Origin of the sequence: Lentzea terrae (assembly GCF_003265345.1) — a bacterium.
Classification (GTDB): domain Bacteria; phylum Actinomycetota; class Actinomycetes; order Mycobacteriales; family Pseudonocardiaceae; genus Lentzea; species Lentzea terrae.
This window is the reverse complement of the sequence record NZ_QFWW01000007.1, coordinates 359-57,230: the sequence shown is the minus strand read 5'-3', so window position 1 is coordinate 57,230 and position 56,872 is coordinate 359. Positions and strand designations below refer to the sequence as shown.

The 56,872-nt window shown below is 68.8% G+C and carries 55 protein-coding genes (1 of these 55 only partly in view); 30 read left to right on the top strand and 25 right to left on the bottom strand.

The features are described from left to right. The 3 genes in view from DI276_RS12190 to DI276_RS12180 are tightly spaced (at most 44 nt apart) and all read right to left on the bottom strand, a layout consistent with a single transcriptional unit that may run on beyond the window. Nucleotides 1–1,435: the 5' portion of an aldehyde dehydrogenase (NADP(+)) gene (locus DI276_RS12190; RefSeq protein WP_112263418.1), read on the bottom strand. Its footprint begins 68 nt before the window's first position; only the first 1,435 of its 1,503 coding nucleotides appear in the window; it begins with the start codon at nt 1,433–1,435; its stop codon lies beyond the left edge, outside the window. Beyond that, nucleotides 1,432–2,259, bottom strand: coding sequence for an NAD-dependent epimerase/dehydratase family protein (locus DI276_RS12185; protein WP_112263417.1), 828 nt, complete (start codon nt 2,257–2,259; stop codon nt 1,432–1,434). The genes DI276_RS12190 and DI276_RS12185 overlap by 4 nt, the downstream gene beginning before the upstream one ends. A gap of 44 nt (nt 2,260–2,303) precedes the next feature. Beyond that, nucleotides 2,304–3,092 (bottom strand): IclR family transcriptional regulator, encoded by a 789-nt coding sequence (locus DI276_RS12180; protein ID WP_232836610.1) that lies wholly within the window; start codon nt 3,090–3,092, stop codon nt 2,304–2,306. A gap of 146 nt (nt 3,093–3,238) precedes the next feature. Here DI276_RS12180 and DI276_RS12175 point away from each other — a divergent pair, with 146 nt between their 5' ends. From DI276_RS12175 to DI276_RS12135, 9 genes are all read left to right on the top strand, one after another. After that, on the top strand, nt 3,239–4,558 hold the full coding sequence (locus tag DI276_RS12175) for an ABC transporter substrate-binding protein (protein WP_112263416.1): 1,320 nt from the start codon (nt 3,239–3,241) through the stop codon (nt 4,556–4,558). After that, nucleotides 4,555–5,526 (top strand): carbohydrate ABC transporter permease, encoded by a 972-nt coding sequence (locus tag DI276_RS12170; RefSeq protein WP_198680595.1) that lies wholly within the window; start codon nt 4,555–4,557, stop codon nt 5,524–5,526. The genes DI276_RS12175 and DI276_RS12170 overlap by 4 nt, the downstream gene beginning before the upstream one ends. Further along, a complete protein-coding gene (locus DI276_RS12165; protein ID WP_112263415.1) occupies nt 5,523–6,401 on the top strand; it encodes a carbohydrate ABC transporter permease in 879 nt (292 codons plus the stop codon). Before DI276_RS12170 ends, DI276_RS12165 begins: the two co-directional genes overlap by 4 nt. A 9-nt stretch (nt 6,402–6,410) precedes the next feature. Beyond that, nucleotides 6,411–7,313, top strand: a complete 903-nt coding sequence (locus tag DI276_RS12160) for a 5-dehydro-4-deoxyglucarate dehydratase (protein ID WP_112263414.1) — start codon at nt 6,411–6,413, stop codon at nt 7,311–7,313. Nucleotides 7,314–7,327: 14 nt separating this feature from the next. Beyond that, the gene (locus tag DI276_RS12155) at nt 7,328–8,587 is read left to right on the top strand and encodes a glucarate dehydratase family protein (protein WP_112263413.1); all 1,260 of its coding nucleotides are present in this window, start codon (nt 7,328–7,330) and stop codon (nt 8,585–8,587) included. Then, entirely contained in the window at nt 8,584–9,711 is a 1,128-nt protein-coding gene (locus DI276_RS12150; RefSeq protein ID WP_232836609.1) for a hypothetical protein, read from the top strand. Before DI276_RS12155 ends, DI276_RS12150 begins: the two co-directional genes overlap by 4 nt. 158 nt (nt 9,712–9,869) lie before the next feature. Beyond that, on the top strand, nt 9,870–10,235 hold the full coding sequence (locus DI276_RS12145) for a hypothetical protein (protein WP_232836608.1): 366 nt from the start codon (nt 9,870–9,872) through the stop codon (nt 10,233–10,235). Nucleotides 10,236–10,336: 101 nt separating this feature from the next. Then, nucleotides 10,337–10,870 carry a hypothetical protein gene (locus DI276_RS12140; RefSeq protein WP_112263410.1) on the top strand — a complete coding sequence of 178 codons (534 nt, stop codon included), beginning with the start codon at nt 10,337–10,339 and terminating at the stop codon, nt 10,868–10,870. 18 nt (nt 10,871–10,888) lie between these two features. After that, nucleotides 10,889–11,686 carry an alpha/beta fold hydrolase gene (locus DI276_RS12135; protein WP_112263409.1) on the top strand — a complete coding sequence of 266 codons (798 nt, stop codon included), beginning with the start codon at nt 10,889–10,891 and terminating at the stop codon, nt 11,684–11,686. Here the strand turns inward: DI276_RS12135 and DI276_RS51945 are convergent. The 6 genes from DI276_RS51945 to DI276_RS12105 form a co-directional block, all read right to left on the bottom strand. Continuing rightward, on the bottom strand, nt 11,675–11,875 hold the full coding sequence (locus DI276_RS51945) for a VOC family protein (protein WP_232836607.1): 201 nt from the start codon (nt 11,873–11,875) through the stop codon (nt 11,675–11,677). The two genes, DI276_RS12135 and DI276_RS51945, sit on opposite strands and share 12 nt — an antisense overlap. A gap of 368 nt (nt 11,876–12,243) precedes the next feature. Beyond that, on the bottom strand, nt 12,244–13,908 hold the full coding sequence (locus DI276_RS12125; protein ID WP_408610532.1) for a fumarate hydratase: 1,665 nt from the start codon (nt 13,906–13,908) through the stop codon (nt 12,244–12,246). A gap of 252 nt (nt 13,909–14,160) precedes the next feature. Beyond that, a complete protein-coding gene (locus DI276_RS12120; protein ID WP_112263408.1) occupies nt 14,161–15,150 on the bottom strand; it encodes a sigma-70 family RNA polymerase sigma factor in 990 nt (329 codons plus the stop codon). A gap of 251 nt (nt 15,151–15,401) precedes the next feature. Then, nucleotides 15,402–15,827, bottom strand: a complete 426-nt coding sequence (dtd, locus tag DI276_RS12115) for a D-aminoacyl-tRNA deacylase (protein ID WP_112263407.1) — start codon at nt 15,825–15,827, stop codon at nt 15,402–15,404. Next, on the bottom strand, nt 15,824–17,305 hold the full coding sequence (locus DI276_RS12110; protein WP_112263406.1) for a DUF7782 domain-containing protein: 1,482 nt from the start codon (nt 17,303–17,305) through the stop codon (nt 15,824–15,826). Before DI276_RS12110 ends, dtd begins: the two co-directional genes overlap by 4 nt. A gap of 10 nt (nt 17,306–17,315) precedes the next feature. Beyond that, nucleotides 17,316–18,803 (bottom strand): PucR family transcriptional regulator, encoded by a 1,488-nt coding sequence (locus DI276_RS12105; protein WP_112263405.1) that lies wholly within the window; start codon nt 18,801–18,803, stop codon nt 17,316–17,318. A 92-nt stretch (nt 18,804–18,895) separates the two neighbouring features. Here DI276_RS12105 and DI276_RS12100 point away from each other — a divergent pair, with 92 nt between their 5' ends. After that, complete coding sequence (locus tag DI276_RS12100; RefSeq protein ID WP_112229303.1) at nt 18,896–19,210, top strand: DUF3099 domain-containing protein; 315 nt, start codon at nt 18,896–18,898, stop codon at nt 19,208–19,210. 200 nt (nt 19,211–19,410) lie between these two features. Here the strand turns inward: DI276_RS12100 and DI276_RS12095 are convergent, their stop codons facing one another. Next, nucleotides 19,411–20,289 carry a carbohydrate kinase family protein gene (locus tag DI276_RS12095; RefSeq protein WP_112263404.1) on the bottom strand — a complete coding sequence of 293 codons (879 nt, stop codon included), beginning with the start codon at nt 20,287–20,289 and terminating at the stop codon, nt 19,411–19,413. Beyond that, entirely contained in the window at nt 20,286–21,176 is an 891-nt protein-coding gene (locus DI276_RS12090) for a pseudouridine-5'-phosphate glycosidase (RefSeq protein ID WP_112263403.1), read from the bottom strand. The genes DI276_RS12095 and DI276_RS12090 overlap by 4 nt, the downstream gene beginning before the upstream one ends. A gap of 31 nt (nt 21,177–21,207) precedes the next feature. Here DI276_RS12090 and DI276_RS12085 point away from each other — a divergent pair, with 31 nt between their 5' ends. Beyond that, entirely contained in the window at nt 21,208–21,456 is a 249-nt protein-coding gene (locus DI276_RS12085; RefSeq protein WP_112263402.1) for a DUF3039 domain-containing protein, read from the top strand. Nucleotides 21,457–21,480: 24 nt separating this feature from the next. On the opposite strand, the gene DI276_RS12080 is transcribed toward DI276_RS12085, so the two are convergent. Further along, on the bottom strand, nt 21,481–22,584 hold the full coding sequence (locus tag DI276_RS12080; protein ID WP_112263401.1) for a YihY/virulence factor BrkB family protein: 1,104 nt from the start codon (nt 22,582–22,584) through the stop codon (nt 21,481–21,483). Between the two features lie 152 nt (nt 22,585–22,736). Here DI276_RS12080 and DI276_RS12075 point away from each other — a divergent pair, with 152 nt between their 5' ends. Beyond that, nucleotides 22,737–24,422, top strand: a complete 1,686-nt coding sequence (locus DI276_RS12075; protein ID WP_232836649.1) for a DEAD/DEAH box helicase — start codon at nt 22,737–22,739, stop codon at nt 24,420–24,422. A 126-nt stretch (nt 24,423–24,548) separates the two neighbouring features. Here DI276_RS12075 and DI276_RS12070 read toward each other — a convergent pair whose 3' ends face one another. Then, nucleotides 24,549–25,367 (bottom strand): class I SAM-dependent methyltransferase, encoded by an 819-nt coding sequence (locus DI276_RS12070; RefSeq protein WP_112263399.1) that lies wholly within the window; start codon nt 25,365–25,367, stop codon nt 24,549–24,551. Nucleotides 25,368–25,415: 48 nt separating this feature from the next. Between DI276_RS12070 and DI276_RS12065 the strand changes: the two genes are divergently transcribed. From DI276_RS12065 to DI276_RS12045, 5 genes are all read left to right on the top strand, one after another. Then, entirely contained in the window at nt 25,416–26,012 is a 597-nt protein-coding gene (locus tag DI276_RS12065; RefSeq protein WP_112263398.1) for a TetR/AcrR family transcriptional regulator, read from the top strand. A 130-nt stretch (nt 26,013–26,142) separates the two neighbouring features. Next, nucleotides 26,143–27,264 carry a sugar ABC transporter substrate-binding protein gene (locus DI276_RS12060; RefSeq protein ID WP_112263397.1) on the top strand — a complete coding sequence of 374 codons (1,122 nt, stop codon included), beginning with the start codon at nt 26,143–26,145 and terminating at the stop codon, nt 27,262–27,264. A 72-nt stretch (nt 27,265–27,336) separates the two neighbouring features. Beyond that, complete coding sequence (locus tag DI276_RS12055; RefSeq protein WP_112263396.1) at nt 27,337–28,110, top strand: ATP-binding cassette domain-containing protein; 774 nt, start codon at nt 27,337–27,339, stop codon at nt 28,108–28,110. 20 nt (nt 28,111–28,130) lie between these two features. Continuing rightward, nucleotides 28,131–29,561 (top strand): sugar ABC transporter permease, encoded by a 1,431-nt coding sequence (locus tag DI276_RS12050; protein ID WP_112263783.1) that lies wholly within the window; start codon nt 28,131–28,133, stop codon nt 29,559–29,561. Between the two features lie 4 nt (nt 29,562–29,565). Beyond that, nucleotides 29,566–30,723, top strand: a complete 1,158-nt coding sequence (locus DI276_RS12045; protein WP_112263395.1) for an ROK family transcriptional regulator — start codon at nt 29,566–29,568, stop codon at nt 30,721–30,723. Nucleotides 30,724–30,783: 60 nt separating this feature from the next. Here the strand turns inward: DI276_RS12045 and DI276_RS12040 are convergent, their stop codons facing one another. The 4 genes from DI276_RS12040 to ppgK all read right to left on the bottom strand — a co-directional run bounded on the left by DI276_RS12040 (nt 30,784) and on the right by ppgK (nt 34,443). After that, complete coding sequence (locus DI276_RS12040; RefSeq protein WP_030464836.1) at nt 30,784–30,963, bottom strand: DUF7455 domain-containing protein; 180 nt, start codon at nt 30,961–30,963, stop codon at nt 30,784–30,786. A gap of 404 nt (nt 30,964–31,367) precedes the next feature. Next, complete coding sequence (locus DI276_RS12035) at nt 31,368–31,910, bottom strand: helix-turn-helix domain-containing protein (protein ID WP_198680594.1); 543 nt, start codon at nt 31,908–31,910, stop codon at nt 31,368–31,370. 224 nt (nt 31,911–32,134) lie between these two features. Further along, nucleotides 32,135–33,463, bottom strand: coding sequence for an RNA polymerase sigma factor (locus DI276_RS12030; RefSeq protein ID WP_112263782.1), 1,329 nt, complete (start codon nt 33,461–33,463; stop codon nt 32,135–32,137). A 218-nt stretch (nt 33,464–33,681) separates the two neighbouring features. Beyond that, nucleotides 33,682–34,443 (bottom strand): polyphosphate--glucose phosphotransferase, encoded by a 762-nt coding sequence (gene ppgK, locus DI276_RS12025; protein WP_112263393.1) that lies wholly within the window; start codon nt 34,441–34,443, stop codon nt 33,682–33,684. Nucleotides 34,444–34,558: 115 nt separating this feature from the next. Between ppgK and DI276_RS12020 the strand changes: the two genes are divergently transcribed. After that, the gene (locus DI276_RS12020; protein ID WP_269814252.1) at nt 34,559–35,353 is read left to right on the top strand and encodes an inositol monophosphatase family protein; all 795 of its coding nucleotides are present in this window, start codon (nt 34,559–34,561) and stop codon (nt 35,351–35,353) included. A gap of 1 nt (nt 35,354) precedes the next feature. Here the strand turns inward: DI276_RS12020 and DI276_RS12015 are convergent, their stop codons facing one another. Further along, entirely contained in the window at nt 35,355–35,885 is a 531-nt protein-coding gene (locus tag DI276_RS12015; protein ID WP_157984663.1) for a hypothetical protein, read from the bottom strand. A 23-nt stretch (nt 35,886–35,908) separates the two neighbouring features. After that, nucleotides 35,909–36,625: an envelope integrity protein Cei gene (cei, locus tag DI276_RS12010; RefSeq protein WP_112263390.1), complete on the bottom strand. Its 717-nt coding sequence runs from the start codon at nt 36,623–36,625 to the stop codon at nt 35,909–35,911. A gap of 424 nt (nt 36,626–37,049) precedes the next feature. Between cei and DI276_RS12005 the strand changes: the two genes are divergently transcribed. Further along, complete coding sequence (locus DI276_RS12005; protein WP_030464829.1) at nt 37,050–37,349, top strand: DUF4193 domain-containing protein; 300 nt, start codon at nt 37,050–37,052, stop codon at nt 37,347–37,349. 69 nt (nt 37,350–37,418) lie between these two features. Here DI276_RS12005 and DI276_RS12000 read toward each other — a convergent pair whose 3' ends face one another. Then, nucleotides 37,419–37,880, bottom strand: coding sequence for a DUF3093 domain-containing protein (locus DI276_RS12000; RefSeq protein WP_232836605.1), 462 nt, complete (start codon nt 37,878–37,880; stop codon nt 37,419–37,421). Between the two features lie 24 nt (nt 37,881–37,904). On the opposite strand from DI276_RS12000, the gene dut reads away from it, so the two are divergent. Next, complete coding sequence (gene dut / locus DI276_RS11995; RefSeq protein ID WP_112263388.1) at nt 37,905–38,378, top strand: dUTP diphosphatase; 474 nt, start codon at nt 37,905–37,907, stop codon at nt 38,376–38,378. A gap of 3 nt (nt 38,379–38,381) precedes the next feature. Beyond that, nucleotides 38,382–38,996 (top strand): DUF3710 domain-containing protein, encoded by a 615-nt coding sequence (locus DI276_RS11990; protein ID WP_112263387.1) that lies wholly within the window; start codon nt 38,382–38,384, stop codon nt 38,994–38,996. Here DI276_RS11990 and DI276_RS11985 read toward each other — a convergent pair. Next, entirely contained in the window at nt 38,993–39,652 is a 660-nt protein-coding gene (locus DI276_RS11985) for an alpha/beta fold hydrolase (protein WP_112263386.1), read from the bottom strand. The genes DI276_RS11990 and DI276_RS11985 overlap by 4 nt on opposite strands. Before the next feature lie 84 nt (nt 39,653–39,736). Here DI276_RS11985 and DI276_RS11980 point away from each other — a divergent pair, with 84 nt between their 5' ends. After that, nucleotides 39,737–40,102: an OB-fold nucleic acid binding domain-containing protein gene (locus tag DI276_RS11980; RefSeq protein ID WP_035908814.1), complete on the top strand. Its 366-nt coding sequence runs from the start codon at nt 39,737–39,739 to the stop codon at nt 40,100–40,102. Continuing rightward, nucleotides 40,099–40,851 (top strand): DUF3159 domain-containing protein, encoded by a 753-nt coding sequence (locus tag DI276_RS11975; RefSeq protein WP_112263385.1) that lies wholly within the window; start codon nt 40,099–40,101, stop codon nt 40,849–40,851. Before DI276_RS11980 ends, DI276_RS11975 begins: the two co-directional genes overlap by 4 nt. Nucleotides 40,852–41,436: 585 nt before the next feature. Here the strand turns inward: DI276_RS11975 and DI276_RS11970 are convergent. After that, nucleotides 41,437–43,995 (bottom strand): helix-turn-helix transcriptional regulator, encoded by a 2,559-nt coding sequence (locus tag DI276_RS11970; RefSeq protein WP_112263384.1) that lies wholly within the window; start codon nt 43,993–43,995, stop codon nt 41,437–41,439. An 81-nt stretch (nt 43,996–44,076) separates the two neighbouring features. Beyond that, nucleotides 44,077–46,638: an AAA family ATPase gene (locus tag DI276_RS11965; RefSeq protein WP_198680592.1), complete on the bottom strand. Its 2,562-nt coding sequence runs from the start codon at nt 46,636–46,638 to the stop codon at nt 44,077–44,079. An 87-nt stretch (nt 46,639–46,725) separates the two neighbouring features. On the opposite strand from DI276_RS11965, the gene DI276_RS50845 reads away from it, so the two are divergent. Further along, nucleotides 46,726–47,223, top strand: a complete 498-nt coding sequence (locus tag DI276_RS50845) for an RICIN domain-containing protein (RefSeq protein ID WP_198680591.1) — start codon at nt 46,726–46,728, stop codon at nt 47,221–47,223. 87 nt (nt 47,224–47,310) lie between these two features. On the opposite strand, the gene DI276_RS11955 is transcribed toward DI276_RS50845, so the two are convergent. Then, complete coding sequence (locus tag DI276_RS11955; protein ID WP_112263382.1) at nt 47,311–47,967, bottom strand: potassium channel family protein; 657 nt, start codon at nt 47,965–47,967, stop codon at nt 47,311–47,313. Then, a complete protein-coding gene (locus DI276_RS11950; protein ID WP_112263381.1) occupies nt 47,967–48,629 on the bottom strand; it encodes a potassium channel family protein in 663 nt (220 codons plus the stop codon). Before DI276_RS11950 ends, DI276_RS11955 begins: the two co-directional genes overlap by 1 nt. Nucleotides 48,630–48,711: 82 nt before the next feature. On the opposite strand from DI276_RS11950, the gene DI276_RS11945 reads away from it, so the two are divergent. The 6 genes from DI276_RS11945 to DI276_RS11920 all read left to right on the top strand — a co-directional run bounded on the left by DI276_RS11945 (nt 48,712) and on the right by DI276_RS11920 (nt 56,627). Beyond that, complete coding sequence (locus tag DI276_RS11945) at nt 48,712–50,697, top strand: APC family permease (protein ID WP_112263380.1); 1,986 nt, start codon at nt 48,712–48,714, stop codon at nt 50,695–50,697. Beyond that, a complete protein-coding gene (locus DI276_RS11940; RefSeq protein WP_112263379.1) occupies nt 50,694–51,899 on the top strand; it encodes a class I SAM-dependent RNA methyltransferase in 1,206 nt (401 codons plus the stop codon). Before DI276_RS11945 ends, DI276_RS11940 begins: the two co-directional genes overlap by 4 nt. 62 nt (nt 51,900–51,961) lie before the next feature. Beyond that, the gene (gene dxs / locus DI276_RS11935; RefSeq protein ID WP_112263780.1) at nt 51,962–53,866 is read left to right on the top strand and encodes a 1-deoxy-D-xylulose-5-phosphate synthase; all 1,905 of its coding nucleotides are present in this window, start codon (nt 51,962–51,964) and stop codon (nt 53,864–53,866) included. A gap of 175 nt (nt 53,867–54,041) precedes the next feature. Further along, a complete protein-coding gene (locus DI276_RS11930) occupies nt 54,042–54,752 on the top strand; it encodes a slipin family protein (protein WP_232836604.1) in 711 nt (236 codons plus the stop codon). A gap of 58 nt (nt 54,753–54,810) precedes the next feature. Next, nucleotides 54,811–55,494: a response regulator transcription factor gene (locus tag DI276_RS11925; protein ID WP_030464810.1), complete on the top strand. Its 684-nt coding sequence runs from the start codon at nt 54,811–54,813 to the stop codon at nt 55,492–55,494. 5 nt (nt 55,495–55,499) lie between these two features. Beyond that, nucleotides 55,500–56,627, top strand: coding sequence for a sensor histidine kinase (locus tag DI276_RS11920; protein ID WP_112263378.1), 1,128 nt, complete (start codon nt 55,500–55,502; stop codon nt 56,625–56,627). Nucleotides 56,628–56,872 lie beyond the last annotated feature (245 nt).

The window sequence follows — 56,872 nt, the reverse complement described above, 5'->3', positions numbered from 1 at the left end:
AAGGCAGCAACGCGTCCGGCCACGACTGGTACGTCACCGGCGCGATCCACCGGCGGATCGACGTCGCACCAACGGAAGTATGCAGCGGATTCGTCGTCGACGGCCACGGTCCGCCGTGGTGCTGACCCCACGCCACCGCGACGCCGGTCGGCCAGGCGTTGAAGATCAACCGGCCCGCGACGTGCCGCAGGATCTCCGCGATCGCACCGGCTTCGGCGTGGTCGGACTCGGCGGCGTGCACGGTGCCCGTCAAGGTTCCCGGCAGCTTCGCCAGCACCGAATGCAGCTCGGACGGCGACGAGTACGTCACGATCAGCGCCGCCGGGCCGAAGTGCTCCTCGGTCAGCTTCTCGAGGTTCTCCTCGAACACCTTCACCGACGTCGAGAACAGCAGCGGCGCCACGGCCCACGCCTCGTCCGGGCGGACGCCAGAAGAAACCACACTGGCGAGGTCCGACGCGGCGAGAGCGTCCGTGCCCGCCTTGTAGGAGTCGCACATCCGCTCGTTCAGCATCGCGCCACCCGACGAAGCCGCGACCGCCTCGCCCAACGCGGGCACCAGCTCGGCAGGCGCGAACACCAGACCGGGGTTCGTGCAGAACTGGCCGACACCCATCGTCAACGACTGCGCGAAGCCGGCCGCGATGTCCGGAGTAGCCGCACCGGGCAGGATCACCGTCGGGTTCACGCTGCCGAGCTCGCCGTAGAACGGGATCGGGTCCGGCCGTCCCTGCGCCAGGTCGAACAGGGCCCGCCCGCCGCCGGTGGAGCCGGTGAAACCGACCGCGCGCACCGCCGGGTGCTTCACCAGCGCGACACCGGACTCGGTGCCGTACACGATGCCGAACACACCCTCGGGCGCACCGGCCTCGCGCAACGCGTCCATCACGACCCGCGCCGTCTCGCGCGACGTCGACGGGTGCGCCGAATGTGCCTTCACCACAACGGAACAACCGGACGCCAGCGCGGAAGCCGTGTCACCACCAGCCACCGAGAACGCGAACGGGAAGTTCGACGCGGAGAACACCGCGACCGTCCCAAGAGGACGCAGCACGCGCCGCAGCACCGGCCGCGGCGGAATGATGTCCGGGTTCGCCGAGTCCAAAGTGGCCTCGACGTAGCTGCCCTCGCGCAACACCTCCGCGAACAACCGCAGCTGGTTCGTCGTGCGCTTCAGCTCGGTCGTCAGGCGCGGCACACCCAGCGCCGTCTCACCGTCGGCCGTCTCGACGAGCAACGACGACTCGGCGTCCAGCGCGTCCGCGACCTGCTCCAGCACGACAGCGCGGTCCGCTGCCGGAACGACCGACCACGCCGAGAACGCAGTAGCCGCAGCTGAGGCGATCCGGTCCACCTCGCTGTCGGGGGTCTTCGCAACCGGCTCGCCGAACGGCTCACCGGTGCGCGGGTTGTATCCCTGCACGACGTGGCTCAACGCCCTGCCTCCTTGACTGCCGTGTCGAAATCGGGGCCGCACCAGGCCCCGCCCACGTACTTCGCCGCGTACGACGAGGGATCGAGCTCGCCGCCGTGCTGCTCCAGCACCTCGGCCGCGTACACCTCGGAGTCGTCCTGCGGCTCGTAACCCAGCGCGCGGGCCTCGTCCAGCGAGAACCAGCCGCGCTTGTTGTCCGAAACGCCCCACACGATCCGGAACCCCGGCGACGCAACGGAAAGGCACGCCTCGAACAGGCGCGCACCGTCGTCCGGCGACATCCACGTCGACAGCATCCGCACGTCGCGCGGCTTCTCGAAGCACGAACCGATGCGGATCGCGATCACGTCCATGCCGTAGCGGTCGGCGTACAGCGACCCCAACGCCTCCAGCGCCACCTTCGACACGCCGTAGTAGGTGTCCGGGCGGGGGAAGAGGTAGTCACCCGCCTCTCCGTTGGCGCGCTCGACGTACCCCACTGCGTGGTTCGAGCTGGCCAAGATCACGCGCCGCACACCGGACCGGCGCGCGGCTTCCAGCACCGTGTGCGTGCCGTCGATGTTGACCGACAGGATCTTGTCCCACGCCTCCTCGAGGCTGTGGCCGCCGAGGTGGATCACGGCGTCGACGTCCTTCATCGCCGCTTCCATCGCGGCCATGTCGGTCACCGACGCCTGGACGAGCTCGACGTTCTCGCCGTCAGCGGCCGCGGGTAGCTCCGCGATGTCCAGCAGCCGCAGGACACGGCCCTCCACCGCGAGGCGAGAACGCATGAGCGTTCCCACCCCGCCACCGGCGCCGGTGATCAGGATGCGTGCGGTCACGGGATGGACCCCTCCGTCGTGTGCAGATGTTTCAGTAAACCTTTTCACCTACCGAACTGGCGGAGAAGCTCGGTGATCGTCCGGGCGGCGTCCAGCAGAGCGGCGACGACCTGCCGCTCGTGCTCGGGGTCCAGTCTGCCCAAGGGGACCGAGCAACTCATAGCGTCCAGAACGGGGTTTCGGTAAGGCAGTGCCACGGCGAAACAGCCCAGCCCAGGGGTGTTCTCCTCGCGTTCATGGGCATATCCGACATTCCGGAACCCGGCGAGCTGCTCGTGCAACGCAGCCCGGTCGGTCACCGTGTTCGGGGTCAGCGGGGCCAGCACGTCGGGGAGGATCAGGTCGACCTCCTCGGGCGTGCGGGTCGAGAGCACGGCCTTGCCCAGCGACGTCGAGTGCGCGGGCAGCCGGCGGCCGACGCGCGACACGACGCGCAGGTGGTGTTCCGACTCCCGGCTGGCCAGGTAGACGACATCGGCGCCGTCCAAACGGGCAAGGTGCACCGTCTCGTTGATGTCCTGCCGCACCTGCTCCATCACGCGGATCGCGGCACGCACCACCGGGTCGTGGTCCAAATAGGACGTACCGACGAGCAGTGCGCGCACGCCGATGCCGTAGGTGCCGCGGTCGGAGTCGACCTCCACCCAGCCGCGCGCGACCAGCGTCTGCAACAGCATGTAGAGGCTCGACTTCGGGTAGCTCAGCTCCCGGTGCAGTTCGGTGAGCGTCAGTCGGCGGTCCGACGCGGAGAGCACTTCGAGCAGCTCCACCGTGCGGTCCGCGGACTTCACCGCGCCCGGACGGGCCGTGCCCTTGTCGATCGGCGACGCCACCTGGCCTCCTCGGCCGTCTTCTGAGAAACCGGTAAGCAACTTGCCCAACTCACCCTTGACACGTTGCTGTGCTGATTCTTACAGTCCTGCAGCAGGTTCACAAGTACGACCCCGGTTCACATATCTGAACGTGAAGGGCTCCGACGATGCGCCGTAGAACCGCCACAACGATCGCCACGCTCAGCGTGGCCGCGCTGCTCGCAGGCTGTGGCAGCAGTGGCAACACGGCGTCGTCGACCAAGGATCCGAACAAGCCCCTCGAGGTGTGGACCCGCTCGACGGAGGCCACGGCGAAGGTCTACGAGAAGATCTTCAAGTCGTTCACCGAGAAGACCGGTGTGCAGGTCGACTACAAGCCGATCTTCAACGACTTCGACAAGCAGGTGCAGCAGCGCGCCGCGTCGAAGGACCTGCCGGACGTCGTCATCACCGACACGGGCTCGCTCGGCAACTTCGTCAAGCAGGGCTGGACGACCGAGGTCAAGCGCGAGGACGTCGCGGGCGGCGGCGACATCGTCGACCGGGCCTGGAACAACGCCAAGGGCGCGGACGGCAAGTTCTACGCCATCCCGTACTCCACGCAGGCGATGGTCACGCTCGTCCGCAAGGACTGGCGCGAGAAGCTCGGCAAGCCGATCCCGACGACGTGGGAAGAGTTAGACGATCTAGCGCGTGCGTTCACCCGTAACGACCCTGATGGCAACGGGCAGAACGACACCTACGGCATGCTCGTCCCGGGCACCGTCGACCGCGGTTACCTCGCCTGGTGGGCGTCCAGCTACATCTGGCAGGGCGGCGGCGACATCCTCGACGAGGAGGGCAGCGGCAAGTTCTCCGTCGGCATCGACTCGCCGGAGTCGACCAAGGCGGTCGAGCGCCTGCGCAAGCTCTTCTGCGAGGACAAGGTCATGCAGCCGGGCTCGCTGACGTTGAGCACGAACGACGCGCACCCGCTGTTCGAGTCGGGCAAGAGCGGCATCTACCTGACCGGCCCGTACATGATCGGCCGTTTCGACAAGTCGGTCGGCAAGGACAAGTACGAGGTCATCGCGTCGCCGCGCGGCCCGGCCGGTGCCACCGTGCTCGGCGAGGGCGAGGACATCTACCTGATGGCCGGCTCCGCGAAGACCGCCGACCAGAAGAAGCTCGCCGAGTACCTGATCACGCCCGACGCGCAGAAGGCCGGCATGAAGGGCGACCCGCAGCCGGTGGTCCGCCTGCCCGTCAACAAGACCGTCGACGTCAACGCGACGTACAACGACCCGCGCTGGGCGACCGTGGCGGGCGTGTACAAGAGCGAGGCGCGGCCGTTCCCGAGCGTCCCGAACTTCACGCCCTTCCGGCAGAAGACCTCGGAGACCCTGAACTCGATCTTCGCCAAGTGTCCCGCCGACTCGTCGGCCGAGCTGAAGACGCTGGCGGAGGCGCTGAAGAAGGAGCTTGAGAACCAGAAGGCGTCGCAGTGACGGCAGTTCAGCAGCACAGCGACACCCAAGACGTGGGCTCGACGGCTAGTGGCGGCGGTGCCGTCGAAACCCACCCCGTGAGGCGGCGCCGCCGGCGTCGCCTCACGGGAGCCACCTTCATACCGTGGCTGTTCCTGCTTCCCGCCGCGCTGATCTTCCTGGTCTTCAAGTTCATCCCGATGGCGGAGGGGATCCGGCTCTCGCTGTTCGAGGTCCGGCCCTTCCTCGGCGACATCTTCGTCGGCTTCAAGAACTACGCCACGATCCTGCAGGACGAGAAGTTCCTGACGGCGTCGTGGCACACCGTGGTCCTGGCCGGTGGGCAGACGCTCGGAGCGATGCTCATCGGCTTCTTCCTGGCCCTGCTGCTGGAGGGTCACGCCAAGTCGTTGTGGTTCGTGCGGTCCGCGGTGTTCCTGCCCGTGGTCGCGGCGACGGCGGTCATCGGCGAGATCTGGCGGCTGTTCTTCTACCCGGCGCCGGAAGGGTTCTTGAACGAGGTCATCTCGTGGGTCGGTCTCGGTCCCTGGGAGTACATCCACAACACGGACACCTCGCTGGTGTCCGTCATGTTCGTCGGCATCTGGAAGCACGCGCCGTACGACATGGTGCTGATCCTCGCCGGGCTCGCCGGCATCGACCGTCAGCAGTACGAGGCCGCCGCGATCGACGGGGCTTCGACGCCGCAACGGATCTGGAACGTCACGCTGCCTGCGTTGCGGCCCGTGATCACGATTCTGCTGACCCTGGCGGCGATCCGCGGCCTGCGCGTCTTCACCGAGGTCTACGTCCTGACCGGCGGTGGTCCCGCCGGTTCGACGGACGTCTGGATGACGCGCGTCTACACCACGGCCTTCGAACAGTCCGAAGCCGGCCTCGCCTCGGCTGGATCGGTGCTGTTGTTCCTGGTTACCTTGATTTTGACGGTCAGCGTGCAGTGGTACCGCCGGAGGAAGGAGGCGCGATGAGCGTCAACTCGAGCCGCTTCGACAGCGCCATCGGCTGGTCCACCCGTCCGGACGCGTGGTTCAGCAAGGGCATCCGGTTCATTCTGAGCGCCCTCGCTGTAATCCTTTTCTGCGGCCCGCTGCTGGTCATCTTCTCCGGTGCGTTCGACCACAACCCGGACCCGACCAAGCTCTCGGTGATCCCGGACAGCCCGTCGCTGATCAACTTCAAGGTGGCCGGCGAGAACAAGATCTGGGACTACCTGGCGAACTCGCTGGTCATCGCCGGTGGTGCCTTGCTGTTGCAGCTGGCGGTGAGCGTGTTCGCCGCCTACGCGTTGGCGCGCAAGAAGTTCCGCGGTCAGGCCATCGCGTTGTTGGTCATCCTTGCCACGATGATGTTGCCGGAGGAGGTCATCGCGATCCCGCTGTCGCTGGTGATCGGAGACCTACCGCTGGTGCACGTGAGTCTCAAGGGCACCCTGCTCGGCGTCATCCTCCCGTTGGGGGCGTGGGGTTTCTCCATCTTCGTCATGACGGAGTTCATGAAGGAGATCCCCGCCGAACTCGAGGAAGCGGCCAAAGTGGACGGTGCCGGGGAGCTGCGGCTGTTCGCGCAGATCATCCTCCCGCTGTGCAAGCCCGCGCTCGGCGTCATCGCCGTGTTCGGCTTCAACATGATTTGGGAGCAGTACCTGCTCCCCCTGATCGTCGCCGCTGACCCCTCCGATTACACGCTCACGGTCGCACTGCTCGCGCTCAGATCCGACGACATGGTCGGTACGGGCATCGTGCTGGCCGGTGCGTTGCTGGCGCTGGTGCCGAGTCTCGTCGTGTACCTGTCGCTGCAGAAGTCCTTCCTGCGTGGGATCACCACCGGAGCGATCAAGGGATGAGTGTCTGGTATGCAACTCGATGGTGTGCTGTTCTTTCCGGTGACCCCGTTCGACACCGAGGGGAACATCGCGTTCGACGTGCTGGCTGAGCACGTCAAGCACGGTGTCTCCGCCGGGCCAGGCGCGGTGTTCGTCGCCTGCGGCACCGGCGAGTTCCATGCGCTGGGGCTGGAGGAGTTCGAGCGTGCCGTGGCCGTCGCGGTCGAGGCGACCGCGGGCAAGGTGCCGGTGTTCGCCGGAGCGGGCGGCTCGGTCGTGGCGACCAAGCAGTTCGTCCAGGCGGCGGAACGCGCTGGTGCGCAGGGCATCCTGCTGCTGCCGCCGTACCTGGTGACCAACCCGGCCGCCGGTCTCGTGCGGTACGTGGCCGAGGTCGCGGGCGCCACCGAGCTGCCGATCATCGTGTACCAGCGCAACAACGCGCGGTTCACGCCGGAAACCGCCGTCGAGGTCGCGCGGATCCCGAACGTGGTGGGCTTCAAGGACGGCATCGGCGACCTCGACCAGATGCAGCGGATCGTGCTGTCCGTGCGTGCGGGCGTCGACAAGCCCTTCCAGTTCTTCAACGGCCTCCCGACCGCGGAGATGACGCAGCTCGCGTACCGGGGGATCGGTGTGGAGCTGTACTCGTCGGCGGTGTTCTGCTTCGCGCCGGAGATCTCGCTGGGCTTCTACCAGGCCGTGCAGGCGGGCGACACCGAGCTGGTGAACCGCTTTCTCCTCGAGTTCTACAAGCCGTTGGTCGAGCTGCGGGACAGGGTTCCCGGCTACGCCGTTGCCCTGGTGAAGGCCGCGGTGCGCGCGAACGGCCTCGACGTCGGCGGCGTGCGTCCGCCGCTCATCGACCCGACCGAAGAACACCTCGCCGCCCTGGACAAGATCATCGCTGCGGGTAAGGCTCTGCTCGCCTGAAGGGGTTGTCGGCTGTGAAGATCACCGAGGTTGTTCTGACACCGATCGCGTTCCGCGATCCGCCGCTGCTGAACGCGGCCGGCGTGCACGAGCCGTGGGCGCTGCGCACGATCGTCGAAGTGCACACCGACGAAGGCATTTCCGGGCTGGGGGAGACCTACGGCGACCTCGCGCACCTGGAGCGCTCGCGGTCCGTTGTGGACTCCTTGATCGGGCTCGACGTCTTTGCGTTGAACGAGATGCACGCGCGGGTGGCTGCGGTTCTGGGCGGTGAGGCCGGGCCGGACAAGCACGGGCTGACCGGGAAGATCACGGCGGAGAGCACCGTCGACCGGGTGTACTCGCCGTTCGAGGTCGCGTGCCTGGACATCCAGGGCAAGGCACTGGGACGCCCGGTGCACGACCTGCTGGGTGGCGCTGTGCGTTCGTCGGTGCCGTACTCCGCCTACCTGTTCTACAAGTGGGACGGGCATCCTGGCGCGGAGCCCGACGAGTGGGGCGAGGCGGTCGACCCCGCCGGCATCGTGGCGCAGGCGCGCAAGATGATCTCGGAGTACGGGTTCGGGTCGATCAAGCTCAAGGGCGGGGTGTTCCCGCCGGAGCAGGAGATCGAGGCGATCCGGGCGTTGCGCGAGGCCTTCCCGGAACACCCGCTGCGGCTCGACCCGAACGCGGCGTGGTCGGCCGCGACGTCTCTCAAGGTCGCGGCCGAGCTGGACGGCGTGCTGGAGTACCTGGAGGATCCGACGCCGGAGATCTCGGGGATGGCGGAGGTCGCCGCGCAGGCGTCGATGCCGTTGGCCACCAACATGTGCGTGGTCGCGTTCGAGCACCTGAAGCCGTCGGTGGAGCAGGACGCGGTGCAGGTGCTGCTGTCCGACCACCACTACTGGGGCGGTCTGCAGCGGTCGCGTCAGCTGGGCATGATCTGCCAGACGTTCGGCATCGGGCTGTCGATGCACTCGAACTCGCATCTCGGCATTTCGCTGGCGGCGATGACGCATCTGGCTGCTGCCACGCCGAACCTGAACTACGCGTGCGACACCCACTACCCGTGGAATGCGGCGGACGAGGTCGTCGAGCCCGGCGTTCTGTCCTTTGTGGATGGTGCGGTGCCGGTGCCCACGTCGCCGGGACTCGGTGTGTCGCTGGACCGGGACGCGTTGGCGCGACTGGCCGAGAACTACGTGCGCTGCGGGATCACCTCGCGGGACGACACGGGCTACATGCAGAAGTTCGACCCCAGTTACGAGAGGAAGCGTCCCCGGTGGTGAAGTCGGTTGTCCACGCCTATCCGTGGGACCTGATCGGGGACCCTGACGCCGTTGCGCGGTACCAGGGTCTCGGGGTGGACGCGATCGCGCTCGCCGCGTCGTACCACACGGTGCGGGCGGCGACCCCGTTGCACCCGTCGCATCGGCTGGTCGACGCGCGGCACGCGGCCTTTTACTTGCCGGTGCGTGCGGCGAACTACGGCCGGCTCGTGCCTGCGGAACCGTCCTGGATGGACGGTTCGGATTCGTTCGGTGCTGCGGCGGCTTTGGTTCGTGCGGCTGGTTTGCCGGTGTACGCGTGGACCGTGTTGACACACAACTCCCGGCTGGGTGACCTGCACCCGGATGTGACGGTGGTGAACGCGTTCGGGGATCGCTACCCGTACGCGTTGTGCACCGCGCAGCCCGACGTCGTCGAGTACACGTCGGTGCTGGTGTCGGAGGTGCTGGAGCTCGGCGCGCCGGACGGGATCATCCTGGAGGCCTGCGGGCCGCTCGGGTTCTTCCACGGCGGCCACCACGAGAAGACCGACGGCACGGACTGGAACCCGGTGCAGCAGAAGCTGTTGTCGCTGTGCTTCTGCTCTTCGTGCACCGCTCTGTACGCCGACTCGGATGCCCTGCGTGCAGCGGTCCGGGCCGGGGTCGATCGCGGCGCATCCAGCGTTGAGGAAGCGTTGGGTGCGCTCGCGGATGATGTTCGTTCGGTGCGCACCGGAGTTGTGCGGTCGTTGCGGTCGCGGCTGGTTTCCGAGATCCGGGCCGCGGCGCCGTCGGTTCGGGTGGGCATGCACGTGACGGCGGATCCTTGGGGCACAGGGCCGTTCGCGACCGTTGCCGGTGGTCTGGACGCGGACGTCGACGTGCTGACGACGATGTGCTGGCCCGGTCCCGAGGTCGCGGTACCGGGTATCGAGGCGTTGCGCGCCGTTGCTCCGGACACGCGGATCGCCGCGTACGTGCTGGGGCTGCCGCCGAAACCCGCCGATGGCGCCGCTCTGTCGAAGGAGTGGCTGGCTTATCTGGACGCGGGGGTGGAGGAGTTCCACCTCTACCACGGTGGGCTGGCGTCCGCGGCTCGCCTGGAAGCACTGCGAGAGGCTGTAACGGCCGTTAGCCGGTAACTGTGAAGCGAACTCCCTGCAACCCGTTGTGAGCGCGGTTCCGTCCTCTGACCATGAGGCACATTGGAACCGTAGTTGGCACTGGCGTCCTGCTGCTGGTGGTTTCCGCTTGCGGCAGTGCGCAACATGCAGGCACTGGGGCAGGTGGCGGTCCGACGTTGCCGACCGCCACCTCCTCCTCGGAAGTGCCTCCGGGCATCGCACCCGGAGAAGTACCGCCGGACGGCAAGCCGGTGACGAAGCTGGACACGAACGCTCTGACACCGGACTATCCGCGCACCGTGTGGACACAGGGTGACGGCCGGACCGTCGGCGTGCTCGCCCAGGAAGGCGGATGCGGGAAGGCCAGCGCGTCCGTGCTGGAGCAGTCCGCTTCGGCGGTGAAGATCGAGCTCGTCGAGACGACACCGCTGACCAAGCAGATGTGCACGATGGACATCCGCTTCCCTCCGCTCACGGTGCAGCTTTCCGAGCCCCTTGGTGAGCGCACGGTGGTGCTGACGTCACGGCAGGAACAGAAGTAGACCCCCTCCCCAACGGTGCCCGGTCGGCTTCTGCCCCGCCGGCCGGGCATCTCCTACGTTCTTCACCTGGCCCCTTGGCCTGGTTTGCGAGGATGGTGCGCATGAGAAACGTCGTCGCTGCCGTTGCTCTCGCCGGTGCGCTCTCCGGGGTGCTGGCCGGCTGCTCGTCCGGCACGCCCGGATCGTCTTCCGGCTCGTCCAGCGGCGCGCCGACTTCGGGCACGTCCACGCCCGGTTCCACCGGTTTTTCCGGGTCGAACCCCACGAGTGCCCCGGTGCAGCCCCCGGTCTCGATCTCGGAGGAGAAGCCGGTCGTGCCGCCCAACGTCACGCCGATACCGCCCGACAAGGTCGACACGACATCGTTGTCAGACACCTACCGCGACGAGGCCTACGTCTTCGGCGACGGCCGGGACGTCGAGGTCTTCGGTGTGGGCGGCGGCTGCAAGGAAGCGCGCGCCGAGGTGTCCGCTCAGTCCGCCGCTCTCGTCCAGATCACCTTGGTCACGATCACCAAGCAGCCTCCAGGCACGGTGTGCACCCAGGAGATCCGCCAGGTGCCGCTGACCGTGCGCCTGGACGCTCCGCTGGGCACCCGCCGCCTGGTTCTCGAATCCCGCGAGGAAACCGGCTGAGCGGTGGGAAACTGATATATGGATCTTAATCTGGGAGATCGCGTACTGCGTGTATACGACGTGGGCGACGGTATCCCGGTGTTCTGGCACCACGGCACACCCAATCTGGGGCTGCCGCCGGAACCGCTGTTCCGTTCAGGCGTCCGCTGGATCTCCTACGACCGTCCCGGCTACGGCGGCTCGACCCCGATGCCGGACCGGTCGGTGGGGTCGGCGGCGACCGATATATCGCATATCGCCGACGCGCTGGGCCTCACGCAGTTCGCGGTCTTCGGCCACTCAGGCGGCGCACCACACGCCCTCGCGTGCGCCGCCCTGTTGCCGGACCGGGTGACCGCCTCTGTCGCTAGTGCGCCACTCGCGCCGTTCGACGCAGACGGCCTCGACTGGTTCGCCGGCATGGTCGCCTCGGCCGAGGCGTCGTTGCGTGCGGCCGCCGCCGGCCGTGCGGCGAAGGAGCAGCACGAGGCGTCCGGCGTCGAGTACGACATGGAGTTCTCGGAGGCCGACCTCGCCACGTTGCGAGGTCCTTGGTCGTGGTTCGGCCAAGTCGTCGAGCCCGCGCTGGCGAACGGCCCCGGCCCGCTGATCGACGACGACCTCGCCTACGTCCGGCCGTGGGGCTTCGACCCGGCCTCCATCACCGCGCCGACCCTCCTGCTGCACGGCGACCGCGACGGCATCACCCCGCCCGCGCACAGCCTGTGGCTCGCGTCCCGCATCCCCAATGCGGAACTCCGCCTGACGCCAGGCGACGGTCACATATCAGTTTTGGATCATGCCGAGTCGGCCCTCGACTGGCTCCTAGCCCGCTAGGAACTCGATGCGGTTGCCGACAGCGTCGAACGTGTGGAAGCGGAGCCGGCCGGGGATCTCGGCCGGATCGGCCCACGCCACGGGATGGCCCGCTGCCTCGACCGCCTTGGCGACCTGCTCGACGTCGACGACGAACGCCGGATGCGCCTTGCGCGCGGGCCGGAAGTCGTCTTCAACGCCGACGTGCACCTCGCCACCACCCGGCACCTGGAACCAGCACCCGCCACGGGCCGCCAGCTACGGCGGCTTCGGCAGCTCGGCCCATCCGAGCACCCCGGTGTAGAACGCCCGCTGCTCGTCCTCCGCGCCCGCAGGACACGCCACCTGCACGTGATGAATCATCGCGCCCCCGCTCATCCCGAATACAGGACAAGCGTACTGCTAGCCGCTCGCCAACGTTGTGTAATCCACCAAGCCATTCCACCTGCCGCTTAGCAATGACTCTTTGGACTTCGTCCGCAAAAGACTCGTTGCAAGGGGCTGGAAGCACGACAGCCGGGCCGACCGATATGCGATATATCAGCGGCCCGGCTGTCATGGTGACCAGCGCCTGAAGATCAACGCCTGAAGCTGATCTGCAGGGTCGGAGCGGACGTCTCGGCGAAGAAGTCGTTGCCCTTGTCGTCGACGACGACGAACGCGGGGAAGTCCTCGACCTCGATCTTCCAGACCGCCTCCATGCCGAGCTCGGGGTACTCGAGCACCTCGACCCTGCGGATGCAGTCCTGGGCCAGGCGAGCCGCGGGGCCGCCGATGGAACCGAGGTAGAAGCCGCCGTGCGTGTTGCACGCGGAGGTGACCTGCTTGGAGCGGTTGCCCTTGGCGAGCATCACCAGCGAGCCGCCCGCGGCCTGGAACTGCTCGACGTAGGAGTCCATGCGCCCGGCCGTGGTCGGGCCGAACGAACCGGACGCGTACCCCTCCGGCGTCTTGGCCGGACCGGCGTAGTAGACCGGGTGGTCCTTGAGGTACTGCGGCATCTCCTCGCCGGCGTCGAGGCGTTCCTTGATCTTCGCGTGGGCGATGTCGCGGGCCACGACCAGCGGCCCGGTCAGCGACACGCGGGTCTTCACCGGGAGCTTGGTGAGGACCTCGCGGATCTCCGACATCGGGCGCGTGAGGTCGATGCGGACGACCTCGTCGGACAGGTCCTCGCCCTCCACCTCGGGCAGGAACTGCGCCGGGTCGCGTTCCAGCTGCTCCAGGAACACGCCCTCGGGCGTGATGCGGGCCTTGGCCTGGCGGTCGGCCGAGCACGACACCGCGACGCCGACCGGCAGGGACGCGCCGTGGCGGGGGAGCCGGATGACGCGCACGTCGTGGCAGAAGTACTTGCCGCCGAACTGGGCGCCGATGCCGAAGTTGCGGGTCAGTTCGAGCACCTGCTGCTCGAGGTCCCTGTCGCGGAACGCGTGGCCCGACGGCGAGCCCTCGGTCGGCAGGTTGTCGAGGTAGCGGGCCGAGGCGAGCTTCGCGACCTTGAGGTTCTGCTCGGCGGACAGGCCGCCCACCACCACAGCCAGGTGGTACGGCGGGCACGCGGCGGTGCCGAGCGAGCGCAGCTTCTCGTCGAGGAACGACGCGAGGCGCTTCGGGTTCAGAACCGCCTTGGTCTCCTGGTAGAGGAACGTCTTGTTGGCGCTGCCGCCGCCCTTGGCCATGAACAGGAACTCGTAGACGGGCTCCTGACCGGGCTTGTGGAACACCTCGATCTGCGCGGGCAGGTTCGTACCGGTGTTCTTCTCGTCCCAGAACGTCAGCGGAGCCATCTGCGAGTAGCGCAGGTTCAGCTCCTGGTAGGCCTCGAAGACGCCGCGGGCGAGCGCCTGCTCGTCGTTGCCGCCGGTCAGGACGGTCTCCGAGCGCTTGCCCATGATGATCGCCGTGCCGGTGTCCTGGCACATCGGCAGCACGCCGCCGGACGAGATGGCCGCGTTGCGCAGCAGGTCCATCGCGACGAAGCGGTCGTTGCCGGAGGCCTCGGGGTCATCGATGATCTTGCGCAGCTGGGCGAGGTGCGACGGGCGCAGCAGGTGCTGGATGTCGCGGATGGCTTCCTTCGCGAGCAACGTCAGCGTCTCGGGGGCGATCTCCAGGAACTTGCGGTCACCGGCCTCGATCAGCTTCACCCCGTCCGACGTGACGAGGCGGTACTCGGTCTCGGTGTCCTTCGCGAGCGGAAGGACGTCGGTGTACTCGAAAGTGGTGGGCACGGCGTACACAGCTCCAACGGTGTGCAGTTCGGATCAGAAAACCGTACCGCCATCAAAGGGACGTATTGATGTGATCCCCGACCACCGTGCTCAAACACACCCGGAACGCACGGAAGGCCGCGGCAGCCCCCGGCTGCCGCGACCTTCCTTCGTGTGCGAAACCCTTCTCACGTCGGGCGTCGCGTGGCTCTGGTAACGCCCGACCGTGCCGTGAGTTGAGTCACAAGTCAATACTGCCGGTCAGGTGAAACCTGACCGTGACTACGAGGCGTACGCGCGCAGCTTCGCGGCGCGTTCGCCCTGGCGCAGCTTCGACATGACCTCGCGCTCGATCTGCCGCACCCGCTCCCGCGACAACCCGAACCGCTTGCCGATCTGGTCCAGCGTGCGGGGCTGACCGTCCTCGAGGCCGTAGCGCAGCCGGATCACGGCCTGCTCGCGCGGTTCGAGGGTCGCCAGCACACGGCGCAGATCGTCCTGCAGCAGGCCGGAGATGACGGCGCTCTCGGCGTCGGTCGCGTCCGAGTCCTCGATGAAGTCGCCGAGGGGAGCGTCCTCCTCCGTGCCGACCGGCATGTCGAGCGATACCGGGTCACGCGCGTGGTCGAGCAGGTCGGCGACCTTGTCGACGGACAGGCCCGACTCCTTCGCGAGCTCCTCGTTCGTCGCCTCGCGGCCGAGCGTCTGGTGCAGGTCGCGCTTGATCCGCGCGAGCTTGTTCACCTGCTCGACGAGGTGGACGGGGAGGCGGATGGTGCGGCCCTGGTCGGCCATGCCGCGGGTGATGGCCTGGCGGATCCACCACGTCGCGTAGGTCGAGAACTTGAAGCCCTTGGTGTAGTCGAACTTCTCGACCGCGCGGATGAGACCCAGGTTGCCCTCCTGGATCAGGTCCAGCAGCGGCATGCCACGGCCCGTGTAGCGCTTGGCCAGCGACACGACGAGGCGCAGGTTGGCCTTGAGCAGGTGGTCCTTGGCACGGCGACCGTCGCGGACGAGCTCCCCCATTTCGTCGCGGCGCGTCGGCGTGAGGCGCTTGGCCGTCTCGAGGACGTGCTGCGCGAACACACCGGCCTCGATGCGCTTGGCGAGCTCCACCTCCTCCTCGGCGGTGAGCAGCGCGGTCTTGCCGATTCCGTTCAGGTAGACTCGAACGAGGTCGGCTGCGGGTCCCTGGGCGTCGAGTTCGTGCTCGACGACGGCGGGCGTGTTCTCTCCGACTTCACGGTCGGAGATCCTCGTGACGGTCATGGATCTCCCTCCCCCTGCTGCGGGCGACGCCGCTGTCGGTCAGGACAGTGGCGCGTGGCGGTCAAGGCGGCGCGGCGCTGCGCCCTGGTTGCCGGTGTTGCGGCGGGCCCGCTCGGGATCCCATCGCTAGCTGGCTGATACCTGGGTAACGAAGGCGATTCCGAATTCGTTCCCGACTTCCTGCCTTGAAGACGTCGCCGCTGTCACACGCGTTGCGCGAGTAATCTGAGGATTGGCTGAGAACCGTTTAGTCAGACCTCGACGAGCACGGTGAACGGACCGTCGTTCACGCTCCGTACCTTCATCTCGGCCCTGAATCGTCCCGTTTCGACCCGCGCGCCCTTTTGGCGGAGTTCCTGCACGACGGCGTTCACCAACGGTTCCGCGTGCTCGGGCCGCGCGGCCGCCGTCCAGGACGGACGGCGGCCTTTGCGCGTGTCTCCGTAGAGCGTGAACTGGCTGACGACCAGCAACGGAGCGCCGGTCGACTCGCACGACTGCTCGTCGTCGAGGATGCGCAGGCCGTACAGCTTCTGCGCCATTTTGCGGGCGTGCTCGGCCGTGTCGTCGTGATGGACGCCGAGCAGCACCAGCAATCCGGGTTCGTCGATCGCGCCGACGATCTTCCCTTCGACTTCCACGCTCGCCTCTGTGACGCGCGCCACAACAGCTTTCACGCGGGAATCAACATTCCGTGCCGGATGAGATCACGCACGATCGGCAACGCGGCTTCTGCATCGATTTCTCCGTAAGCGAACTCGAGCAGTGAGAGCAGGTCCTCCAACGGCAGCGCACCCGTGCAGCCGGCCACGAGCTTCGCGGTGGCCTCGTCGACCTCGTGCTGCCAGCCGGGCCCGTCGGTGCGGTGCAGGCGGGCGACGACCTTGCGCCAGCCGTCCTCGCTCGGCTCGGAGACCTCCTCGAGCAGCACGGTGTCCGCGACCCGGAACCGCCGGCTCAGCAGGTCGGGATTCGCGCGCAGCCACGCGACGTTGTCGAGCCACCGCGCCGCCTCCGGGCCCAGCGGGTCGTCGTAGGCGTGGCGCAGGTCTTCACACACGACCTGGGAGTGCATCTCGTCGGTGCGCCGCAGCGTCACGTATCCGAAGCCCACGCCCTGGACCTGGTTCTCCTCGAACCAGTCCAGCCACGCCGCGGCCTTCTGCCGGCCCTCGGGACTGCGCGGGTCGACGCCTGCGTCCTTCAGCCACGTGCCCACGTACAGCGCGGGCTCGGCGATGTCGCGCTGCACGAACCACGCGTCGACCCCGCCGCGGGGGAGCCAGCTCGTGACGCGCTCCTCCCAGTCCTCGCCCTTGCGGTGCACCCAGGACGCGAGCAGCTGGCCGACGCCGCCCTCGTTGAGGAACGCCGGCAGCTGCCTGATGACCAGCGCCGACGCGTCGTCGCCCGCGAGGCCGGAGTCGCGGTACACGAAATCCACGCGCGGTGGGCCGACGACGAACGGTGGATTGCACACAACCTGGTCGAACCGCCGGTTGCGGACCGGCCCGAACCACTCGCCCTGCAACGTCTCGACATCGAGGCCGTTGATTCGGAACGTCCCCTGCGCGAGCCTCAACGCGCGCTCGGACAGGTCGGTGGCGGTGATGCGCTCGGCGTGCGTGCTGGCGTGCAGTGCCTGGACGCCGCAGCCGGTGCCGAGGTCGAGCAGCGTGCCGACCGGGGTGCGCTTGGTGGCGCGGGCGAGGCTGATGGACGCGTGGCCGACGCCGAGCACGTGGTCCTCGGGGACCGCTCCGCCGCGCAGGTCGGAGTCGAGGTCGGCGATGACCCACCAGTTGTCCTCGTACGGACGGACGTCGAGGCCGGCCCTGAAGTCTTTGGTCAGGATCTCGTTCTTGACGGCGTCGTCGAGGTCGACCCCGTCGAGCGCCTTGCGGACTTCCTGCTCCGGCTCCTGGTCACCCAGCAGGAACAGGCGGATCAACGTGCCGAGCGTCCCGGCGTCCTTGCTGGCGCGGCGGGCGGGCTCCGGCTCGCCGCGGCCGAGTGCGGCGTGGGCCTGCGGGCCGAGGGCGTCGACGACGCCGTCCGCGGTGTAGCCGGCGTTCAGAAAGGCCTCGCGCAGCCGGGCGCAGAGATCACCAGAGAGTTCGGGGTGCACGGGTCGACATGCTTTCACGCCCCACATGTCGGCGCTGTCATTGGCGCGTGATCTGGAGGGCGATGGCCATCGCGAGCCGCTGTTCGGGGTCGTCGAGGGGGAGTGGCGTCACTTCCGCCATCTTCTGCATCCGGTATCGCAACGTGTTCGGGTGCACGTTGAGCTCCCGCGCCGCCGCCCGCACGTCGCCCTGTGCCGCCAGCCACGCTTTCAACGTCGTCGCATACTGCGTCCCGTATTCAGCGTCGTAGCGCAATATATTGGATATCGGCCCACGCGTCGGGAGGCGTCCAGCTTCGGCGACGGCGGCGAGCCGGTGCAGCAGCACTTGAGCCCACGCGTCGTCGTACACAACCGGTGCACCGGTGGAAAGCGCGAGGCATTCGTCGGCTTCCTGCCTCGACGTCGGCAACTGCGTCGCCTCCGCCGGCCCACCGATCCCGGCCAGCACCGTGGCTTCGGCGGGTAGCTCCCGAACGAGCGAACGCACCCACTCGACGGCGTCGTCGGCCGCGGGGATCACGGTGTAGAGGACGTTGCCGAACAGCGCGCTCCGCCCAGGCCGCGACCAGCCGAAGCCCGCCGTCGCCCGTTGGAACGCGAGCACCGCCGCCCCGTGCTCGCCCTCGCCCGCGTGCGCCTGCACCGCGATCACCCGCAGGTCGGCCGACGGCAACCCGAGCCGCGCGACGTCGGCGGACTCCGGATGTTCGAGCAGCCGGATCACCAGATCGGCCTCGGCCTGCCGTTCCAGATCGGTCGACGCCCGCGATCGCAGCAGGTGCAACGCAGCCGTGCGCGCGCCGTCGACCAACGCGGCCGACCTCGCCGCATCGACCGGACCCGTCACCTCGACCCACACGGACCCCAGCAGCTCCCGGCCCGCCCGCACGGCCGCAACGAGCCGATTTCCGAGTTGCGGGGTCAGCTTGGGCACGAAGATCGGCTCGTCGGACGACGCCAGGTGGCTGAACACCCCGAAGTCGTCGAGCGCGCGCCGAGCCTCCTCCGGCACGCGACGGCCGAGGATCGTCTGCACCCGCACCGGGTCGACGTCTTCCTGCCGATACGAATAGGCCAGCACGCGCGACTGCTGGTCCTCGATCGTCACCGGCCCGCCGACCACGCCCGCGATCACGTCGGCCAGGCCGAACAGGTCACCGGTCCGCGTGCCGCCGTTGACCAACGTCTGCGTCACGTTCGCGAGCTGGCTCCACGGCACCGACGGATCCACGAGCAACACGGCCGCACCGGACTTCTTCGCAGCGGCGACGACCCGTTCGTCGAGGGGCGGTTTGCCGTGCAGCACCACCGCCGAGGCGGCTGTCGAGGAAACAAGTCGCACAGCGGCAGCGACCGACGGCGTACCGAGCCCGAGAAGGACGTCCCCCGCGGCCGCCGGTGTGTTTTCCGCCGGATCATGCAGGGCAACCCCACGTAGTTCGGCGTCGCGCCCCCGCGGCGCGCACGCCAGATGCGTGCCCAGGCTGCCGAGCACGTCCACGAGGCGATCAAGGGCGACCACTCGCGGATGTTAACCGCCGACCGGGTGTCCCGACCGTCACTCGGACGTGGGACCATGGGAGCGTAGCCAGAAAGAGTTAAGAGGGTGGTGTCGTGAGCAGTCCCGACCGGAACGACACCCCGGTGTTGATCACCGAGGCGGCCCCGTCCTACGAGGAACAGCACGCCGCCCGCCGCCGCAAGTACGCGATCATGATGAGCCTGCGCTTCCCGTGCCTCATCCTCGCGGCGCTGTTCGCTCAGACCTGGTGGCTCGCGCTCTTCTTCATCGTGCTCTCCGTACCGCTGCCCTGGATGGCCGTGCTGATCGCCAACGACCGCCCGCCGCGCAAGGCCGAGAAGGCCAGCCGCTACGAGGCCGAGCGCCGCGCCATCGCACCCAAGAGCACCACCATCATCGACGGTTAGTTCGCCCGTTCCCGCACGAACCATCCGCCGTCGAACGCCACCCGTCCCTTAGCAATGAGTCTTTTGCGGACGAAGTCCAAAGAGTCGTTGCCAAGGCCAACGCGCCTGTCGACCTTTGCAACGAGTCTTTTGACTTCGTCCGCAAACGTTTTTGCATGCGCCGGGGTGGGACAGCGCAACTGATATATCGGTGACGGGGGCTAGCGCGGAGGTTGGGCGCCCACGAGGCTGACGGCGCGGGAGCCCGCGCGGACGCCGCCGAGGAGGGCGTCGCGCTTCGAGGCGCCGGACAGCCAGGCCGCCAGGAAGCCGGCGTCGAAGGCGTCGCCCGCACCGGTTGAGTCGACGCACTCAGTGGCTTCAGCGGGGACTGAGATCAGCTCGTCGGCGTCGACCCACGACGCGCCGTCCGGGCCCGTGGTCACGACCACCGCGCCGACGTGCGGCAGGAGGCTCTTGGCCGAGGCGGGCTCGGCTGAGCCGGTGAGCGCCAGGAGCTCGTCGGCGTTCGGCATGAGGATGTCGACGCCGCGGACGTCCTCCAGGAACGCCTCGGCGGAGTGGATCAGCACCGCCGCCTGCGGGTCGACCGACGTCGTCCAACCGGCGGCACGGGCGGCGGCCAAAGCCGCCAGGCCGGCGGGGCGCGAGGTGGCGTCGAGCAGGACGTAGCCGGACAGGTGCAGGTGGCCGTTCGGGGCGGCGAGCAGGCCGGGGTCCAGGTCGGCGGGGGAGAAGCGGGCGTTGGCGCCGCGGTCGGGGAGCATCGAGCGCTGGCCGTCGTCGTCGACCAGCACGACCACGCAGCAGGTGGCGAGGTCCGGGTCGACGGCGAAGGCGCACTGGACGCCGGCGGAGGTGAGCTCGGCGTGGACCTGGCGGCCCGCCGAGTCGGCGCCGACGCGCGCGACCAGCACGGGGGAGGCGCCGCACGCGGCCAGCCACACGGCCGTGTTGGCGCCCGCGCCGCCGGGTTCGATGGTCACCTTGGCGCGGACGTCACCGCCGTGGGCGATGGGGCCGGAGTGGCGGGCGACCACGTCCAGGCCGGCATCGCCCACCACGACTACCGGCCTCACTGGAACAGCTCTACAGCGACGGCTGCGGCGACGGAGACGTTGTTGACGACGAGCGCCTCGTTGGCGTCGAGGCTCACGCCCTTGCTCGCGGTGTGGAAGTGCTCCAGCAGCACGGGCGAGACGTCCTTGCCGCGCACGTCCTGGTCGACCAGCTTCTGCAGGCCCTCGGCGAGGAGGCGGTCGTGCAGCTCCGCGTCCATCTCGAAGTCGGCGGGGATCGGGTTCACCAGGAGCATGCCGCGGCCGCCCGCGGCGAACACTGCGGCGGCCTCGGCGGGGTTCTCGACGCGCCACGGCACCTCGAACTCCGACTCGCGGCGGTAGAAGGCGGGGAAGCGGGAGGTCTGGTACCCGATGACCGGCACCGAGCGGGTCTCCAGGACCTCCAGGGTCGCGCCCATGTCCAGGATCGACTTCACGCCGGAGCTGACGATCATGACCGGCGTCGTCGCCACCACGTCGAGGTCGGCCGACACGTCCCACGTCTCGCGCGCGCCGCGGTGCACGCCGCCGAGGCCGCCGGTGCCGAAGACGCGGATTCCGGCCTGGTGCGCCAGGGCCGTGGTCGAGGCCACGGTCGTCGCGCCGGTGCGGCCGAGCGCGTAGGCGGCGCCGAGGTCGCGCAACGACAGCTTGAGCAGGTCACCGGCGGTGCAGACGCGGTCGAGCTCGGACGAGGTCAGGCCGATGTGCGGTACACCGTCGAGCACGGCGATCGTCGCGGGGACGGCTCCGGCTTCCCGGACGACCTTTTCCAGGCGTGCGCCGACGGCGAGATTGCGCGGTGCGGGCAGCCCGTGGGACAGGATGGTGCTCTCGAGAGCGACGACGGGCCGGTTCTCGGCCAGTGCGGTGGCAACTTCCTCGGCGATGTGCAGCGTGGTCACGAGGGGACATCATCCCAGGTACCCTGGGCGCGTGAGCACCCAGACTCTCCCCGAGGTCGACGTACGGCCGGAAGGCACCGACCACACCGGGGACGACGCCCCGAAGATGTTCCACTACGTGCGCAAGGCGAAGATCGCCGAGAGCGCCGTGATGGGAACGCACGTGGTCGCGCTGTGCGGCGAGGTCTTCCCGGTGACGAAGTCGCCGAAGCCTGGTTCGCCGGTGTGCCCGGAGTGCAAGAAGATCTACGACAACCTGCCGGACAGCGGCGGCGAGTAACCACGACGCCGGGGGTGGCTCCGGCTACCCCCGCTGTTTCTCCTCTTCCGAGTGCTGGCGCTGCTGCTGGATCTGGAGCGGTGCGGTCAGCTGCGTGTCGGCGGGCGACGGGGCCGAATACTCGGTGCTGTTGGCCTCCTGTTCGGGCTGCGCGTTCTCCTCGCGGATGCGGGACGCCGCGCGCTCCATCTCCAGTCGGCGCCACCGGCGGCGCTGGCGGCGGGTCATGCGGGCTGGCCACATTTCCTGGATGGCGCTGTTGAAGTACGCGCCGATGGTGATCGCGAGGCCGATGACGAACACGAAGAGCAGGAACGCGATCGGGGTCGCGAGCGCGCCGTACGTGTAGCCGGTGGTGGTGATCCACTGGATGTACAGGCGCAGGCCGATGGACGACAGGACGAACACGGCCATCGCGAGGATCGCTCCCGGCAGCACGCGGTGGTACGGCAGTCTCCGCGGCAGCGCGACCTTGTAGAGCATCGACAGCGACAGCACTAGCAGCAGCGCGATACCGGGGTAGTAGAACCGGCCGACCCACGTCTCGATGAACGGCCGCCACGATGTCGGGAACAACTGCGGCAGGATGTCCGGGCCGAGCGCCAGCACCGGCAGTCCGATCACCAGCGCCACCAGCGACACCAGGTAGAGCAGCAAGGCGAAGATCCGCTGCCACAACTCGTTGCGGACGCCGTACTGGCCGTGCGCGACCGTGATCGCGTCGACGAACGACGACATGGCCGATGAACCCGCCCACAGAGAGATCAGGAAGCCGACGGAGACGATCTCGCCCTTGCCGGTGGTGAGGATCTCCGCGACCGTGGGCTCGATCACGTCGTTGACCACGTCCGCGCTGAAGATCGTCCGGGTGAACCCGATGATCTTCTCCTGGACGGCCTTCACCACCTCGTCGCCGAACCAGTCGCCGAGATAGCCCATCGCGCCCAGCACACCGAGCAGAAGTGGCGGGAACGACAGCGTCTGCCAGAACGCCGCCTCGGCGGCTTCTGAGAAGATGTTGCCTTCCCACGCTTTCGACAGCGTGCGCGCGAGTAGCCGCAGCGGCCCCTTTCGGCCGGACCTGCTCGCGTCGTTGTCGGTAGGCGCACCCATCGCAGTGACAAGCATGGTGCATACCGCCACGTTTCGCGGCATCGGCGCCCGGAACAGGTAGAGTCGCAGTGCCCTCGGCGCCGGCCTGCCTGAGGGCTGTTGTGTGTCAAAGCCATGTCTGACCTGCACAAATGAGGAGAAACACGTCTGTGACAGCGACAGCAGCAATGCGACCGCTGCGGGCATGGCAGCGCCGCGCGCTGACCAAGTACCTGGCCGCCAAGCCGCAGGACTTCCTCGCCGTCGCGACTCCGGGCGCGGGTAAGACGACCTTCGGACTGCGCGTCGCCGCCGAGCTGCTGGCCGACCGGACGATCGAGGCCGTCACGATCGTCACGCCCACCGAGCACCTCAAGCACCAGTGGGCGAAGGCCGCCGCCGAGCAGGGCATCCACATCGACTCGAACTTCCGCAACACCAACGCGATGACCTCCCGCGACTACCACGGTGTGGCCGTGACGTACGCACAGGTCGCGGCACATCCGACGCTGCACCGCGTGCGCACGGAGAACCGCAAGACGCTGGTGCTGCTCGACGAGGTGCACCACGGCGGCGACGCCAAGTCGTGGGGTGACGCGATCCGTGAGGCGTTCACGCCCGCCACCCGCCGTCTCTGCCTCACCGGTACGCCGTTCCGCTCGGACGACTCGCCGATCCCGTTCGTCCAGTACGAGGAGAGCAACGGCGGCTTCAAGACGTCAAAGGCCGACCACACCTACGGCTACGCCGACGCGCTGCGCGACGGCGTCGTCCGGCCCGTGCTGTTCCTGGCCTACTCCGGTGAGGCGTCGTGGCGGACCAGCGCGGGCGAGGAGTACACCGCACGCCTGGGCGAACCGCTGACCCAGGAGCAGACCGCGCGGGCGTGGCGCACGGCGCTGGACCCGGCCGGCGACTGGATGGCGTCCGTGCTGCGCGCCGCCGACCAGAGGCTCACCCAGAAGCGGGAGAACGGCCTGCCGGACGCGGGTGGCCTGGTGATCGCCACCGACCAGACCGTGGCGAAGGCCTACGCACAGGTGCTGCAGCGCGTCACGGGCCAGATCCCCACGCTCGTGCTCTCCGACGACCCGAAGGCGTCCGGCAAGATCGCGGAGTTCTCCGCGACGAACGAACGCTGGATGATCGCCGTCCGCATGGTGTCCGAAGGCGTCGACGTGCCGCGGCTCGCGGTCGGCGTGTACGCCACGTCGTCGTCGACCCCGTTGTTCTTCGCCCAGGCCGTCGGCCGCTTCGTGCGCAACCGGAAGCCCGGCGAGACCGCCACGGTGTTCCTGCCCTCGGTGCCGGTGCTGCTGCAGCTCGCGTCCGAGCTGGAGGCGGAGCGCGACCACGTCCTCGGCAAGCCGCACCGCGAGAAGGACGGCTGGGACGACGAGCTGATGGCCGCGGCGAACCAGGCCAAGGACGAACCGGGCGAGGACGAACGCGCCTTCACCGCCCTGGGCACCACGGCCGAGCTCGACCAGGTGATCTTCGACGGCTCGTCGTTCGGTGCCCCGACCGTCGCGGGCTCTGAGGAGGAGCAGGAGTACCTCGGCCTGCCGGGACTGCTGGAGCCCGACCAGGTGCGCACCCTGCTCCTGCAGCGCCAGGAGGAGCAGATGGCCTCCGCGGCCAAGCGCCCCAAGCCCGAGGTGGCGGTGCGAGAGGCTCGTCCGGTCGGCGTGCAGGAGCGCCTCACGTCGTTGCGCAAGGAGCTCAACACCCTCGTCGCGATGCATCACCACCGCACCAAGAAGCCCCACGGCAAGATCCACAACCAGCTGCGCGAGTACTGCGGCGGGCCGCCGACCGCGATGGCCACCATCGAGCAGCTCGAGGAACGCATCGCCACGCTGCGCTCTTGGTAGCACGCGCTCTCAGCCAGAAACCCCAGGTAGAGCGCGTGCGCACCTTTGCAATGAGTCTTTTGACTTCGTCCGCAAACGTTTTTTGCATGCGGGCTGGGCCGCAGCTGATGTGCGATATGCGATATATCAGTTGCGGGTGACGGCGACGGCGAGCGTTTCGTAGTTCGAGGTGAACCGGCCGCCGAGCGCGTCGATCGCCGCGCCGACGCCGTCGAGGAGCTCGGTGGTCTGGGCGGGGGTGAGCAGGGCCAGCGGGCTCATCGTGAGGATCAGGTCGAGGTATTCGGCGGTCGTGTAGTCCTGGGTCCAGCTGGCGCTCCACTGGTTCGGTGAGGCGAACTCGCCGGTGCCGACGAACGCGTCGGCGGTGCGTTCGCAGCCCGCCCGGTAGAAGGCCAGCGACTCCTCACGGGTGTGACCGATGCGGAACGTCGTGTCTGGCGCCACCTTCTCGTAGAGGTCGGCGAGGGCCTGCGCGACCGAGTCCGGCGTCGAGAACACGTGCCACAGCGCGACGAACACCCCGCCGGGTCGCAGCACCCGCGCGGCCTGGCGGAGGCCCTGCTCGGGATCGACCCAGTGCCACGACTGGCCCGCGACGACGGCGTCGAACTCGCGGCCGGCCGGGTCCCAGGTCTCGAACTTCGACACCTCCACCGGCACGCCCGTCTCGCGGGCGAACCCGGCCATGAGCTCGTCGTGCTCGATGCCGAGGACGTCCAGCCCGGCGGCGATCAGCTGGCGGGACAGCGTGCCGGTGCCGCAGCCGACCTCGGCCACGCGCGGTCCCGGGGCGGCGGTGACGATGCGTTGGACCAGTGAGTCCGGGTAGGGCGGGCGGGTGCGGTCGTAGCGGGCGGCTTCCGGGCCGAACGAGCGGGCGAGCCGCTCACCGAGCTCCTTGTCGAACTTTTCCGGCTCTGGCTGCTGACCTAAAGTGGGCATGCGCCCACCCTAGTGGGCAAGTGCCCACTTCAGCTAGGAGCAGCCAGCGTGCCCACCGGTGTGCACCTGCGTGACGTGCGAGAACAGCTGTTCGACGCGGCGGAACGCCTCCTCGTCGAGGGCGGCCCGAGTGCCCTCACCAGCCGCGCGGTGACGACCGAGGCCGGTGTCGCCAAGGGTGTGTTGCACCGGCACTTCGACGACTTCGACGCGTTCCTCGCCGAGTTCGTCCTCGATCGCGTGGACAAGATGGACGCGCGGGCGAAGGCGCTGCTGGAGGCGGCGGGCACCGGCGACGTCGTCGACAACCTCGCGGAGGCGATCACCGCGGTCTTCGGCTCGGTCGCGGTCGCGATCGTCGCCCTCGTGACCTTCCGCGACGACCTGCGCAGGCGCCTCAGGGAGGCCTGGCCGGCTGGAGTTCCGGTGCTGACCGAGGCCGCGATCATGATCAAGAACTACCTGGAACGCGAACGTGACCTGGGCCGGGTCGGTGATCTCGACGCGGACGGCGTCGCGCCGATGCTCATCGGCACCGGGCATCTGCTCTTCGCGGACCGGGACACACCACCGCAGAACGACGCAGTGCGCCGAATGGTCGCAAGTGTTGTAGCGCCGTGGTTACGCTCTCACAACTCTCGGTAACCAAATGACGGCAAGGTTGCCGCATCGTTACTACTTAATCGATCCAGTGTGGTTCCGGTCACGCATATGTCGGGCATACGTTGTGCGCCACAACATTCTCTGTGACACAGCGCAGTGAAAGGGATGGCGGATGCGCAGCAAGAGCCTCGCTTCCATCGCCGTTACCGCGGGCCTCGCCCTGGCGGTCTCGGCATGTGGTGCCAACACGTCCTCCGGTGGAGGAAGCACGAACACGAACTCTGGCAACAGCGGGGGCGCAAAGGTCGGCGTGATCCTTCCTGAGACCGCCTCCTCCGCTCGCTGGGAGGGCTTCGACAAGCCGCTGCTCAAGGCGGCTCTGGAGAAGGAAGGCCTCAGCCCTGACATCCAGAACGCGCAGGGCGACGTCCAGAAGTTCAGCACCCTGGCCGACGGCATGATCAACGCCGGCGTCAAGGTCCTGATCATCGCGACGCCCAACAGCGAGGTCGGTGCCTCCGTCGCCAAGAAGGCGCAGGCACAGGGCATCCAGGTCATCGACTACGACCGCCTGAACACCGGTGGCTCCTCGTCCTACTACGTGTCGTTCGACAACGTGAAGGTCGGCGAGCTGCAGGGCCAGGGCTTCGCGGACGCGATGAAGGAGAAGCCGCAGGGCGCGAACGTCATCGAGATCGAGGGCGCGCCGACGGACAACAACGCCACCCTGTTCGCGCAGGGCCAGCGCAACATCCTCAAGCCGCTGTACGACTCCGGCAAGCTCAAGCTGGTGCAGTCCCAGCCGATCGACAACTGGGACAACCAGAAGGGCGGCCAGGTCTTCGAGCAGATCCTGACCTCCAACGGCGGCAAGGTCGACGGCGTCGTCGCCGCGAACGACGGTCTCGCCGGCGCTGTGATCACGGTGCTGAAGAAGGTCGGCCTCAACGGCAAGGTGCCCGTCACCGGTCAGGACGCCACCCCGGACGGCCTGCAGGCCGTGCTCCGCGGTGACCAGTACATGACCGTCTTCAAGCCGATCAAGGACGAGGCCGAGGCCGCCGCCAAGCTGGCCGCCGCCCTGGCCAAGGGTGACACCGCTGGTGCCGACGCCCTCGCGACCGGCAAGACCAAGGACGACAAGGGCAACCGCGACGTCAAGTCCGTCCTGCTGACCGCGCAGCTGATCACCAAGGACAAGGTCAAGTCCGTTGTGGACGCTGGCTTCGTCAAGGCCGCGGACATCTGCGTGGCCGACACCAAGGCCGTCTGCGACCAGCTCGGCATCAAGTAGGACCGCTTGCGTCAAGGCGGGGTGCGGAGTGCGCACCCCGCCTCGGCGCGTGGTAACCACGGAGGAACCCCAGTGAGCGAGCCGATTCTCGAGCTGCGCGGCATCAACAAGAGCTTCGGCCCCGTGCACGTCCTGCACGACATCGACCTCACCGTCAACCCGGGCGAGGTCACCGCGCTCGTCGGAGACAACGGCGCGGGCAAGTCGACGTTGGTCAAGTGCATCGCGGGCATTCACCCGACCGACTCGGGAGAGGTCCTGTTCGAGGGCCAGCCAACGCACATCAAGGGCCCGCGCGACGCCGCGGAGCTCGGGATCGAGGTCGTGTACCAGGACCTCGCGCTGGCCGACAACCTCGACATCGTCCAGAACATGTTCCTCGGCCGTGAGCGCACCAAGGCCGGTCTGCTCGACGAGACGGACATGGAGCAGGCCGCGCGCAAGACGCTGGCCTCGTTGTCGGTGCGCACGGTCAAGTCGGTGCGCACGCAGGTCTCGTCGCTGTCCGGTGGTCAGCGCCAGACGGTCGCGATCGCCAAGGCCGTGCTGTGGAACAGCAAGGTCGTGCTGCTCGACGAGCCGACCGCGGCACTCGGCGTCGCGCAGACGCGGCAGGTGCTCGACCTGGTCCGCCGGCTCGCCGAGCAGGGCCTGGGGGTCGTCCTGATCAGCCACAACATGAACGACGTCTTCGAGGTCGCCGACAAGATCGCGTGCCTCTACCTCGGACGCATGGCCGCGGTCGTGGGGTCCAAGGACGTCACGCACGGCCAGGTGGTCGAGCTGATCACCGCCGGTCGTTCCGGTGACCTGGGCATCGCCCGCCCCGAGGCGGCGACGATCTGATGAGTTCCGAAGAGGCGAGCATGACCAACACCACCGAGACGCCCGACCAGGAGAGCCCGCAGCAGGGCGCCATCTCCGACTTCGGCATCGACACGACCTCCATGTCCACCGGTGAGGCGGTGCGCGACTACTGGGCCAGGGTCCGCGGCGGCGAGCTCGGCTCGCTGCCCGCGTTGCTCGGGCTCGTCGTGCTGCTCATCGTGTTCAGCTCGTTGTCCGACACGTTCTTCACCCTCGGCAACCTCGCCAACCTGCTCCAGCAGGGCGCCAGCATCACGATCATCGCGATGGGCCTGGTGTTCGTGCTGCTGCTCGGCGAGATCGACCTGTCCGCCGGTACCGCGTCCGGTGTCACGGCGTCGGTGATGGCACTGCACCTGATCCACAACGGCAACCTGCTCGGCGGCATGGGCGACACGGTGTTCTACGTGTTCTGCAGCCTGCTGGTGCTTGCGATCGTGCTCTCGGCGCTGATGAAGGTCTGGGCGGGCACTGCGCTCTCGGCCATCGCGCTGGTCATCGCCGCGGTCGGCATCCCGGCGAACGCCTGGCTGGAGATGCTGCTCGCGGTCTGCGTCGGCGCGGCCATCGGTTGCATCACCGGCTTCCTGGTCGCGAGGGTCGGCATCCCGTCGTTCGTCGTGACCCTCGCGCTGTTCCTCGTCTGGGGCGGCGTGGTGCTGCAGTTCATCGGTCAGGGCGGCACGCTGGGCCTGCGTGACGACACGATCTTCAACGTCGCCAACGGCAACCTGAACTTCGTGGGCTCGTGGGCGCTGTTCGTCATCGCTATCGGCGGCTACGCGGCCGTCGTGCTCATGCGGCACTTCTCCCGCCTGCGCAAGGGACTCGTGGCCCAGCCCACCTCGCTGGTGCTGGCCAAGATCGGTGCCCTCGCGCTGCTGGCAGCGGTGATCACCTACGCGCTCTCGCTCAACCGTGCGCCAAGCAACCTCGTGGTGATCCAGGGTGTGCCGTACGTGGTGCCGATCGTGCTGGTGCTGCTGGTGATCGGCACGTTCGTGCTCGACCGCACCAGCTACGGCCGCCACATCTACGCCGTCGGCGGAAACAAGGAAGCCGCACGCCGCGCCGGTATCAACGTCGAGCGGATCCGGATGAGCGTCTTCGTGATCGCGTCGTCCGCGGCCGCGATCGGCGCGATCGTGTACTCGTCCAAGGTCGGCTCGGTCGACCCGAACGCAGGTGGCGGCAACACGCTTCTGCTGTCGGTCGGTGCGGCCGTCATCGGTGGCACGTCGCTGTTCGGCGGCAAGGGCCGGCTGCGTGACGCCGTCATCGGTGGTGCGGTGCTGGCGATCATCTCCAACGGCATGGGCCTGCTCAATCAGCCCGCCGCGGTCGTGTTCATCGTGACCGGTCTCGTCCTGCTGCTCGCCGCGAGCGTCGACGCGTTGTCCCGCCGCCGGGCGGCCAACGCGGCTCGATGACGAGGTGACAGGACCGACGTCCGGCACCCGTCCCGACGAGATCCGCAGGCACAACAGGACGGCGCTGCTGCGTCGCTTGCACGTCGACGGACCGTCCACCAGGGCATCGCTCGCGGTTGAGCTCGGGCTCAACCGCAGCACGATCAAGGCTCTGGTGGACGGCCTCGCCGAAGCCGGTGTGGTCGCTGAACGCGTGCCCGCTCTGCGCAGCGGAGCGGGCCGCCCGTCGTTGCTCGTCCTGCCCCAGCCGCACGCCGCGGTCGTCGTCGCGATCGACGTGCGGGTGGAGCAGGTGGCGATGGCGTTCGTCGGCCTCGGCGGGGAGATCATCGGGCGGGACAGCTGGAACCTGCATCACCGGACGCGTGATCCGGGAGAGGTCATCACGCACATCGTCGAGTCGGCGCGCCTCATGGCCGACGACCTCGGCGTCACCGCGGTCGGGGTCGGCGTGTCGGTGCCGGGTGTCGTGCGGCGCTCGGACGGCCAGGTGCACGAGGCACCGAACCTGCACTGGTCCGGCGTCGCGCTCGGCAAGCGCCTGGAGGCGGTGCTGAAGCTGCCGGTCCAGGTCGGCAACGACGCGGAGCTCGGCGCGCTCGCCGAACACGTGCGCGGCGCCGCCCAGTCGTCCTCCGACATGGTCTACATCTCCGCGGACGTCGGCGTCGGCGGCGGCGTGATCCTGTCCGGGCAACCGCTGCGCGGCTCTGGCGGTTATGTCGGCGAGCTGGGCCACATGGTCGTGCGTCCTGATGGCCGTCGTTGCTACTGCGGCTGTGACGGGTGCTGGGAGACCGAGGTCGGCGAACCGGCGCTGTGCCGGGCGCTGGGGCTGCCGGAGGACGCTCCGCGCGGTGCCGTCGTGGCGGCGCTGCGGGCGTTGGACGACCCGTCGGTGCTCGACGACTTCGCGGACTGGCTCGCGCTGGGGCTCGTGAACATCGTCAACGTCCTCGGCCCCGAGCTGGTCGTGCTGGGCGATCTCTACACCGCGCTGCCGGCGACGGTCGTGGACGCGGTGAGTTCTGTTGTGCAGCAACGCAGTCTCGTGTCGCGCGCGGTCGGCGGCACGCAGATCCTGACGTCGACGCTGGGCAGGGACGCGAAGCTGATCGGCGCTGCCGAGCTCGCGTTCGAACCTGTCCTGGACGCCCTGTAAAGCGAAGGGGGCGGAGATCCCAGAAGGATCTCCGCCCCGAGCGGCTAGGTGGGGTGGAAGTCAGCCCTGCTGAATCTCAGCAGCGAGCTCGCGCAGTTTCTCGCTGTGTGCGCGGGAGTGGTGCCCGCAGAACAGCAGCTCGCCCCCGGACGGGAGAACAGCGCGAACCTGGGCAGCAGCCCCGCAGCGGTCGCAGCGGTCGGCAGCGGTCAACTCGGGGCGGGTGAGTGCTGCAGTCATGATGGATCTCCCTCCGTCCCAGCACCGCAACGAAGTGTTCCGGTGCCCTCTTACCAAGCTGCGACCACGGCGCCCCTGGCTGGTGCGCGGTGCTCGCTGGCTCCACTCTGACAGACGTTCTGGCGATAGTCAGTGTTCCCGTGTGCGTGGCGACTCGCGTCACTATGCGATTTACCCGTCTGCAGCAGGTTCACACTTGCGTTTGCCACCGGTTCACCGTCTTGACAGGCACGGAGTGCAACCGGAAACCCGCTGGTGGAGCAGCGAATTGCGGCTGTTCGGTCTGTTGCGTGCGACCGGGAGTGTGATATCGGTTGCCTTTGTCCGCCCGCAGCGAACAGGTCACGAACGTCCCACGATTCGGACTCTCAACCGTGATCAAACTCCCGGCCGGCTGGTTCCGCTCAGCTCGCGAGGGCTGCGCTGATCGCCCGTGCGGCGTGCCCCACGGCCTCCCGCAGAGCCGTGGCGCTGCGGCCGTTGTCGAGTACCGCCGAGACGGTGCCGATCACACTGCTGGACGGCGTGCGCACCGGAGCGCTGACGAACTCCATGCCCGCCGGAACCGTGGCACCCGGACGCAGCCGTGCCACGTCCTCCGCGCGCACGATGCTCGCCGCGGCGACGAGCACCCGGTCGCGCCGGGGCACCGCGAGGATCGTCGACGTCCTGATCGTCGCGGACAACGCGCGCAGCGGCTGCCGTGCCACCCGCAGGATGCCGGGGGCAGGCTCCCACGACTGCCCGAGCCGGAACATCTGCGCGCCGATGCGGTAGCGGCCGCGCACGTTCTCGACCGCACCGAGCACCTCCATCTGGTCCAGGAGGCGGTGCACCGTCGTCTTCGGCATCTCGCAGCGGTCGGCGAGTTGCGTGAGCCCCAGCTCACCCTCGTCCATCAGCTTGTCCAGCAGCGAGAAAGCCCCTTCGAGTACTGACCTGCCCATGTTTCCTGCCCCCTCGTTCCGATCTCCGGAACTGTCCCTGTGCACCCCTCCGGCACAGCCACACACTGATGCTGTCGCGGATGCATAGGAGGCACATGAGTACATGGGTACTCATCTTTTGCATGCGTCTGATCACGCCTGGTCACGGCGTGAGAAAACTCCCGGAAAAAGAAGATCCCCGCACCGAACCGGTGCGGGGATCTCTGCGTATGCCTCAGTAAGACCTAGTCGAGGTAGTCGCGCAGGACCTGCGAGCGCGACGGGTGACGCAGCTTCGACATCGTCTTGGACTCGATCTGCCGGATGCGCTCACGCGTGACGCCGTAGACCTGGCCGATCTCGTCCAGCGTGCGCGGCTGGCCGTCGGTGAGGCCGAAGCGCAGCCGGACGACGCCCGCCTCGCGCTCGGACAGCGTCGCGAGCACGGACTGCAGCTGGTCCTGCAGCAACGTGAACGAGACGGCGTCGACCGCGACGACGGCCTCGGAGTCCTCGATGAAGTCGCCGAGCTGGCTGTCGCCCTCGTCGCCGATCGTCTGGTCCAGCGAGATGGGCTCACGCGCGTACTGCTGGATCTCCAGCACCTTCTCGGGCGTGATGTCCATTTCCTTGGCGAGCTCTTCCGGCGTGGGCTCGCGGCCCAGGTCCTGCAGCAGCTCGCGCTGGATGCGACCCAGCTTGTTGATGACCTCGACCATGTGCACCGGGATGCGGATGGTGCGGGCCTGGTCGGCCATGGCGCGGGTGATCGCCTGCCGGATCCACCAGGTGGCGTACGTGGAGAACTTGTAGCCCTTGGTGTAGTCGAACTTCTCGACGGCGCGGATCAGACCCAGGTTGCCCTCCTGGATCAGGTCCAGGAACGCCATGCCGCGGCCGGTGTAGCGCTTGGCCAGCGAGACGACGAGGCGGAGGTTCGCCTCGAGCAGGTGGTTCTTGGCGCGCTCGCCGTCGCGGACGATCCAGCGCAGGTCGCGGCGCAGCTGCGGGGTGAGCTTCTCCTGCTCCTCCTCGGAGCGGCGCACGCGCTCGGCGGCGTAGAGACCGGCCTCGATGCGCTTGGCGAGCTCGACCTCCTCCTCGGCGTTGAGGAGGGCGACCTTGCCGATCTGCTTGAGGTAGGCGCGAACGGAGTCGGCCGAAGCGGTGAGCTCCGCGTCCTTGCGCGCCTGGCGCAGGGCCTCGGACTCCTCCTCGTCCCAGACGAAGTCACCCTCGTTCTTGGGGTCCTCCGCCTCCTCCGGCTCGTCGACGACCGGCTCGTCGACGATCTCGACGTCTTCCAGGTCCTCGGCGCCGGGAGCGCCTTCCATGTCCTCCGGCTCTTCGCCGTCCTTCTTGGCGGTGCCCTTCGCGGCAGGGTCGGCCTTGCCGGCCGGCTTGCGCGGGGTCTTGGCGCCGGCGGCCTTGGCGGCGGCGGGCTTCTTCGCTGCCGCAGCGGTCGTCTTGCGCTTCGGCTTCTCCTCGGCCTCGCCGGCCGCGGTCGCCTTGGTCGTCTTGGCGGCGCTCGCGGCGGAGCTGGAGCGTCGGGTTGCGGTTTCTGCGGCTGCCACGTACGCCCTTTCGCGACGGTCGTTCAAGGCAAACCAGAGGGCGCGAAACCTCGGTCGCCAGAGTTCAGGGGATCTCCCCGCCGATCTTGCTTGGCGGGTGTGCGTTCCATTGTAACGACGTCGGTGACTCGGTGTTGCGCCCCGAGGTCGTTCGGGGCGCTCTCACCTGCGTTCTCGCAGCTAGATCTGGTCGGACACGTTTCGGTGTCGAATGGCTGCTAAGGCCGCACGCCGTGCGCGGCGGCCCAGGCGGCACCCACGATGCCCGCGTCGTTCTTCAGTGCGGCGGCAACTACTTCGGTGCGAACGTTGAGCAATGGCAACCACTTGTGCGCCTTCTTGCTCACACCGCCGCCGGCGATCACCAGGTCGGGCCAGATGAGGTCCTCGAGCACGTTGATGTACCGCGTGACCCGAGGCGTCCACTCCTCCCAGGACAGGCCCTTCTCCTCCTTCACGGAGGCGGCCGCGCGGGACTCCGCGTCGTGCCCGTCGACCTGCAGGTGCCCGAACTCGGTGTTCGGGACCAGTTTGCCGTCGAGGAACACCGCGCTGCCGATGCCCGTGCCGAACGTCAGCAGCACCACGGTCCCGTCCTTGCCGACGCCCGCGCCGAACGACATCTCCGCGATGCCGGCCGCGTCCGCGTCGTTCATCACGACGATGTCCTCGGGCTTGCGCTTGAGGCGCTCCGCGAAGAGCTGCTGCGCGTCGCAGTTGATCCAGCCCTTGTCCACGTTCGCGGCGCTCAGCGCCACACCGTGCTTGACCACGCAGGGGAGCGTGACGCCGACCGGTCCGTCCCACTGGAACTTCTCGACGATCTCGGCGACGACCTCGGCCACCGCGTCGGGGGTCGACGGCTGGGGCGTGGGGATCCGCATGCGTTCGCCGTCCAGTGCTCCTGCTTCGAGGTCGACCAGACCGCCCTTGACGCCGGAGCCGCCGATGTCCACACCGAACCCGCGGGTGATGCCCATCCCCGTGGTCCTTCCTACTCGATCCTGCTTGCTTCGATTCAGTAACCGTGGTGCGCAGACATTAGCCTGACGAAGTCCGATAGTCCCGTGCTAGTGACGCAGGAGGGAACTGGTCGTGTTCGATCCCCGGCCACTCGTCGACATCGCCACAGCCATCGGACGGGAAGCGGGCGCTCTTGTTCAGCGCATGCGTGCGTCCGCCGTCGTGTCGTTCGACACCAAGAGCACCTCCACCGACGTCGTGACGGCCGCCGACCGCGCCTCAGAACAACTCGTCCGGACGCGTCTGTCCGAGTTGCGCCCCGGCGAGCCCGTGCTCGGCGAGGAGGAAGGCGGGACGGTGGTCGAGGGGTTGACGTGGGTCGTCGACCCGATCGACGGCACCGTCAACTACCTCTACGGAATCCCCTGGTACTCGGTGTCGATCGCAGCGCAGCTCGACGGCGAGTCCGTCGCGGGCGCCGTGGTGGAGCCGGCGACCGGACGGGTTTGGACCGCTGCGCGCGGGTACGGGGCTTTTCTGGACGGCGTGCCGGTGCACGTTTCGGCGACCACGGATCTGTCGCTGTCGCTGCTGGGCTACGGGTTCGCGTACCGGCCGGAACGTCGTCAGCGGCAGGCCGACACGTGGGCCGCCATGTCGACGCGGGTGCGTGACCTGCGCCGGGCCGGTGCGGCGTCGCTGGACCTCTGCTCGGTGGCCGCCGGGCGGCTCGACGCCTACGCCGAGCACGCGTTGGGTCGCTGGGACTGGGCCGCCGGTGGGTTGATCGCTGCCGAGGCCGGTGCCGTGGTGCGGTTGCCGGGGTCGTCGCCGGAGCTGGGGGAGGACGCGACGTTCGCCGCCACGCCGGGCATCGCGGACGCCCTCTACAGCGCGTTGGCCGAGTCGGGCTTCGGCAAGGTCTGAGTCAGCGCGCGGTCGCGGTCTGCCCGGTGAGCGTCGCGAGCAGGTCGACGACCTCGCGCACGTCGGGAACGTGGATCAGCTCGGCGACGGTCCCGTTCCCGAACCCGTCCGGCATGTACCGCTGGTCGAGTCGGACGTAACCGGAGCCGTCCGGTTCCTCGGCGAACGCCAGTGTGTCGATGTCGGTGAGCTTTGTTGCGCGTGGTCGCCGGCCGGGCACTGATACGACGCGTTGGTTCGTGACGTAGTAGGTCGTCCGGCGCAGCGTCAGGAAGCGCCACACGAACGGCTCGGTGATGTGCAGAGCCGCGGACACGACGGGCATCACCACGGCGTACTTGACGATCCAGCTGGCGACCGGGCCCAGCCACAGGTGGAGCAGGCCGAAGACCGCTGCCAGGAACACGAAGAAGGCCGCCTCGAACTTCAGGCTGAACCACATCCACTTCGGGTCCTGGCGCAGGAACACCGAACGGTGCACAGGTCTGCCCTGCCAGAGGACGCGCTCGTCCGGAAGAAGATCGACCCCCATGCGTGCAGGGTAGCGAGTGCGGGTCAGCCGCAGGTCACGTCGCGTGCTGCAGCCAGGTGGTCCTGGTTCAGCGTCGGCTTCGCAGCTGCCGCGACCTGGCCGCCCTGCTGCTCCGGCTGCTGCTCGGCCCACTCCTTGAGCTGGTCGATCACCTTGCGGGCGTCGCTGTTCGGCTTGACCTCGTCGAACTTCTTGCCGACCGCGATGTCGACGGTGGCGTCCTGCCGGTCGTCGCGCACGAGCTCCAGGCACGGCTCCAGCAACGACAGCGTGCGAGCGGCCGACGAGCCGGGCGCGCCGAAGCGGATCTGACCGCGGCAGGTCATGTCGCCCGCCGGGTAGATCGGGTCGTTACCGGGGTCGGCCGCCTGCTTCAGGCCCAGTTCGGTCAGCTGGGTCGCCACGGTCTTGGCGTGGTTGCGCTGGGTCGAGGCGTTGATGACCTTGAAGTTGACGTCGCCGACGGGCACCGGGTCGGTGCGGTCGAGCGCGTCGTGCTCCAGGACGGTGCCCAGCGGCGGAGGCGGCGCCGTCGGCGTGGCCCCGGTGGCCTCCGGACTGGCGGACGTCGTCACGTGACCTGGCGCGTTGCACTTGATGGCCGCGTCCACGTCGCTCGCGTTGCCGAGCACCTTCACCCACACGAACACGGAACTGACCAACAGCACCGCGAACAGGACGAGCGCGGGCACGGGCCGACGCCGCTTGTAGGGCGTCAAGCTTCCCGATGCGGGTCCCACGTCCGAAGCCCCTCCCCGTGTTACGTCCCCTGCTGATCAGCCTAGGCCCTGCCCGGCTGACGCGCGCCTCGACCGGCGTGACCCACCGCACCGGCCTGATTGCTCACAGTCAGGACGGTACCGGCCCCGCGCCAGGTTGCACGCCGGGGCGAACGTGCTCCCGCACAGGGTATAGGTCCAGCGTAGAAAGGTTGTGTCACCCGTCCGGTCGGTAAGGGGTAACCCGATGTCGAGTCATTCGGGCAGTGAGCTACCCTCTGCGCGCTCCGCACACATGTGGATCAAGCCTGGCGGGCACGCCAAGGGGGTTGGCTAACCACCGTGTGTGAGAGACCTACGTCACCTTGACGTGGGGCACAAAAGAGGGCGCTGGAGCGTTAACCAGCGACACGAACAGTCTCCGTAGACCGCAGGGGTGAAAAAGATGGCGACCGACTACGACGCGCCGCGTCGCAGCGAGGCGGACGAACTCGCTGAGGACTCCCTCGAGGAGTTGAAGGCCCGGCGGAACGAGACGCAGTCCGGCGTCGTGGACGTCGACGAGGACGCGAGCGCGGAGAACTTCGAGCTGCCCGGCGCCGATCTGTCCGGCGAGGAGCTCACGTTCAAGGTCCTGCCCAAGCAGGCCGACGAGTTCACGTGCTCGAAGTGCTTCCTGGTGCACCACCGCAGCAGGCTCGCCGAGGACAACAACGGCGTGTACATCTGCCGCGACTGTGCATGATTTCTAGGGCCTGACTCCGCCGAGCAAGACTGGGCGCTCACCCGCACGGGTGGCGCCCAGTTGTGTCTTTCAGGACTTGATCGCGGCGACGAGCTCGTCCGGGCGGCGCGTGCTGATCATCCAGTACGGCGTCGGGTCGTCCGGGTCGTTCACGCGCACCCGCACGAGCGGCTTGACCCAGCCGCGGTGCACGACGTAGGCCGCCGGGTCGAGGTGCGGGCCCATCGCCTTGCGCCGGTCTTCCGGCGCGATGATCTCGGCGTCACCGAGCAGGTCCAGCGGGATGTGGGCGTCGCCGGCGCGCAGCTCGCCGCCGGACACCTCGACCTTCGTCGACCCCATCCGCACGATCAGCACGACCGTCAGCGGCAGCAGGATCACGTACGGCAGCCAGGACCGGACTCCGGGGAAGCCCATGTGCACCTCGGCGGCCAGCAGCGCGGCCGCCAGCAGCGGCAGCGGCCAGATCCACCACGTCACGTACAGGCGCTCGCGGAAGGTCGTTGTGGCGGTCACGGCAGTCTCACTCACGTCGTCAGGGTAATCTCGCCCGCCGTGTCCAGCGTCGAGGTGTTGCTGACCCGGCTCGATCCGGGGGTTCCCGTGCCCGCCTACGCCCGTCCCGGCGACGCGGGCGCCGATCTGGTCACCACGTCGGACGTGGTCATTCCACCAGGCGAGCGCGCCGTGGTCGGCACCGGTGTCGCGATCGCGCTGCCGACCGGGTACGCAGGGTTCGTGCACCCCCGTTCCGGACTGGCCGCGCGGGTCGGGCTGAGCGTGGTCAACACGCCCGGCACGATCGACTCGGGCTACCGCGGTGAGATCCGCGTTTGCCTCGTGAACCATGATCTCCGTGAGCCGATCGCGCTGTCGCGCGGCGACCGGATCGCCCAGCTCGTCGTGCAACGCGTCGAGCACGCGGTGTTCCGCGAGGTCACCGAGTTGCCGGAGACGGAACGCGGTGCGGGAGGCTATGGCTCGACCGGCGGGCACGGGGTGTTCGCCAGTATCCAGACGGAGGGGTAGGGCATGTTCGGAAGGCGCCGCAAGCGCGGTCGTCACTCCGCGGGGGCCGTCGACACCGGTCCGGAGCAGGACGAGGTCTTCGACGACGTCGAGGGCCCGTGGGACTCGACGGTGGCGCCCCACGACGATGTGCAGCGGCTCGACCTGGGATCGGTGCAGCTGCCGATGCCGGACGAGGCCCAGCTGCAGGTCGAGATGGACCAGCAGTCCGGTTCTGTGCGCGCGGTGCACGTCCTCACGTCCGTTGGTCAGCTGACGATCAGCGCGTTCGCCGCGCCGAAGTCGGGTGGCCTCTGGAAGGAGGTCGGTGCCGAGCTGATCCAGAGCCTCAAGGAGGACGGCGCCCGCATCAACCGCGAGAACGGCGAGTGGGGCGAGGAGATCACGGCCCGCAACCAGGGCGTGCAGATCCTCTTCGTCGGCATCGACGGTCCGCGCTGGATGCTGCGCGGCGTCGCGGCCGGGCCGGAGGAGCACTTCGCGCAGAACTCCGAGGCGTTGCGGCAGATGCTGCGCGGCACCGTCGTCGTGCGCGGTGAGCAGCCGATGCCGCCCCGCACGCCGCTGCCGGTCGAGCTGCCGGAGGCGATCGCCCGGCACATCCAGCAGCAGGGTTAGCCCTTCGCTCGTTGCCACGCCTGCACCGCGCGCCCCAGTGCGTGCGGGTAGGCGTCCAGCGTCGTGGTCGTGAGCACGGCGCGCGGGATGGCGTTCGCCCACTGCTCCGCGATCTCGACCGGGTGCACCGGGTCGTCGGTGCACCCGACGATTCCCGTTGGCACGTCGAGGGTTTTCAGCTCTTCGAGCGTGGGCGCGGTCGAGGTCGCGGCTTCTGCCAAGTGCGGCACCAGTTGGTCGCCGTAGCCGCGCCACGCCCGGTGCAGCTCGTCGTGCAGCCAGCCGGTGGTGTTTACGAGTGCTGCCTCGAGGCCTTGCTTTTCGATGATCTCCGCGCTGATCTTCGCGGTCTGGGCCGCGGGGGCGTGGTCCGGCGTTCCGGTCCACGCGGGCAGAGCGAGGATCAGCCCGGCGCACTTGTGCGGGTTGTCCACCGCCCACCGCGCGGCGACGTGCGCGCCAAGTGAGACGCCGCCCACCACGATCGGGTGGCCTGCTGCGGCATTTTCGAGCGCCGTCAACCGTTCACTGAGTGTGCGGACGCGCGGAGCGCTCAGAACGGCGCCGACCTGCGACAACGGGTCGGTGAAGACAGAACGGACAAATACCTCGTCCGAGGCGGTTCCGGGCAGCAGGACGACGGTCTCGACAGGCACGCCCGAGATTGTCGGCCCTCGTGCGTACCCTCACTCACAGACGGTCCACACCACGGGGCCACCAGAGCAATGCAGGAGTCGGGGATGAGCGGCTATTGGCGCCGCTTGGTGCGTCGCTTGACCAGCGACGTCGCCGAGCTCGACGCGGACGACCTCTCGCGAAAAGCGGAGGCCGTCGGCGCGGTGAAGGCCTGCGACTGCAAGTCCGGTGAGGAGGTCACCGTCCTCGGCAGGCTCCGCAGCGTGGAGCTCTGTCCCAGGGACGCGGCCGCCACGCTGGAAGCCGAGCTCTACGACGGCACCGAGGGCGTCACCCTCGTCTGGCTCGGCCGCCGTCGCATCGCGGGAATCGAGCCTGGTCGGACGATCAAGGCCCGTGGCCGCATCGCCGTGCGCGACGGGCGCAAGGTGCTCTACAACCCCTATTACGAGTTGCAGAACGCTTCATGACTTCAGCCAAGACCGACGAAAAGCAGCCCACCGTCCTCGAGCAGATGGGCGGCGTGAGCGGGATGCTCTACTCGTCGCTGCCCGTCGTCGTCTTCGTGATCGTCAACTTCGCCGCCAAGAACCTCATGGCCGCGATCATCAGCGCCCTGGCCGCCGCGGTCGTGATCGGCGTGATCCTGGCCGTCCGCAAGGGCACGGTCCAGCCCGCGATCTCCGCCGTCTTCGGCGTCGGCATCGCCGCGTTCATCGCCTACAAGACGGGCGAGGCCAAGGGATTCTTCCTCTTCGGCATCTGGCAGAGCGTCGTGTACGGCAGCGCGTTCCTGCTGTCGATCGTCGTGCGCTGGCCGCTCGCCGGCGTGATCTGGACGTTCCTCAACGGCCGCGACCGCTCCTGGCGCTCCGACAAGGCCTCGGTCCGCGACTACGACATCGCCACCTTCGTCTGGGCGCTGGTCTTCTTCGCCCGGTTCGTGGTGCAGCGCTGGCTCTACGACGAGGACCAGGTCGGCTGGCTCGCGGTGGCCCGGCTCGCGATGGGTTACCCGTTGATGGCCATCGCGCTGCTCGCCACGGTCTGGGCGGTCCGCCGGGCGGACAAGCGCCTGAAGGCCGCCGAGGAAGCCCGCGCGGCCGCCGACACCGAGGCCGATGTGCTGGCCCGCACGGCCGACGACCTCCTGACGCCGGACATGGACGAGCTCAAGCGCGTCGTCGACTCCGAGGCGCGGGACAAGTCCAGAGACTGATCGGCACTGCTGTTCTCCCGCGGCCGGTACCTCGCCTGAGGTGCCGGCCGCTTCGTGTTCCGGGGGAGCGGTGGAGATCCGTCGGGCGGATGTTCGGTGTCGGCGCGATCTGCGGTGGCGGATTAGCCGAGACCTTGGGCAGGGACGGCTTTTGTGGACGAAGTTGGCCTGGCACGGGTGGCCGCCGCACGTCCGCCCGGTCGACGGTGATGGCGCCCAGGCTTGCTGGCTGATCCCGCTTGGCGCGCTGGCCGACTGACGGCGGCTTCGCCGCCCTTGCCGGTCGACCAGCATGCGATATCCGGTATATCTGATATCGGTTTGCGCAGGTGAGCGCGGTGATGCGGGGCGATGTGCGGTATATCGGATATCGGTGACGTGGGCCCGGCCGTGCGGCGGCGATATGCGATATATGGGATACCGGCTACGGCCCAGGTGAGCATGGGCCATGCGGCAGTGGTGCGATATATCGGATACCGGCTGGTCAGGGGTGCGGCGATGTGCGATATATCGGATATCGGGTGGCGGTATCCAGTACATCGGATATCGGGGCCGGTCCGTCGGCAGTATCCGATGTACTGGATATCAGGACGGGCCCAGCACGGTGCGCAGCTCGTCGCGGCCCGTCACCCCGAGCACGCCGTATATCGCGTGCAGGTGGTTGTCGACCGTCCGCTTCGAGGTGTGCAGCTTCTCCGCGATCTGCTGGTTGGTGAGACCGGACGTGGCCAGCCGCGCCACCTCCACCTGGCGGCGGGTCAGGTGGGTCAGGCCGTCGACGCGCAGGGCAGGAGTGTGGACGTTGTCGAAGTCGCGCATCAGCAACGCCTGGCGGGCCGAGGCCTGGGAGGCAGCGCGGGGGTTGTCGTGCACCCGGTGCAGGCGGGCGGCGGAGGCGAGGGCTTCGGCGGCGTACAGGGTGGCGCCCAGGCGCAGGAAGTCCGTTGCCACGGCCTCCAGGACGGTCGGTGCCGCGTGCGCGAGGGCGGTCGCGTGTGCCGCGTAGGCGGAGGTCATCGGGTCGTCCATCGTGGACGTGAGGGCCGCCAGGCGCAGGGACGTGTCGACGCCGAAGCGGGCGGCGTCGTGCAGCGCCATGGCTTCGCTGGAGTGCGCGCCCAGTTCGGCGCATTCGTCGGCGGCTGCCATCGCGGTGTCGGCGGCGGCGCGGACGTCGCCCGCGCCGGCGAGCACCCAGGGGCGTGCCAGCGACACCGCCAGGCCGGTCAGGCGCCAGGCCGGGCGGCGGGCTTTCTCCGCACGCGCCAGGGCTTCCTGGGCCAGGTAGGTGTCGCCGCAGAGCGCCGCGGCGGAGGCGAGACTCGCGAGCGCGATCGTGTCGAAGACCAGTGGCTTTTCCTCGGTCTTCGCGCTGCCTTCCCTGGCCAGGCGCAGGGCGTGGGAGCCGCGGCCGCGCATGCGCGCACAGAACGACAGCGCGCTGTAGACCGATGTCGGGCCGATGAAGGCCAACTCGTCGTACGACGCGTCGAGCGTCGACAACGCGAGACTTTCCGCTTCGGCCAGGTGACCGCCGTACGCCAGAGCGAAGCAACGTACGCGCGATGCGCCGTAGTCCGGCGGTGAGTCGCCGCCCAGCGCCAGCAGTTCGGTCTCGTAGCGGTCGATCTCCTCGTCAGTTTCGCGGTACCGGCCGGCGTGCACGAGGCACAGCGCCCTGATCAGTCGCATGGGGACGGACAGGTGTGGTGCTACGGGCTGATAGGTGCTCTCCAGAACGGTGGCGACGTTGTGGTGGTGGGCCTCCTGCAACGTTCGGGTGACCTTCAGCCAGTCCCGCAGCTCGTCCGGGAGGTCCGGCACGTCGACGCGGTCGAGCACTGCGGTGGCCGCCTCGGCGTCGCCCAGCGCGAAGTAGAGGTTCATGGACCTGGTGGCGCCGAGGCGGCTCAGGTCCTCCGCCGACAGCGGGCCTGCCATGACGTCGGCCAGCGTGGCCTCGGCCTGGTCGGGTGCGCGGCCGTGCATCAGCACCTGGCCGAACACGTGCCCCACCCGGTTCAGCCCGCCCGCGTCGACCGCGGCACGGCACAGCCGTTCGGCGAGCGTCACGTCCCGCGCGGCCCACGCCTGTTCGGCCGCTGCCGCCAGCAGATCGAGTGAAATCGGCGAGCCGCCGTCGAGCCGCCACGTCGCGATGCGCATCAGATCTTCCCGGCGGCGTGCGCCTGTGGCCTCCAGACCGGCGGCCAACGCGCGTTGGTGCGACTGCGCGCGCACCGGAGGACATGTGGCCCTCAACAAACTGCCGTACAACGGATGCCCCAGTCGCACGACGGTTCGCCGCCCGGACGTCTCGACCCGGATCAGGGCACGGGTCTCCAGGTCGTCGAGCGCCTCCTCCTGCACCAGCGACGCCAGCAGGTCCAGCTCCACCGGCTCGGAGCAGGCGAGCAGCTCCAACGCCAGCCGGTGCGCCGGTTCCAGTCGCCCGAGGTTCTCCTGCACGAGCTCGCCGAGCCGTCCGCCCAGCTCGATCGCGCCGTGCCACGACCAGATGCCCTCGACCGCGCGCAACGAGCCGACCGCGCGCCCGGACACCACGAGTTCCCTGAGGTACAACGGGTTTCCCGCGCTGCGCGACCACAGCAACGCCGCCGACCGGGTGTCCACCGGGCCGTCGAGCGCGCGTTCCAGCAGTTCGTCGGACTCGGCACGGGACAGGTCGCCGAGCGGGTACCGCTGCAGCAACCCCTCCTGCCACAGCTCCGCCCGTTCACCAGGCCGCGATGTCACCAACACGCGTGCATGCCCGTGACGGATCACGTGGTGCAACAGGCCGATGGAAGTGTCATCGAGCAGATGCGCGTCATCCACCACGATCGCCAAAGGCTGCGGTTCGACCAGAAGATGCTCAACGGCGCGACCGAGCGGATTCGCCGTGCGCATGTCGGCGGGCAGCATCGCGGCGAGAGCCCCGAACGGGATGGATGACGTCGCCACGGTCGCGTAGCAACGTCGGACGGTGCAGCCGGACACCTCCAGCCGGTCGACGACCTCGTCAGCGAGCCGGGTCTTGCCCACCCCCGCGGGTCCGACGAGCGCGGCGCCGTTCCCGTTCGGTTCGGTGAGCGCGGACATCACGTCCTGAAGCTCCCGCACCCTGCCCACGAACGGCCACACAACTCGCAGTGTGCCGAAGGTTCCGTTTGAAACGCATGTTGTTTTGCACGAGTCCGAACGGGATGGGCACGAAAGTGTCGCTCAGCTCTGGCCGAACAACGCGCGCAAGCCACCCCGTCCGGTCACACCGACCGCGGCGTAGGTCGTGTGCAGGTGGTTGTCCACAGTGCGCTTGGCGATGGCGAGCCGTTCGGCGATCTCCACGTTCGTCAGCCCCGACACAGCCAGACGCGCGATTTCCAGCTGACGCGGCGTCAACGCGGCGAGCGTGCTCGTCACCACCAGACCGGGCGTGGTGGCGCCGTCGAACGACTCCGCGAGCGCCGAAGCCTGCCGTTCCAACCGTTCCGCGTCGCGCGGCCGGTCGTGCAACCGGGACAGCCGGCTGGCCTCCGCAAGCGCCTCGGCCGCGTACAAGGTGACACCGCACGCCGTGAACGCCGCCGCCACCTCCTCCAGCCCCGCCGGGTCACGCAACGCGCGCGCCTGCGCGTGCGAGGCGTACGCGGACGTCAGCGGATCCTTACGTGTCTTCGCTAGCTCCAGAAGCCGTGGTGAGGTGTCCGCACCGAACCGTGCCGCGTCGTGCAGCGACACGATCTCCTCGGAATGCGCGCCGTGTGCCCGCGCGACGGCGGCGTTGTCCAGTGCGGCCTGCATCGCCTCGTTGACGCGCCCCGCGCCCGCGAGCACCCACGAGCGCGCGGCCCCGACCGCGAACCGTGCGATCCGCCACGCCGGACGCAACCCGTTCTCGGCGCGCGCCAACGCCCGTTCCGCACGGTCGGACTGCCCCAGCAACGCCGCCCCGGCCGCGAACTCGGCGAGCAGCAGCACGTCCCACATCATCGCCTGGGAGTCGGCCCCGGCACCGGACTCCGGGATGCCCTCCGCGGTGATCCGCACGGCCGCCGCAGCCTGGCCGCGGAACCGCGCGCTCTGGCTCAGCAGCACCCGCGGCGGCACCTGGGTGACCGACCAGCGGTCCTCCTCGATCACCTCGGCCAGCGCCCGCACGGCCCGCGTCTCGGCCCCGGCCAGGTCACCGCAGCGCAGGATGCTCTCGTTGCGCACCCCGTTCGCGGCGTTCATCAGCGACGGGAACCGGCCGGCCGTCGCCACGACCGCCTCGTGGTTGGCGTCGATCCGCGCGAGCGCCTCGGTGTAGCGGCCGGCGAACTGGTCCGCGAACGCCAGCACCTGCCGGCCGGCGGTCGCCGCCCAGCCGTCCTCGGCGATCAGCAGCTCGCCACCCAACCGCGCGATCCGCAGCGGCGCCGACTCCAGCGCGAACGTCAGCGCGAAGAACAGCACCGAGTGCTCCAGCTCCGGCGGCAGCTCCTGCGCGGTGACCTCGTCCAGCACCGCGACGGCCGCGTCCTCGTCGCCGAGGCCGAAGAACAGGTTGAACGCGCGCGTACAGCCGACCTGGATGACGGTGAGCATGTCGCCGCCCGCCGCCATCGTCTCTGCGAGCACCTCTTCGGCCTGTACGCACTGACGCTGGTACATCAGCACGAGGCCGAGCACGAGCCCTACGCGCGATGTCGCCCCACGCGCCACGGCAGCGCGCGAGAGTCGTTCGGCGAGCTCCCAGTCCTGCGCGGAAAGTGCCTGTTCAGCGGCCCGTGCGAGCACGTCAGGCGATTCCGCCGTGCCGCTGTCCAGTCGCCACGTCGCGACCCGCACCGCGTCGCCGGGCCGGTCCGCGCCCTTTGCCTCAAGCCGGTCGGCCAGCGCTCTTCGGTGCGCTCTGGCTCTCAACGTCGGGCACGTCGCCCGCAGGCGCGCGCTGTAGAGGGGGTGCGCGACGCGCGCGCGTCCGTCGTCGCCGATGCGCACGAACCCCATGTCCACGAGGTCCTGCGGGACCGGCATCAGCTCGGGCTCCAGCGGCTCGCCGTACGCGAGCAGCTCCAGCGCACGCCGCTGCGGTTCGGCCAGGCGTCCGAGGGTCAGGTCGACGAGCTCGGCGAGCCGTCCGGACAGCTCCAGCGGCCCGCTCCAGTTCCAGCCACCCTGCGTCTCGCTGAGCGCGCCCGAGTGCCGGCCCGCCGCCACGAGTTCCTTGAGGTACAACGGGTTGCCCTGGCTGTTCGCCCACACCAGGTGCCGCGTCGAGGCGTCAGCGGGCCCGCCGAGCGCGGACGTGAGCAACGCGTCCGCGCGGTCCTGGTCGAGGGCGTCGACGCCGACGACGGTCAACCCGTCCATGCCCCACCCGAGCCGCGCTGTGCAGATGACCCGCGTCAGCTTGTGGCGCACCACGTGCTGCAACACCAACAACGACGTGTCGTCGAGCAGATGAGCGTCATCGATGAACAACACCCGCCGCCCACCGCGTGCGAGGTGCTCGGCGGCGGCACGCACCGACGCAGCGGGCAGCAGGCCGGGACCCGGAGCTCCGGCGGGCAGATCTGTGGGCACGTGCGACGCGATCGCGCCGAGCGGAATCTGCGACGTGGCGATCGTGGCGTAGCACCGCACGACGGGGTGCGGCACCGCGGCGAGCGCCTCCGCGGCCAGGCGCGTCTTGCCGACTCCGGGAGGCCCGGACAGCAGCACCGCGCCGTCCACGGCCAGCGCCCGCAGCGCCGCCCGCAGCTCGTTCTCGCGCCCGACCAGGGGCAACTGATCGCTCACAGCTGGTAAGTGCTCGCTTCCGTTGTGCAGATACCCGAGTTCAGCACGCGCATGTATCAGGCGGCGAGCGGCGAGCGTCTGGACCGCATGAAACCTTTCGTGCGCAAGATCGCGCTCCTGGCCTCGCTCGCGCTCGTCTCCGGCGGTCTGCTGGTCAGCACCTCCGCCACGGCGGGCGCGCAGACGGGGTCCTACGTCCAGTCCAAGTTCAACGGCCGGTGCATGACCGCCGCCACCGGGCAGAACGGCGCCGGCATCATCATGGTCGACTGCGTGAACGCACCGACCCAGCGCTGGTACTGGGACCAGCTGCGGCTGCGCAACGCCGACAGCGGCAGATGCCTCACCGCCGCCTGGGGCAACGGTGACAACGGTGCTCACCTGCAGCTGTACGACTGCGACGCGAGCCGGCCCGGCCACCAGACCTTCTACCGCCCGGCCTCCCACTCGTACGAGGTCGGCCGGATCCGGGTGATGATGCCGGGCTACCGGTGCGTCGAGATCGCCGGCGCGAACTGGTGGCAGGGTGCGTCCGTGCAGCTCTGGGACTGCCACGGAGGCGGCAACCAGTACTGGTGGGTTTAGTACCGCCGACCAACGCCGCGTCTTCCGGCGCTCAGCAGGGCACCGTCTGATCGTCGCAATACGAGGCGAAGGCCGACGGCCACGGCACTAATAACCCAACGCCTTCTTGATGTCCTGCTCGACGGCGGCGGTGGTGACGAACAACAGCTCATCGCCGCCTTCGAGCGTGTCGTCCGGCTGCGGCACGATGACCCGCCCACCGCGCAGGATCGTCACGAGCGCGCAGTCCCGGGGCAGCGTCAGCTCCGACACGGCACGGCCGGCGAACGGCGTCGACTCGTCGAGCGTGATCTCCACGAGGTTCGCCTGCCCCTGGCGCAACGTCAGCAGCCGCACGACGTCACCGATCGTCACGGACTCCTCGACCATCGCGGCCAGCAGCCGTGGCGTGGACACGGCGACGTCGACACCCCACGACTCGGTGAAGAGCCATTCGTTCGTCGGGTCGTTCACGCGCGCGACGACACGACGGACCGCGAACTCGGTCTTCGCGAGCAACGACACCACGAGGTTGACCTTGTCGTCACCGGTCGCGGCGATCACCACGTCGCACAGCTGCATGCCCGCGTCCTCCAAAGAGGACAGCTCGCACGCGTCGGCCTGCACCCACTCGGCCTGCTCGACCGAGTTCGGGTCGAAGTGGGCCCGGTCCCGCTCGATCAGCATGACCTGGTGCCCGTCCTGCACGAGCTCCTGCGCGATGGACCGCCCCACCGCGCCCGCACCAGCGATCGCGACCCGCATCAGCTCTCCTCCGGTGCCTGCTGCGCCGCCGCCGCGACGTCGGTGATCGTGCCGGACAGCGCCGCCACGTAGATGGTGTCGTCGGCCTGCACGACGGTCTTCGCGTCCGGCAGCACGCCCGTGCCGAAGCGCATCAGGAACGCCACCCGCGCGCCGATCGCGCCTTCCAGCTCGAACACCGGACGGCCGACCCAGGTCTCGTCGACCTCGATCGGCAGCACCGCCACGGTGCCGGACGGGTCGCGCCACGCGGTCGCCGCGCCCTCGGGCAGCAGCATCCGCAGGAACCGGTCGGTCGACCACGGCACGGTCGCCACGGTCGGGATGCCCAACCGCTCGTACACGGCCGCGCGCTTGTGGTCGTAGATGCGGGCGACGACGTGTTCGACACCGAACGTCTCGCGCGCGACCCGCGCCGAGATGATGTTCGAGTTGTCGCCGCTGGAGACCGCCGCGAACGCGCCCGCGCGCTCCACGCCGGCCTCGATCAGGACGTTGCGGTCGAACCCGTTGCCGACGACCTGCTGGCCGTGGAAGTCGCTGCCGAGCCTGCGGAACGACTGCGGGTCCTTGTCGATCACGGCGACCTGGTGGTCGAGTCGCTCGAGGGCCCTGGCCAGGGAGGCTCCCACCCGGCCACATCCCATGATCACCACGTGCACGACATGCCTCCTCAGGCGAACTCTGAGCAGAACCTACCGAGCATTAGCCCGTCCCGGTGAGCGGACCCCTTACGCTCTGGCCGTGTCCAAGCTCGCCACCGCTGCCAAACGCCTCCTGGTCGGCAGGCCGTTCCGCAGCGACCGTCTCTCGCACACCCTCCTCCCCAAACGGATCGCCCTCCCCGTCTTCGCCTCGGACGCCATGTCCTCGGTCGCCTACGCGCCCGAGGAGATCTTCCTGATGCTGTCGGTGGCGGGCCTGAGCGCCTACGCGCTGGCGCCGTGGGTGGGTGTCGCGGTCGTCGTGGTCATGCTCACCGTGGTCGCCAGCTACCGGCAGAACGTGCACGCCTACCCGTCGGGCGGCGGTGACTACGAGGTCGCGACGGTCAACCTCGGCCAAAGAGCAGGGCTGACCGTGGCGAGCGCCCTGCTCGTGGACTACATCCTCACGGTCGCGGTGTCGATCTCGGCGGCGGCGGCGAACATCGGCTCGGCGATCCCGTTCGTCGCGACCCACAAGGCGGAGTTCGCGGTGGCCGCGATCGTCGTGCTCACGGCGATCAACCTGCGGGGCATCCGCGAGTCAGGGGCCGCGTTCGCCATCCCGACCTACGCGTTCATGATCGGAATCTTCGGCCTGATCGCGTGGGGCCTCTTCCGCGGGTTCGTGCTCGGTGACGACATGCGCGCGGAGAGTTCCGGCCTGGAGATCCACGCCGAGGGTGACCACCTGATGGGCCTCGCCTTCGTGTTCCTGGTGCTGCGGGCTTTCTCGTCCGGTTGCGCCGCGCTCACCGGCGTCGAGGCGATCAGCAACGGCGTGCCCGCGTTCCGCAAGCCCAAGTCCCGCAACGCCGCCACGACGCTGTTGCTGATGGGCGGCATCGCCGTGATCATGCTGATGGGGCTCATCGTCCTCGCACAGCTGACCGACGTCAGGATGGCGGAGTCCCCCGCGCACCAGATCACCAACGCGCCGGCGGGCTACGAGCAGAAGACGATGGTCGCGCAGGTCGCGCACGCGGTGTTCGACAGCTTCCCGCCCGGCTTCTTCTTCATCACCGGTGTCACGGCGCTGATCCTGGTGCTCGCGGCGAACACCGCGTTCAACGGCTTTCCGGTGCTCGGCTCGATCCTCGCCCAGGACCGTTATCTGCCGCGTCAGTTGCACACCCGCGGCGACCGGCTGGCGTTCTCCAACGGCATCCTCTTCCTGGCCGGGTTCGCGGTCGTCCTGGTGATCGCGTTCGACGCCGAGGTCACGAAGCTGATCCAGCTCTACATCGTGGGCGTGTTCGTGTCGTTCACGATGAGCCAGCTCGGCATGATCAAGCACTGGCGGCGGTTGCTGAAGACCGAGAAGGACGCACAGGCACGCAAGCGGATGCGGCGCTCGCAGGCGATCAACACGTTCGGTCTGGCGATGACCGCGACCGTGCTGATCGTCGTGCTCATCACGAAGTTCACCAAGGGCGCGTGGATCGCCATCGCCGCGATGGCCGCCATCTACGCGTTGATGACCGCGATCCGCAAGCACTACGACACCGTTGCCGAGGAGCTGCGCCAGCAGGAGCGCGTGCGCACGATGCCGGCGCGCAACCACGCGATGGTGCTGGTGTCCAAACTGCACATGCCGACGCTGCGGGCGTTGTCCTACGCCAAGGCCACACGGCCGGACGTGCTGGAGGCCGTCACGGTCAACGTCGACGACGGCGACACCCGCCGGCTCGTCGCGCAGTGGGAGAAGGAGAACTTCAAGATCCCGCTGAAGGTGATCGAGTCGCCGTACCGCGAGATCACCAGGCCGGTCCTCGACTACGTGAAGCGGGTGAAGTCCGACAACCCGCGCGACGTCGTCACCGTGTTCATCCCCGAGTACGTCGTCGGGCACTGGTGGGAGCAGCTGCTGCACAACCAGAGTGCGTTGCGGCTCAAGGGAAGGCTGCTGTTCCAACCGGGTGTGATGGTGACCAGCGTGCCGTGGCAGCTGGCGTCCTCCACCAAGGTGCGAGACAAGGACGTCATCGCGCCTGGAGCTGTCCGAAGGGGACTTGACGACCGATGAGCTTGGCCAAAGCAAACTGGGTTGGACAGAAGTTCGAAGTAGAGGTCGGTCCCGTCGCACACGGCGGCCACTTCGTTGCACGGCACGAGGGACGCGTTCTGTTCGTGCGGCACGCACTGCCCGGTGAACGTGTTGTCGTCTCGGTTTACGAGGACAATGGTGGGTCGTTCTGCCGCGCGGACGCCGTGGAGATCCTGACGCCGTCACCGGACCGGGTGGAGCCGCCGTGCCCGTTCAGCGGACCGGGGATGTGCGGTGGCTGCGACTTCCAGCACGTGTCGTGGGACGCGCAACGGGAGCTGAAGACGCAGGTCGTCCGTGAACAGCTCAGCAGGCTGGGCAAGATCGAACGGGACGTCGTCGTGGAGGCGCTGCCGGGTGGTCCGCTGGAGTGGCGGACCCGGATCCGGATGGCCGTCGACAGGGACGGGAGGCCCGGATTCCGCGGCACTCGCTCCCACGATGTGATCCCGATCGACCACTGTGTGATCTCCCGGCCGGGCATGGTCGAGTCGGTCGCTGACCGAAAGTGGCGAGCCCAGGAGCTGACGATCACCCAGGACGGTGACGGCAACCTGCATCTGGGTGAGGTGAGCGGCCGACACACCGTCCGACGCGCCGGATCGGGTACGGCCGTCGAGACCGCCGCCCAACGAAAGTGGCGAATTTCTGCCGACGGCTTCTGGCAGGTCCACCCCGCCGCCGCGGACACGTTCGCGTCCGTCGTGGGGGAGTGGATCGCCGCCGAACCGGGCCAGCGCGCGTGGGATCTCTACGGCGGCGCGGGACTGTTCGCCTCGGTGCTGGCGCGGCAGGTCGGCGAGACCGGATCGGTGCTGGTCGTCGAGTCCTTCGCGGGTGCCGTGGAGGACGGTCGCCGCAACCTTCGCCGCATGTCCCAGGTCGAGTGGGTGGTGGACAAGGTGGAACGAGCCGTGACGCGCAAACTGCCCGTCGAGGACCCTCACGTCGTGGTGCTCGACCCGCCGCGCAAGGGGGCCGGCAAGGTCGTTGTGGCTGAAGTCGCACGACGCCGGCCGGAACGGGTCGTCTATGTGGCGTGCGACCCCGCCGCGCTGGCCCGCGACTTGGCTGAATTCACAGTTCAGGGGTATCGGCTCGAAGATCTGCGAGCGTTCGACGCGTTCCCGATGACGCACCACATGGAGTGCATCGCGCTGCTCGTACCTGAGACGAGGTGACAAAGCGTCTCAGTCGAGTCTCCGTAGACTGAGCCGAAGTCTTCAGGAGTGAGGTGGGCGTGGTGACCCTGCTGGAGTCCGTGCATGGACCGGCTGATCTGAAACGGATGGACGAGGCGCAGCTGAAGCAGCTGTGCGAGGAGATCCGGCGTTTTCTGGTCGACAAGGTGTCCAAGACGGGCGGGCACCTCGGCCCGAACCTCGGTGTCGTCGAGCTGACCGTGGCGCTGCACCGCGTCTTCGACTCGCCGCAGGACCCGATCGTGTTCGACACCGGGCACCAGTCGTACGTGCACAAGATCGTCACGGGTCGCCGCGGCGGGTTCGACCGGCTGCGTCAGCAGGGCGGCCTGTCCGGCTACCCCTCGCGGTCGGAGTCCGAGCACGACGTGCAGGAGAGCTCGCACGCCTCGACGGCGCTGTCCTACGCCGACGGCCTGGCGAAGGCGAAGCAGATCACCGGCGCGCACGGCCACGTGGTCGCGGTCGTCGGTGACGGCGCGCTGACCGGCGGTATGTGCTGGGAGGCGTTGAACAACATCGCGGCGGACAAGACGCGTCCGGTCGTGATCGTCGTCAACGACAACGGTCGCTCGTACTCGCCGACCATCGGCGGTCTGGCCGACCACCTGTCGACGTTGCGGCTGCGTCCCGGCTACGAGCGCGTGCTGGAGAAGGGCAAGAGCGCGCTGCAGCACACGCCGTTCTTCGGCAAGCCGCTGTACGCCGCGCTGCACGCCGCCAAGCGCGGCATCAAGGACGCGCTGGCACCGCAGGCGATGTTCGAGGACCTCGGCCTGAAGTACATCGGCCCGGTCGACGGCCACGACCAGGCGACGCTGGAGTCCGCACTGCAGCGTGCGAAGTCGTTCGGCGGCCCGGTGATCGTGCACGCGGTGACCCGCAAGGGCATGGGTTTCGCGCCGGCCGAGAACCACGAGGCCGACCAGATGCACGCCACCGGCGTCATCGACCCGATCACCGGCGAGGACGTGAAGCCCGCCGGCCGGACCTGGACCCACGTGTTCTCCGACTCGCTGGTGGAGATCGGCCGCGAGCGCTCCGACCTCGTGGCGATCACCGCCGCGATGCAGGGACCCACCGGTCTGGACGCGTTCGCGAAGGCGTTCCCGGAGCGCTTCTACGACGTGGGCATCGCCGAGCAGCACGCGTTCACCTCCGCCGCCGGTCTCGCCATCGGTGGTCTGCACCCGGTCGTCGCCGTCTACGCGACGTTCCTGAACCGGGCGTTCGACCAGCTGCTGATGGACGTCGCGCTGCACAAGCAGGGCGTCACGGTCGTGCTGGACCGCTCGGGCGTCACCGGCCCGGACGGTGCGTCGCACCACGGCATGTGGGACATGTCCATCTGCGGTGTCGTCCCCGGCATCCACGTGGCCGCACCGCGCGACGCCGGCACGTTGGCCGAGGAGCTGCGCGAGGCCGTGGCGATCTCGGACGCGCCTACGGTGATCCGCTACCCCAAGGCCTCGGTCGGTCCGGACCTGCCCGCGTTGGAGCGCGTGGGTTCCGTTGACGTGCTTCGGCGGTCGGGTTCTGACGTGCTGTTGGTGACTGTCGGCGCGTTGGGTGAGCTCGGGCTTGAGGCTGCTCAACGGCTTGAGGACCAGGGCATCGGCGTGACGGTCGTCGACCCGCGGTGGATCTACCCGATGTCGGCGGACCTCGTGGAGATGGCCGCGTCGCACAAGCTCGTGGTGACCGTTGAGGACGGTGGCCGGCACGGTGGCTTCGGTTCGTCGTTCGCGGCCGCGTTGCGTGACGCCGAAATCGACGTGCCGTTGCGCGACATCGCTCTGCCGCAACAGTTCCACGACCACGGCTCGCGTGGCGAGGTGCTGGCGTTGCTGGGCATCACCGCGCAGGACGTGGCGCGCCGGGTGACGGAGTGGGCCTCACGGCTGGAGTGCCTGCCCGTCGAAATTGACGCGCCCGCGGAGAACTAGGTCAGCTAACCTCCACCTCGAAGCGTCCGTTCTGGCGGCCCGGCAGGTCTCCCTCGCTCGGGTCCCGCGTTCCGCGGGCGTGTGGTGCTGCAAACACACCAGGTTTTGGTCCTGAGATGCGCCACGACCCCGGTCACACACGGGGGCACTGAGCTTTGCGAGTCCGCTGTCCTTCGTGGACACCGGACTCCCGCTCTCCGCCTCGCTGACCGGGGTCGTGGTCTGTGTGGACGAGGCGGAGAAGATGAAGCACACGTTGTTCCCCTGGGAGCGGGCGGTCCGGTTCGATCGTGGGGTGCTGGCGGGCGAGGTCGAACCCGGTCAGCACAAGTTCCCGCGCCACGTGGTGCTGCATCGCGTCGATCTCCGTCCGCGCTCGCTGACTCCGGCCGCACAGGACGTGCCGACTGCTGACGGCGTGCTGGTCCGTGTGACCGTGGTCGTGCGGTGGGCCGTGTCCTCGGCGACGACGTTCGTGGTCGCGTCTGCCCGACCTGAGGACGAGCTCTACACGGCCGTGCAGCTCGCATTGCGCAGTGCAGTCGTCACGCGCGCGCACTCCGTCATTGACCCTGAGCGTGAGGCGATTTCCGCCGAGGTGCTGGCCGGTGTGGCTGGTAGGGCCGCTGAGCTGGGCGTCGTGGTGTCCGAGGTCGCTGTTCGCGACGTCGTGATGCCCGGTGAGCTGCGGCGGGCGGCGCTGGCCGAGCTGGTCGCGGCGTCCGAGGGGCGTGCGGCGCTGGAGCGGGCGCGCGGTGAGACGGCGGCGTTGCGGTCGCTGTTGAACGCTGCACGGCTGGCGGAGGAGCACCCGGCGTTGCTGGAACTGCGTGCACTGCAGGCTGCGTCGACGGTCGTGGTGGACCGTCCGGCCCGCAAGTCCTGACAGGCTGAGTGAAGGTGCCGTTAAGCGTGGTCTCAGGTGAATGTGGCACCTTTGTGGCGTGCGGATTCTGGTAGTCGAGGACGAGGCGCCCCTGGCCGACGCGATCGCTCGCGGCCTGAGGCGTGAAGGTATGGCCGTGGACGTCGCCTACGACGGCGAGACCGGGCACGAGAAGTCGACCGTCACGCGGTACGACGTCGTCGTGCTCGACCGGGACCTGCCTGGGATGTCCGGCGACGAGCTGTGCAAGGAGATCCTCAGCTCCGGCGCGCTGACCAGGGTCATGATGCTGACGGCCAGCGGGACGATCGAGGACCGCGTGGCCGGGCTGTCGCTGGGTGCGGACGACTACCTCGCGAAGCCGTTCGCGTTCCCCGAGCTGGTCGCGCGCGTACGGGCGTTGGCTCGGCGTGCGACGCCCGCGACGCCGCCGGTGCTGTCCGCGCAGGACGTCGAGCTCGACCCGGCGCGGCGCACGGTGTCGCGCGGCGGGCAGCCGATCGAGCTGACCCGCAAGGAGTTCGGCGTGCTCGAGGTGCTGCTCGCGGCCAAGGGCTCGGTCGTCAGCAGCGAGGAGCTGCTGGAGCGGGTCTGGGACGAGAACGCCGACCCGTTCACCACGACCGTGCGCGTCACGGTCATGACGTTGCGCAAGAAGCTCGGCGAACCGGGCATCATCGACACCGTCGTGGGCTCCGGGTACCGGGTGCCGAGTGCTTCGATCGGACCAGCTGAGGACTGAACCACATGCGCAGGCGCGGGCCGGGGCTGCGGCTCCGGATCACGCTCCTCACCACCGCGCTCGTCGCGGTGGTGAGTGCTGTGCTGCTCTTCCTCGGCTGGTCGCTGGTCGGGAGGGTGTTCGACTCGTCGCCGTCGTTCCCCGCCGGCAGCCAGGTCACCGTGGACGGGGTCAACGTCGACGTCGCGGTGCTGACGAACGCGTTGGCGGCGGCTGCTCGCAAAGACCTGCTGCAGGCCGGGCTCATCGCGTTCGCGTGCATGGTGGTGGCCGCGGCGGTGCTGGCGTGGACGTTCACCGGGCGCGTTCTGAAGCCGCTGCACGACGTCACGGGAGCTGCCCGGCGGTTGTCGGCGGAGTCGCTCGGGGCGCGGTTGCGGCTGGAGGGGCCGCGGGACGAGGTCGCGGAGCTCGCGGACACGTTCGACGCGATGCTCGACAGGCTCGAAGCTGCCTTTGACTCGCAACGTCGGTTCGTGGCGAACGCATCGCACGAACTGCGCACCCCTCTCTCTGTGGTGCGCACGGAGCTGGACGTGACTCTGTCCGATCCGGATGCCGACGTCGAAGAGCTGCGGCGCATGGCCGGTGTGGTCCGCGCGGCGGGGGAGCGTGCCGAGCAGTTGGTGTCCGCGCTGCTGCTGCTTGCGCGCACGGACGGTGTCGGGCTGGCGGTGCGTGAGCCGGTCGATCTCTCTGCTGTCGTCGAGTCCGCGTGGAAGGCCGTGCGCGCGGAAGCCGAGGCGCGCGACCTGCGCACGGTGTTCCGGTGCGCGCCGGCGCTCGCGGTCGGGGATCCCGCACTGCTGGAGCGCATCGCGGGCAACCTGCTGGAGAACGCCGTCCGGCACAACCACGTCGGCGGGTGGATCGAGACCGTGGTGGAGACGGGACCGCAGTGGTCGTTGCTGCGGGTGTCGTCATCGGGTCAGCTGATCCCGCCGGACCGCGTCGAGGAGCTGTTCGAGCCGTTCCGGCGCGGGGTCAAGGACCGCACCAGCCAGTCCGGCACGGGTCTCGGACTCTCGATCGTGCGGGCCGCGGTGGCCGCGCACGGCGGGTTTGCGCAGGCAGTGGCCGTGCCGACAGGTGGTCTGTCGGTCACCGTGCACCTGCCTGCGGCACCCCGCTGACGGTGGACACAAGATTGTCGGCGTGGCCCCGGTCACACTGTGCGTCGATCTTGCCCGGTTACGGCCACTCGTGCGGCGCCTGACCTGCGGTTACGCCGTCAATGACCCCCGATTTGGATCTCAGAAGACCGGCGTGTAAATTTCTCTCTGCCAGCGCGGAACGGGCCGGGAAACACCGGAACGGAGCGCGGCGAAAGACTTCTAAGCCTGACACAGCCCCGGAAGTGACTCTCCTCGGAGATGAG

What these genes read in the sequence shown, in the direction of transcription:
- DI276_RS12120 (WP_112263408.1), bottom strand. Translation starts at nt 15,150, where the DNA reads ATGACCGTCACGAGGATCTCCGACCGTGAAGTCGGAGAGAACACGCCC.
- DI276_RS11940 (WP_112263379.1), top strand. Translation starts at nt 50,694, where the DNA reads ATGAGCTTGGCCAAAGCAAACTGGGTTGGACAGAAGTTCGAAGTAGAG.
- DI276_RS12080 (WP_112263401.1), bottom strand. Translation starts at nt 22,584, where the DNA reads ATGCTTGTCACTGCGATGGGTGCGCCTACCGACAACGACGCGAGCAGG.
- DI276_RS11975 (WP_112263385.1), top strand. Translation starts at nt 40,099, where the DNA reads ATGACTTCAGCCAAGACCGACGAAAAGCAGCCCACCGTCCTCGAGCAG.
- DI276_RS11955 (WP_112263382.1), bottom strand. Translation starts at nt 47,967, where the DNA reads ATGCGGGTCGCGATCGCTGGTGCGGGCGCGGTGGGGCGGTCCATCGCG.
- DI276_RS12070 (WP_112263399.1), bottom strand. Translation starts at nt 25,367, where the DNA reads ATGCCCACTTTAGGTCAGCAGCCAGAGCCGGAAAAGTTCGACAAGGAG.
- DI276_RS12135 (WP_112263409.1), top strand. Translation starts at nt 10,889, where the DNA reads ATGGATCTTAATCTGGGAGATCGCGTACTGCGTGTATACGACGTGGGC.
- DI276_RS12165 (WP_112263415.1), top strand. Translation starts at nt 5,523, where the DNA reads ATGAGCGTCAACTCGAGCCGCTTCGACAGCGCCATCGGCTGGTCCACC.
- DI276_RS50845 (WP_198680591.1), top strand. Translation starts at nt 46,726, where the DNA reads ATGAAACCTTTCGTGCGCAAGATCGCGCTCCTGGCCTCGCTCGCGCTC.
- DI276_RS12040 (WP_030464836.1), bottom strand. Translation starts at nt 30,963, where the DNA reads ATGACTGCAGCACTCACCCGCCCCGAGTTGACCGCTGCCGACCGCTGC.
- DI276_RS12140 (WP_112263410.1), top strand. Translation starts at nt 10,337, where the DNA reads ATGAGAAACGTCGTCGCTGCCGTTGCTCTCGCCGGTGCGCTCTCCGGG.
- DI276_RS12050 (WP_112263783.1), top strand. Translation starts at nt 28,131, where the DNA reads ATGACCAACACCACCGAGACGCCCGACCAGGAGAGCCCGCAGCAGGGC.
- DI276_RS12005 (WP_030464829.1), top strand. Translation starts at nt 37,050, where the DNA reads ATGGCGACCGACTACGACGCGCCGCGTCGCAGCGAGGCGGACGAACTC.
- DI276_RS12075 (WP_232836649.1), top strand. Translation starts at nt 22,737, where the DNA reads ATGCGACCGCTGCGGGCATGGCAGCGCCGCGCGCTGACCAAGTACCTG.
- DI276_RS11980 (WP_035908814.1), top strand. Translation starts at nt 39,737, where the DNA reads ATGAGCGGCTATTGGCGCCGCTTGGTGCGTCGCTTGACCAGCGACGTC.
- DI276_RS11990 (WP_112263387.1), top strand. Translation starts at nt 38,382, where the DNA reads ATGTTCGGAAGGCGCCGCAAGCGCGGTCGTCACTCCGCGGGGGCCGTC.
- DI276_RS11920 (WP_112263378.1), top strand. Translation starts at nt 55,500, where the DNA reads ATGCGCAGGCGCGGGCCGGGGCTGCGGCTCCGGATCACGCTCCTCACC.
- DI276_RS12160 (WP_112263414.1), top strand. Translation starts at nt 6,411, where the DNA reads ATGCAACTCGATGGTGTGCTGTTCTTTCCGGTGACCCCGTTCGACACC.
- DI276_RS12060 (WP_112263397.1), top strand. Translation starts at nt 26,143, where the DNA reads ATGCGCAGCAAGAGCCTCGCTTCCATCGCCGTTACCGCGGGCCTCGCC.
- ppgK (WP_112263393.1), bottom strand. Translation starts at nt 34,443, where the DNA reads ATGGGCATCACCCGCGGGTTCGGTGTGGACATCGGCGGCTCCGGCGTC.
- DI276_RS12035 (WP_198680594.1), bottom strand. Translation starts at nt 31,910, where the DNA reads ATGGGCAGGTCAGTACTCGAAGGGGCTTTCTCGCTGCTGGACAAGCTG.
- DI276_RS12110 (WP_112263406.1), bottom strand. Translation starts at nt 17,305, where the DNA reads ATGTGGGGCGTGAAAGCATGTCGACCCGTGCACCCCGAACTCTCTGGT.
- DI276_RS12015 (WP_157984663.1), bottom strand. Translation starts at nt 35,885, where the DNA reads ATGGGGGTCGATCTTCTTCCGGACGAGCGCGTCCTCTGGCAGGGCAGA.
- DI276_RS12175 (WP_112263416.1), top strand. Translation starts at nt 3,239, where the DNA reads ATGCGCCGTAGAACCGCCACAACGATCGCCACGCTCAGCGTGGCCGCG.